We start from the raw sequence: 57,671 nt of genomic DNA, 5'->3' as shown, positions 1-57,671 counted from the left end.
CAACTGGCGAGAGGACCCGCCTGCCCATGCACGTGATCTCCCCGTCCCCCGAGCACGTCATCACCACGCCCAACGCCACCATGACCAAGCTGGCCGCACCCAGCCACGGCAGCGCCGAACTGAGCACCTGGAAGGTCGAGATGGCGGCCGGCGCCGCCGGGCCTGCGCACGCGGTCAGCCGCGAGCAGGTCTGGACCGTGCTGTCCGGCGCCCTGACCGTCACCGTCGAGGGCGCCGCGCGGACGGTGGCCGCCGGCGAGACGATCGTCCTGCCGCCCGGCCCGGTCCGCAGGATCCGCTCCGAGGCGGCGGCCGAGGCACTCGTCGCCATGCGGGCCGACGGGCTGGTCTCGGTCCCCGGCACCGAGGGCACCCGCCCGCTCCCCTGGGCCGAGTGACCGGCCGCGGCCCGGGAAGCGGGCGTCGGCTCAGCCGAGGAGCGCGTACACCGTCGAGGCGCGGGCCGCAGGCTCCTCGGCGCCGTCGGCGGTCAGCGTGATGTCGGCGAACGCCATGCGCTTGCCGAGCTTGGTGATGCGTACGTCGATCAGCAGGTCGGCGCCGACCACGGGACGCTGGAAGCTGGTGGACTGCTGGACGGTGGTCATCGGGCCGTAGCCCCCGCGGGCCGCGGAGACCGCGATCACCGTCGCGGTGTCGGCGGCGGCCATCATGGCCTGCCCGGAGAGCCCGCCGCCGTCCCGGGCCAGCCGGTCGGACCAGGGCAGGCGCAGGACGGCGTGGCGGTCGCCCGTCTCGGTCACGGTGAGACCGAGGTCGAGCACCCAGGGGGCGAAGTTGTCGGCGAGGATCTTCTCGGCGGCGGCTGTCGTCAGCGCGGATGTGTGCGTCACACGGCGATTGTGGCGGCCGCCCGGGGCCGCCACAATCGCCCTGCCGCTAGAGCTGCGCGGCCAGCTCCGTGCCCTGGCGCACCGCCCGCTTGGCGTCCAGCTCGGCGGCCACGTCGGCGCCGCCGATGAGGTGGGCGCTGATCCCGGCCGCGGTCAGCTCCTCGTACAGGCCGCGGCGCGGCTCCTGTCCGGTGCAGAGCACCACGGTGTCCGCGGGAACCAGGTGCTGCTCGCCGCCGACGGTGATGTGCAGGCCCTCGTCGTCGATGCGGTCGTACGCGGCACCGGCGACGGTGGTGACCCCGCGGTGCTTCAGTTCGGCGCGGTGGATCCAGCCGGTCGTGGTGCCCAGCCCGGCCCCGACCTTGGTGGTCTTGCGCTGGAGCAGGTGGACGGTGCGCGGGCTCGCGGGGCGCTCGGGGGCCCCGAGTCCGCCCCGGTTCTCGTACGCCGTGTCCACGCCCCAGTGGCGGAAGTAGACGTCCGGGTCCTGGGAGGCGCCCTCGCCGCTGTCGGTGAGGTACTCGGCGACGTCGAAGCCGATGCCGCCGGCGCCGACCACGGCCACCCGCTCGCCCACGGGGGCGCCGTCGCGCAGCACGTCGAGGTAGCTGACCACCTTGGGGTGGTCCACGCCCTCGATCTCGGGGATGCGCGGGGTGACTCCGGTGGCCACGACCACCTCGTCGTAGCCCTGTACGGCGGCCACGTCGGCCGGGGTGTTCAGGCGGACCTCGACGCCGTGCTCGGCGAGCTGGGTGCCGAAGTAGCGGATCGTCTCGTTGAACTCCTCCTTGCCCGGGATGCGCCGGGCGATGTCGAGCTGCCCGCCGATCCGGTCGGAGGCCTCGAACAGGGTGACCTCGTGGCCGCGTTCGGCCGCGGAGACGGCGCAGGCCAGGCCGGCCGGTCCGGCGCCGACCACGGCGACCCGCTTCTTAAGCCGGGTGGGGGCCAGGACGAGTTCGGTCTCGTGGCAGGCGCGCGGGTTGACCAGGCAGGAGGTGATCTTGCCGCTGAACGTGTGGTCCAGGCAGGCCTGGTTGCAGCCGATGCAGGTGTTGATGGTCTCGGCGCGGCCCTCGGCGGCCTTGGCGACGAACTCCGCGTCGGCGAGGAAGGGGCGCGCCAGCGAGACCAGGTCGGCCCGGCCCTCGGCGAGCAACTGCTCGGCGATCTCGGGGGTGTTGATGCGGTTGCTGGTGACGAGCGGCACGGAGACCGCGCCCATGAGCCGCTGGGTGACCCAGGTGTAGGCGCCGCGCGGCACGGAGGTGGCGATCGTCGGGATGCGGGCCTCGTGCCAGCCGATGCCGGTGTTGATGATCGTGGCGCCGGCCGCCTCGACCTCCTTGGCGAGCGAGACGACCTCGTCGAAGGAGGAGCCGCCGGGCACCAGGTCGAGCATCGACAGCCGGTAGATGATGATGAAGTCCGGGCCGACGGCCGCGCGCGTGCGGCGGACGATCTCCAGCGGGAAGCGGACGCGGTTCTCGTACGAGCCGCCCCAGCGGTCCTCGCGCCGGTTGGTGGCGGCGGCGATGAACTCGTTGATCAGGTAGCCCTCGGAGCCCATGATCTCGACCCCGTCGTAGCCCGCGGACTTGGCCAGGCGGGCGGCGCGCACGAAGTCCTCGACGGTCTCCTCGACCTCGGCGTCGGTCAGCTCGTGCGGCACGAACGGGCTGATCGGGGCCTGCAGGGCGGAGGGGGCGACCAGGTCCTTGTGGTAGGCGTACCGGCCGAAGTGGAGGATCTGCATGGCGATCCGGCCGCCCTCGGCGTGCACCGCCTCGGTGATCAGGCGGTGCTCCTCGGCCTCCTCCTCGGTGGTGAGGCGGGAGCCGCCCTCCATGGGGCGGCCGCGGTCGTTCGGGGCGATGCCGCCGGTGACGATCAGGCCCGCGCCGCCGCGGGCGCGCTCGGCGTAGAACGCGGCGAGCCGCTCGAAGCCGCGCGGGGCCTCCTCCAGGCCGGTGTGCATCGAGCCCATGATCACCCGGTTCGGCAGGGTGGTGAAGCCCAGGTCGAGCGGGCTCAGCAGGTGCGGGTACTGGCTCATCGGGGGGCGCCTCCTCGCGCGGTGTGGTCGCTCTGTTCTAGCGAGCACTCCCCCATTGTGCAACTAGGTGCAAAATCAGGCCAGGCCTCTGTGGCGCGCCTCACGCCGGGTGCGGCCCCGGGCCGCACCCGGCGCGCGGCCGTGCGCTACTTCGAGCGGTACTCGGCCTTGTCCGCGAGCTTCCCGTCCTTGAAGCAGAGGCGGAACACCGTCTCGGCCGCCGGGTCGGCCTCGTCCAGGAACCAGGAGCAGGCGGCACCCGCCGGCCGGGCCGGCCCGCCCTCCTTCAGCACGTCCTGCATGAAGCCCTTGCCCTCGGGGAGGCGGGCGCGGACCTCGCCCTCCGGGTCCCCGGTCTTCACCGCCTCGAAGACCTGCCGGTCGATCATGGTCTCGTCGGCGGCGTCCACCACCGCGAAGATCCCGAAACCCAGGGCCACCAGGGCGGCGATTCCCAGGACCCCCGCCACCAGGCACCCGATCAGGCACCCGTTCCGCCGCTCCGCCACACCCGTTCCCTTCTTCGCGTTCCTCCGGACGCTTCCGACTCTGGCAGGCGGCCCGGCCGTGGCGTGTTCTCGAAAGTCGCCGTTCTCCGCGACGTTCGTCGCTCCTTTCGTCCCGCTCCGCCCGGCCGCAGGGTTCAGACCAGGTCGGAGGGGTCGGTGTTCGCCCCGCACAGCACGACCGCCGTGCACGAGCCGGGGGGCGCGGGCGCGTAGGCCACCGCCGCGTACGCGGTGGCGGCCGCGTGCTCGACCGCGATGCGGTGCTCGTCCCAGAGGCGGCGGCGGGCCCGGACGATGTCCGCGTCCGCGACGAGGACCGACTCGACCCCCGGCTGCGCGGCCCTGGCGAGCGCGGCCGCCGAGACCCGGGTGGCACCGAGGGAGTCGGCGGCCACCGAGTCCACCGGCACGTCCACGGGCCGCCCCGCCGCCAGCGCGGCGTGCAGGGCGCGGCAGCCCTCGGGCTCCACGGCCGTGACGCGGATGCCGTGCTCGAGGGCGGCCGCGGCCACCCCCGCGAACAGGCCGCCGCCGCCCACGGAGACCACCAGGGAGTCCAGCTCCGGCAGCTGCTCGCGGATCTCCCCGACGAGGGTGCCGGCTCCGGCCGCGATCAGCGGGTGGTCGTAGGCGTGGCTCAGCAGGGCGCCCGAGGACGCGGCGTACGCCTCGGAGGCGGCGAGGGCCTCCCCGTACACGCGGCCGTGCAGCCGGACCTCGGCCCCGTACGAGCGCAGCCGGGCCACCTTCACCGGCGGGGCGGTCTCGGGCAGGAACACGATGGCGGGCACGCCCTCCTCGCGGGCGGCCCAGGCGCAGGCGAGTCCGGCGTTGCCGCCGGAGGCGATGACCACGCCGGCGGCGGGCAGGGTGCCGGCCGCCCGGTGCGCGGCGAGGAAGTTGCGCGCGCCGCGGGCCTTGAAGCTGCCGGTGTGCTGGAGGTGCTCCAGGGCGAACCAGACTCCGGGCCCGGCGGGTGCGAGGGCCACGGGGCGGACCCACCCCTTGATGCGGGCGGCGGCGGCCCGGACCTCCGGGGCCCCGAGCGGCGCGGACGGCCGCCCCTGCGTCCCGGCCGGGTCCCGGGTCTGGCGCGCGTCCATCTGCGTCTCCTCCGGTACGGGGTGCTGGTTCACGGCGTTCCTCCTGGTCGGGGCGGTGGCGGGCGGGGCCGGCCGAGGGCGGGTCAGGCGGTGGCGGGTCCGGGCGCCGCGTCCGGCCCGGCGGCCCGGATGAGGGCGCGGAGTGCGTCCCGGTGGACCGCGTGGTCGGTGAGCGGGGGCAGCAGTTCCGGCATGTGGCCGGTGAGTACGGGGAACTCGGCCGGGTCGAGTGCGGCGAGGGCGCGCCGCGAGGCGGCCGTGGCACCCTGCGGGTCGCGGTGGTCGACGAAGGCGGCGCAGCCGAGGGTGAGCAGGTACATCTGCCGGTAGACGGCCATCGCCCGGCCGGGGGCCATGCCGGCCGCGATGTTGGCGGCGAGGGCGGGCTCGACGAGCCGGGCCAGCAGGTTGCGGCCCATCCAGGGGCGGCTGCCGCGCAGGGCGAGCAGGCCGGGGTGGTCGGTGAGCAGCCGGTAGAGGGCGGTGAAGCGCTCCTCCGTCCCGGCGGCCCAGCCGGTCCCGGGCGCCGGCTCGGGGAGCCGGGCGGCCAGGTGGTCCGTGCAGAGGTCGAGCAGTCCGGCGAGGTCGGTGCAGCGCCGCTGGACGGTGGCGTGGGAGACCTCCAGGCGCTCGGCGAGGGCGCGGAAGCTGAGCGCCCCGGGGCCCTCCTCGTCGATGAGGCGCAGCGCGGCCTCGGCGATGGCCCCGGGGGTGGCGCGGTCCAGTGCGGGTGAGCTCCTCGGCATGCGATACACCGTATCATACGTCGTATCCGCGGTGCGGTTCGCATGGTGTGCCGGGTCACTCCAAGATCACCCCGTTTGCCGAGGATTCCCCTGCCATCCACCCGATTGCAGCCATATGGAGGTGCATTGGGGTTTTTCGATGGGCATACGTTGAACACTGACGCCGCGTCACCCCTGCGCCGATCCCCGAGCGCTGACGCCTCGAAGCACTGACGCCACGACAGATCGTCAGCACGCCCCCCAAGTCGAGGAGCCTCCGTGCCGCCACGCCTGCGTGTGCTCAGCAGCTGTCTCACGGCTGCCGCACTTCTCGCCCTGTCCTCCCCCGTCCCCCTCGCCGTGGCCGAACCCCGCACCGCACCGGCCCCCTCCCCCTTCCTCCGCACCCCGGCCGGGCCCGCGCCGGGGCCGGGGGCACCGCGTACGGCCGCCGCTCCGCCCGCGGCCGCGGACCCGTACGCCACCTCGGACACCCCGCTCGCCCTGACCCCGCCGATGGGCTGGAACAACTGGGCGCACTACATGTGCGACATCGACGAGGAGACGGTCGTGGCCAATGCCGATGCGCTCGTGCGCACGGGACTGGCCGCCAAGGGCTACGACACCGTGACCGTCGACGACTGCTGGCTGAAGCGCTCCCGGGACCCGGCGGGGAACCTGGTCGCCGACCCCGACCGGTTCCCCCGGGGCATGGCCTGGCTCGGCCGGTACCTGCACGGCAAGGGGCTCAAGTTCGGCCTCTACCAGGACGCCGGGGCCCTGACCTGCGAGAAGTTCCCGGGCAGCGGGACCCCGCAGGGCGGCGGGGCCGACCACTTCGCGCAGGACGCCCGGCTGTTCGCCTCCTGGGGCGTGGACTACCTGAAGATGGACGGCTGCAACATGTGGCTGGCCCCGGGCCAGACCAAGGAGGAGGCCTACCGGAAGGCGTACACGGCCGCGGCCCGCGCCCTGCGCGACAGCGGGCGTCCGATCGTCCTGTCCGCGTCCGCCCCCGCCTACTTCCAGAAGGGCGAGTGGGGCAGCCCGGCCTGGTACTCGGTGATCGGATGGGTGGGCGACACCGCCCAGCTGTGGCGCGAGGGCAAGGACGTACAGGTCCGCGACCCGGCCGCGCCGACCGCCTCGCGATGGTCCTCCGTACTCGGGAACTACGGGTACAACCGGTGGCTCGGGCGCTACGCCGGACCGGGGAACTGGAACGACCCCGACTTCCTCATCGCGGGCGCCCCGGGCCTGACCGCGGAGGAGAGCCGTACGCAGGTCGCCCTGTGGGCCATGATGGCCGCCCCCTTCATCCTCTCCTCCGAGGTCGGCGCCCTCGGCTCCGCCGGGCTGGCCGCGCTCGGCAACACCCACCTGATCGCGGTGGACCAGGACGAGCTGGGCCGGCAGGCCGCCGTGGTCTCCACCGACGGCAGCACGGACGTGCTCGCCCGGCCGCTGGCCGGCGGGGACCGCGCGGTGGCGGTGCTCAACCGGACCTCCGCGGCCCGGCGGGCCGTCGTCCCGCTGGCGGACATCGGCCTGCCCGGCTGCCGGGTGAGCGCCCGGAACCTGTGGACCGGCGCCGCCTCCGAGACCTCCGGCCCGCTCACGGCCACCGTCCCGGCCCACGGCACGGCGATCTGGCGGCTCACCCCGCGCGGGTGCGCCGCACCGGTCCCCACCGGGCAGCTCACCGGCAACGGCATGCGGTGCGCGGACGGGGACAACGCGGCACGGGCCGGCGGCGTGCTGCTGGAGGCGTGCACCGGGGAGGCGGGCCAGCGGTGGACCACCCCCGCCGACGGGACCCTGCGGCAGGCCGGGCGCTGCCTGACCGCGGCCGGCTCGGGTTCCGCGGCGACCGTGTCGCTGGCGGCGTGCGATCCGGCGGACACCCCCGGGCAGCGCTGGCGCTGGCGGGCCGACCGGACCGTGGCCGAACAGGGCTCCGGGCTCTGCCTGGACGCCCCGGAGGCTTCCACGGAACGCCTGCGGGCCCGGCCGTGCGGCAGCAATCTGGTCAACCAGGCCTGGGCGCTGCCGGTCTGACCGACCATTGACGTACCGGCGTACCGGCGTACCGGCGTACCGGCGTACCGGCACATCGGTACGCCGGTACGTCGGTACGCCGGTACGGCCACGCGACCCGGCACACTGGCACGGCGGTACGTCGGCATACGGAGCATCGAGGCATGGTGCACCGGCACATGACGCCGGGCCCGACGGCGGGCGCGGGCCCCCGGCGAACACCACCGCGGGCCGCCGGCCCCCAGCAGCACGAGGGAGACCACGTGACCCTTCCGGACCCCGGTGACACCCCCGCCCGGCGTGCGGCCCGGCGCCGCCGGGGAGTCGTCTGCGGGCTGGTCGCGGGCTTCGCCGGGCTGGGCCTGGCGGAGTTCGCGGCAGCGGTCGTACGCCCCCAGTCGGGGCCGGTGACGGCCGTCGGCGGCGCGGTGATCGATGCGGTGCCCGCGGTGGTGAAGGAGTGGGCGATCCGCGCCTTCGGCACCTCGGACAAGCTGGTCCTCCAGCTCGGCATCCTCGCGGTGCTGGCCGGCTTCGCGGCGGCGGCCGGGGTGCTGGCCGTGCACCGGCCGCCGGCCGGCGCCCTGGCAGCCGCGGGCTTCGGCCTGCTCGGCGCCCTCGCGGCGGTGGGCCGCCCGGAGGGGCGGCCGGCGGATGCGCTGCCCTCGGCGGTGGCGGGCCTGGTCGCCGCCGCGGTGCTGTACCTGCTGGCCGTACGGGTGCGGGCCGGGTACACGGGTGCCGGGTCGGCCCCGGACCGGCGCCGCTTCGTGCAGCTGGCGGCCGGGACGGTGGTGCTGTCCGGCTTCGCCGGGCTGGTGGGGCGGCAGGTGAACTCCTCGGGCGCGGCGGAGGCGGAGGCCTCCCGGGCCGCGCTTCGGCTGCCGCCCCCCGCCTCCCCGGCCCGTCCCGTGCCGCCGGGTGCGGACCTGCGGGTCCCGGGCGTGGGCCCGTTCCTGACCCCGGCCCGGGACTTCTACCGCGTGGACACGGCGCTGGTGGTGCCGCGGACCGAGGCCGCCGACTGGTCGCTGCGCATCCACGGCGAGGGCGTGACCCGGCCGCTGACCCTGCGGTACGCGGACCTGCTGCGGCGCGAGCTGGTGGAGCGGGACATCACCCTGGCCTGCGTGTCGAACGAGGTGGGCGGGCCGTACGTGGGCAACGCCCGCTGGCTCGGCGTGCGGCTGGCGGACCTGCTGCGGGAGGCGGGGGTGCGGGCGCCTTCGCAGGGCGGTCCGGCGGACCAGCTGGTGGCCCGGTCGGCGGACGGGATGACGATCGGCACCCCGGTCGAGACGGTGCTCGACGGGCGCGACGCGCTGCTCGCGATCGGGATGAACGGCGAGCCGCTGCCCTTCGAGCACGGCTTCCCGGTCCGGATGGTCGTACCGGGCCTGTACGGGTACGTGTCGGCGTGCAAGTGGCTGCGGGAGCTGCGGCTGACCACCTTCGCGGCGTACGACGCGTACTGGGTGCGGCGGTCCTGGGCCGCGCGGGCCCCGGTCAAGACGCAGTCGCGGATCGACACCCCGCGCTCGTACTCCTCCCCGGCGGCGGGCCGGATCGCGGTGGCGGGGGTGGCCTGGGCGCAGCACCGCGGGATCTCGAAGGTCGAGGTGCGGGTGGACGGGGGCGCCTGGCAGGAGGCCCGGCTGGCCGCGGCGGACACGGTGGACACCTGGCGGCAGTGGGTGTGGGAGTGGCAGGCGGAGAAGGGGCGGCACGAGCTGGCGGTCCGGGCGACGGACGGCGAGGGGCGGACCCAGACCGGGCGGCGCAGCGGCACTCTGCCCGACGGGGCCACGGGCTGGCACACGGTGGTGGTGAACGTGTCCTGATCCGGGGGTGCGGCAGGCCTATCCATCACCTGTGACATGTGAAATATTACCTGCGCTCCGTCCACCGTTCGGAAAGGACACGTACGTTGCGCAGACTCATCGCGGCGGGAGCGGCGATATCCATCGCCCTGCTGACCGCTCCCGCGCTCGCGGCACCCGGGGCCGCGGCCGGGCCGCAGACCCCGGCGCCGGCCAAGCCCGCCTCCGCCGAGGCTCCGCCGCCCGCACCCCAGGAGCTCCAGCGCCAGGCACTGCGCCGCCAGGCACTGGAACAGGTGGCCGCCGGCCGCATCAAGGCCGGCGCCGACGGCACCCTCCCCCAGCGGGTCAAGGTGGGCAAGCGGTACGTCGAACTCGCCCAGGAGCGCAAGGACAAGGTGTTCGTCATCCTGGCCGAGTTCGGCGACCAGGTGGACAACACGACCATGCACGAGGGCAAGCCCAAGTTCGGCGGCACGCCCGGCCCGCGGCACAACACCATCGGCAAGCCCCCGAAGGCCGACAACCACACGGTGTGGCGCAAGGACTTCGACCGCGCCTACTACCAGCGGCAGTTCTTCTCCGCCGACCCCGGCGCGGTGAGCCTGCGCAACTACTACCGCCTCCAGTCCTCCGGCCGCTACGACATGGAGGGCACGGTCACGGACTGGGTCCGGCTGCCGTGGAACGAGGCCCGGTACGGCACGGACAACTGCTCCGAGTCCGGCCAGTGCCGCACCAACTGGGACCTGGTGCGCGACGCGAGCAACGCCTGGTACCACGGCGAGCGGGCCAAGGGCCGCAGCGCCGCGGAGATCAAGGCGGAGCTCGCCGAGTACGACGTGTGGGACCGCTACGACGCCGACCACGACGGCAACTTCAACGAGCCGGACGGCTACCTGGACCACCTGATGGTCGTCCACGCCGGCAAGGACCAGACCTGGGGCGGCGGGGCGCAGGGCAAGGACGCCGTGTGGGCGCACCGCTGGTTCGCGTACTGGAACCAGTCGGGCACCGCGGGACCGGAGGGCAACAAGGCGGGCGGCACCCAGGTCGGCGAGTCTGGCATCTGGGCCGGCGACTACCTGACCGGCGGTGAGAACAGCGGAGTCGGCCTGTTCGCCCACGAGTTCGGCCACGACCTGGGCCTGCCGGACATGTACAGCTCGGACGGCGACAACAGCGTGAACTTCTGGTCGCTGATGTCCTCCGCCTCCTATCTCGGACGGGGCCGGAACACCACCGGCGACTACCCGGGCGACCTGGACGCGTGGAGCAAGCTGCAGCTGGGCTGGCTGGACTACACCGAGGCGGACGCGGGCCGCAAGACCCGCGCCGTGCTGGGGGTTTCGGGCTACAACACCGAGAACCCGCAGGCCCTGCTGGTGCACCTGCCCCCGTCGGTGACCACCACCGACCTGACCGACCCCGTCGAGGGCGGCAGCCAGTGGTGGAGCGGCACCGGGGACTTCATGGACAACACCATCGGCCGCACCGTGGACCTGGCGGGCACGAGCGCGGCCGACGCCCCGAAGCTGGACGCGAAGGTCTGGTACGACATCGAGCAGGACTTCGACTTCCTCACGGTCGAGGCCTCCACGGACGGCGGCCGCACCTGGTCGGCGCTGCCGGGCACGGTCGGCGGTACGGAGATCCCGGCGCGCGGCGTCTCCGGCACCTCGGCCGGGTGGACCGACCTCTCGGTGCCGCTGGACCGGTTCGCCGGTGCGCAGGTGGAACTGCGCCTGCGCGTCACCTCGGACAGCAACACCCACGGCAAGGGCGTCACCTTCGACGCGCTGCGCATCACGGCGGGCGGACGCGAGCTGGTCAAGGACGGGGCCGAGCAGGGCGCCAACGGCTGGACCGCCGTCAAGTGGTCGCGCACCCAGGGCCGTACCGGCCTGGCCGAGCACCCGCGCGCCTACCTCGTCGAGAACCGCCGCTACGTGGGCTACGGGGCGTACCTGAAGACCGGCCCGTACAACTTCGGCTGGGGTTCGGACCCGGTCCGCAAGGACAGCGTGGAGTTCTACCCGTACCAGGAGGGCGTCCTCGTCTGGCTGTGGGACACCGCGTACAGCGACAACACCACGAAGCAGCACCCCGGTTCGGGCATGCTGCTGCCGGTGGACGCGCGTCCGCAGGCCCTGCGGTACACGGACGGCACCCTGCTGAACGCGCGGGCGCAGACCTTCGACGCGACGTTCTCGCTGCGCCCGAGCAGCGAGCTGGTGCTGCACCGCAACGGGGTTCCGGTGCTGGTTCCGGAGCAGCCGGGGGTCCCCGCCTTCGACGACCACCGGGGGGTCTACTGGAACGCGGACCTGCCGCAGGTCGGGGTGAAGGTGCCGGACACCGGCACCCGGATCTCGGTGGTCAAGGAGGCCGCCGGCGGCAAGGTCACGACCGTGCAGGTCGGCCCCTCCCGCTGATCCCGCGGGAGCGGCGGGCCGCGGTGACGCGGTGACGCGGTGACGCGGCGGGGCGTCCTGCCGGACTCCGGTCCGGTGGGACGCCCCGTCTTCCGTCAGGGCCGCAGGCGGACCGGGAGGGTCTCCACGCTGTTGCCGATGTAGCTGGGCTGGTGCGGGAGGGCGTCCTCCGGGAGGGCGAGGTCCAGGTCCGGGAAGCGGGTGAACAGCCGCTCCAGGGCGATGGTGGCCTCCAACCGGGCCAGCGGCGCCCCCAGGCAGTAGTGGGCGCCGTGCCCGAAGGAGAGGTTGCGGGCGGCGGCGGTGGCGGGGCGGCTCAGGTCGAAGCGGTCGGCGTCCGCGCCGTACGCCGCGGGGTCGCGGCCGGCCGCGGTGTACCCGGCGAGCACGGGGGTGCCCCGGGGGATCACGGTCCCGCCGATCTCCAGGTCGCGGGTCGGGTAGCGGAAGGGGAACCAGCTGACCGGCCCGTCCCAGCGCAGGGTCTCGTCCACGACGTCCGACCAGCCCGCCTTGCCCGAGCGGACCAGCTCCAGCTGGTCCCGGTGGGTGCACAGCGCGCGGACCGCGTTGGTGATCAGGTTCAGCGTGGTCTCGTGCCCGGCGACCAGCATCAGCCGCATGGTGCCGCTGAGTTCGGCCTCGCTGAGCCGGTCCCCCTCGGCCTCGCGGGCGGCGATCAGCGCACTGGTCAGGTCCTCCCCTGGGGCGGCCCGGCGGGCGGCGGCGATGGCGCCCATCAGGGCGACGAGCTCCATCACGGCGGCCATGGCCTCGGCCGGGGTGGTGTCGGTGGCGATGATGACCTTGTTGGAGAGCTCGTGCAGGCGCCCGCGGTGCTCGGGGTCCACGCCCAGGAGCTCGCAGATCACGCTCATCGGCAGCGGCAGCGCGAAGTGGCGGCGCAGGTCGGCCGTGCCCTCGGGGGAGCCGGCCGCCGCCCGCTCGAGGTCGTCGAGCAGTCCGGCGGTGAGCTCCTCGATGCGGGGCCGCAGCCGCTCCACCCGGCGGGCCGTGAAGGCGGAGCTGACGAGCGAGCGCAGACGGCGGTGGTCGGCGTCGTCGGCGGTGTGCATGCCCTGGGCGTTGGCGAAGGCCCGCAGGGGCCAGTCGGCGGGTATCCGGCCTTCTCGGAGCGCCGTGAAGTGCCGGGCGTCCTTGGCCACGTCGGGGTGGGCGAGGAACTCCCTGAGGGCCTCGTGCCCGAGGACGACGGCGCCGGGCACCTCGCCGGGCAGGACCACCTCGGCCACGGGGCCGGCGGCGCGCAGCCGGGCGTTGAGGGCGTGCGGGCAGCCGCCGGCCGGGTCGATCCGGTGCGGCGGGGTCACGGTTTCATCCTTCACTCACACAACAGTGCGGCCTGGCAGGCGGCTTGTTCAAGACCGGCGTGCAACCCGGCGGGCAGGACGGGCAGGCACGACCGGCGGCCAACGAGGCTGCGCCGGGCCCCGCCCCGCCTCGCCCTCGCCGGGCCTGTTGCCCCGCCCCCGCGGGAACCGGCCGCCCGCGCCACGCGTATTCCTTCGTGCCCGGCGGCTCCCGCCGGGCGGTTCCAGGGCGAACTCGGGCCGGGTACGGGTCATTCGGCATCGGCGCGGCCTGCGGCGGACAGCATCGCCGGCAGGCGGCCGGGCAGGCGCCGGGAAACCGGGCGGCGCCGTCGGCGGCAGCGGGCGGAGGGGCACATGGACACGGCGGGAAGCGGGAGTCGCGGCGCACTGGCCGCGTGGCTGAAGGACGCGATGGGACGGCTGGCCGAACTGGCCCCGCCACCGGGTGAGATCGCCTCCGATCCCGGGCGGTTCGATGCGGTGGTCGCCGAACTGGAGGAACTGGCGCGGCTGCTGGCGGACGACGAGGAGCACGGCAACCGGGCCGCGGTCCGGCTCGGCATCGCGCTGTCGCTGCGCTACTCCGCCGGGGGACCGGCCGCCGACCGGGAGCGGGCCGCGCAGCTGCTGCGCCGCAGCCGGGCGGCCGCCACGGGCGCACCGCTGCGGCCCGAGGAGCAGCAGGCCGCGGCGGCCATGCTGATGACGGTCCTCCACCCGGTCAACCTCGTGGGACGGAACGCGGACGGCAGCCGCAACGACGTCTCCGACGTGCTCGCCTGGATCAGCCGCAACCCCCGTGAGGCGCAGGCCTGCGAGGCCGAGATGAAGGAACTCGCCGAGGAGGTGGCGGCAGGACCGGTGGCCGCGAGCCTGGGCGGCGCCGCGCCCCTCCTCCGCACGATGCTGGACGGCCCCGAGGGGACGGAGGTACTGACCGGCCTGCTCGACGTGCTGCCCGGCTCCTCCCCGCACGCGCAGCAGGTCCGTACCGTGGCCGACTTCGTCGGGGCACTGCGCGGCCCGAAGCGGGACACCACCGGTCTGGATCCCGAGACGGTGCGGCGCGACTCGGAGTTCGCGGACATCGGCCTGGCCGCCATGCTCCCGGGCATGCTCGACGGGCTCGAAGCCGCCCGCAGCACCGATCCGGACCGGCTCGGCAGGGCCCTCGGCGTGGTGCGCGACGCCCACGCCCGCATGCCCGCGGAGCACCCGATCGCGCGGATCCTCGCCACGGTGGCCGGCCCGTTGCTCCAGATGGGCGGCATGCTCGGCGGCAGCCGTCTGGACGCGGCGCACGGCGCCGAGCTGATGGGGCTGATGGAGGAGGCCCTCGGCGCCGACACGGAAGCCGGTTTCGGCCCGCTCACCGATTTCCTCAGGGCGGCCAGACTGCTGCTGCGCATCGAGGATGCCGAACACGAGGAGAGCGGCGCCCCGTTGGACGAGGTCATCGGGGAACTGCACCGGATGGAGGCCGGGTCCACTCCCGACGGCCATCTGGGCTACCTGGTCCGCACGGCCCTGGCGCTCGCCTACGGCCGCCGCGGTCTGCGCCGCGACGGCGGCGGCCGCGACCTGATGCGTTCCGCCGCGTACCTGGAGTCCGCCGAGGCCGCGCCGCCCGAGACCTTCGGGATGCTCGGCGAACTGCCGGCGCAGCTGGCCGAGGCCGGGCGGCTCTTCCGGGCGGCGGCCACCGGGACGGCGCCGGAACCCGGCCCCGGCCTCGCCCCGGGCCCCGGCGCCACCCTCCAGGACCGGTGCGCCGCCGCCCGGGTCCTGAGCCTGCGGTGGACCCTCACCCGGGACCCCGCCGTCCTCGACCGGGTCGTGGAGCTCCTCACACCCGTCCGCGAAAGCCTCCGCGACAGCCCGGGCGTGCCCTTCGCCCCGGCGGCCCTGGACAACCTCGCCGCGAGCCTGCGCAGCCGGTCCGACGCCACGGGCAGCGCCGAGGACGAGTCGGCGGCGGTCGAGGTGGCCGTGGAGTCCCTGCGCCAGCTGGCCGCCCAGGTGGTGCTCCAACTGGGCGCCGAGCACGGGCTGCTCGCAGCCCGGGCCGGGTCCGACCACGCCGTGCAGGCCGCCCGCTGGGCCGCCGCGCGCGGCCGGGTGGCGGACGCGGTCCACGCCCTGGAGCTGGGCCGCGCGCTCGTCCTGCAGGCCGCCTCGGCCGCGGCTGCGGTCCCCGACCGGCTCGAGGCCCTCGGGCACGCCCGACTGGCCGCCGACTGGCGGGCGGCCGGGGGCGGGGCGGTGGCCGATCCGCCCCGGCTCCTCGCCGGCCCGCCCCCGGAACTCCCCAGCCGGCTGCGCCGCGAGGCGCTCACGGCGCTCGGCTACGGAGCGGACGGCAGCCTGCTCCCCGCCCCCTCCCCCGACGCGCTCGCGGCCGGCGTGGCGGCCTGCGGCGCGGACGCCCTGGTCTACCTGCTGCCCGGGGACGGGGAGGAGCCCGGGCAGGCCCTGGTGATCGGGCCCGAGACGGGACTGCTCGCCGTCGGGCTGCCGCTGCTCACGGGCCCCGGGCAGCAGCCCCTGGACGCCTACCTGGACGCCGCCGAGGCCCGGCGCAAGGACCCCGCCGACCCGGCTGCGGAGGCCGCGTGGGAGGAGGCCCTGGCGGCGCTGTGCGCCTGGGCCCACCCGGCGGCCCTCTCCCCCGTGCTGGCCGCGGTCACCGGCCGGATCGCCGCCCACCCCGGGCGCCGGCCCCGGCCGGGCCCGACCCGGCTGGTGCTCGTGCCGTGCGGCCGGCTGGGGGTCGTGCCCTGGCACGCGGCGCGGCTGCCGCGGACCATGCCCTTCGACTACGCCTGCCAGTTCCTCACGATCGGCTACGCGGCCTCCGGCGGCCAGTTCCTGCGGTCCGCGGGCCTGGCCCGGCGGACGCCCGGCGCGGCTCCGGTGCTGGTCTGCGACCCCCTGATGAGCCTGCCGCACGCGGAGCTGGAGGTCACCGCCCTGCGCGAGGCCTTCTACCCGGCGGCCCGGCTGCTCGGCGAGTTCTACGGGCCTGCCGCCGAGCCCGAGGGGTCCGGCACCCCGGAGGAGCTGCTGGCGGTGCTGCGCGGGCCGCTGTCCCTGCTGCACGTGGCCTCGCACGGCGAGGCCGGGACCCGTCCGACGGTGTCCGCGCTGCACCTCGCCGAACCCGAGGCGGACGGCGGGCCGGACGGGGGCCGTGGTCCGGACGGATTCGGCGGGGAGCGCGGATCCGGCGAGGGGCACGCCGGCGGAGGGTCGGGGGCGGCCGGTTCCGGCAGGCTGACGGTGACCCGGCTGCTCGACGGAGCCGCCGGCGGATCCGGCGCTCCGGGCGGGGGTGCGCCGCCCCAGGACGGTCCGCTCGTGGTCCTCAGCGGCTGCGAGACGGACCTCAGCACCCGCGACCACGACGAGGCCCTCACCCTGGCCACCGCCTTCGTGGCCAACGGGGCCCGGGACGTGGTGGGTTCGCGGTGGACCACCCAGGACAGTGCCTCGGCGCTGATGATGGCCGTGTTCCACCACCACCTCGCCGTCGAGGGCCGCAGTCCCGCGGACGCCCTGCGGGAGGCCCAGTTGTGGATGCTCGACCCCGAACGCCGCAATCCCGGCTGCCTCGACGGCGAGCTGCTCCGGGAGATGCGGCGTCCCGGACTGGACCGGCCCGCCGCCTGGGCCGCGTTCACCCATCAGGGGAACCCCGGCCGGTGACACCTCTGGGAGGAGACGGCATGAGTGCGGAGCGCAGGCTCCAGCGGCTGATCGTGGAACACCGCGACAGCATCCGCGAAAGCCTCGACGCGGAGCAGTACGCCCTGCTGCTCGAACGGCTGCGGGCGCTGGCCGGCAGCCCGCCGGACCTGCGGAGCAGGCGGCGGGCCCTCCAGGGGCTGCGGCTGGCCCTGCTGCCGCTGCCGCTCGACCATCCGGTGCGGCTCGCGCTGGAATCCGTACGCGGTACGGCGGCGCTCGACGACCCGTCCGAACTGCTGGATGCCGAGCTGCTGTTGCTGTCCTTGGAGGCAGCCTGGTTCCCGTTCTCCGGAGGGCGGCCCGCAGCCCAGGCCGACACCCCGGGCGTCGGGTCGGACGCCGGTCCCCCCGGGTCCGCACCGCCGCCCGCTCCGCCCGCGCCGCCGGACACGGCGGCCCTGCTGGCGGAGGCGCGCCGCCGACTGCTGGCGGCGCCCTCGCTCTCCGGCGCCCAGGCCCGCGCGCGGTGCGGCGGGCGGCTGCCAATGCACGAGTTGATCGCCTTGACGGACCCCGAACTCGGGCCGCGCTACCCGGCGTTCCAGTTCGGCGCGGACGCCCCGGGGCCGCTCCCGGTGGTCCGGGAGGTGAACCGGCTGCTGATGGCCGACGTGGATCCGTGGGGCGCCGCGCACTGGTGGCTGAGTCCCAACACGTGGCTGGGCGGGGCCCCCGCCGCGCTGCTGGGCACCCTGCCCGACGCACAACTGGCCGGGGCCGCCCGGGCGCTGGTGGAGGGGGACCGGTGATCGGGGACATCGCGCCCGGCGCCTACCGGATGCAGCCCAACTCCCTCGTGGTGCCCGCCGGTACGGAGATGTGGCGGGTGCACGGCAGCGACCGGCCCGCCGACGCCTTCCGTACGGCGGTCGCGGACGAGAACTTCGGCGGCAGCCGGTTCGACAGCACGGAGCGGGACCCGTACCCCTTCCTGTACACGGCGATGGACCCGGCCACGGCCCTCGCCGAGACCCTGCTGCGTTCGATGTCCTTCGACCCGGCCACGGCGATGCGGCTGGTCCCGTACGCGTCGGTGCGCGGCAGGTCGCTGAGCATGCTGCGGACCCGGTGCGACCTGCGGCTGATCTCGCTGGTCACGGAGGAGGACCTCGCGGCGGTGTGCCAGGCCTCCTGGCTGCTGGAGGAGGAGGGGGACGGCCGGTACGCGAAGACCCGGCGCTGGGCGAGCGAGATGCGGGCCCAGGATCCCGGGGCGACGGGTCTGGTGTGGCAGTCCCGTCGGCACCGGCCCAGGCTCGCGGTCGTGCTGTTCGGAGACCGGTTCGGCGAGCCCGCGGGGGGCGGTGGGGACGGCAGTGGAGACGGCGGTCGCGACGGCGCGGAGGCGGGCGGCGGAGCCGGGCAGTTCCGGGGCGGGGAGCCGCCGGCCCTGGTGCCCGGGGCCGGGATCCCCGAGCTGGGGTCCCCCACGGGGGTCGCGGCGGCGAACCGGCTGCTGGCCCCGCTGCGGGCGGCGATCATGCCCCCGTGGCCGGACGGGGGGTTCTGAAGGGGCGGGGGCGTGGCCTGAGTGTGACGGCCGGATGCCGCTCTCCTTGTCGGTGCGCGGAGCCGGTGCGACAGTGGCCGCCATGTCACCGCATATTGAACACGGTTCAATAATGGGCGAGTTGAAGGAGCTGCGAAGGTCCGGTCTGGTCCGGCTGCGCACGCTCGGACTGCCCGCGCTGCGGGAGGCCGCAGCCGGGCTTCCGGACGGCTCGGTCGAGTCCTTGATCCGGCTCGCCGTGGCGCGGCTGGACCCGGGGAACCTCCGCACGGCGGCCGAGTACACGCTCGGGCTGGCACCCGGCACCCGGGACTGGCCCGCAGCGGACCGGCGCAAGCGCTCGGCCGAGGTGTACGGGGTGAGCGTGGAGCGGTTCCGCAAGGAACACGAGCTGATGGTGCTCGGCCAGGTCGCCGAGCAGGTCGCCCGGGCCGCGGCCGCACCGTCGCGGGGTGCGGAGCCGGGCGGCACCGCCGTCCGGCCCGGGCCGCGGCGGGTGGCGGCCGGGCACCAGGTCGTGTCGGTCCGGGCGGGCGGCCGGGAGGTGCCGCTGACCGTGCACGCCCATCCGGTGGACCTGCTGCGCGACGTGGACGTGGTGGTCTCGCCCGTGAACACGTACCTGGCGCTGCCCGAGCCGTACAAGGCCTCCGTGTCGGCCTCCCTGCGCCGGGCGGCCGCCGTCCGCGGGGTGACGGGGGACGTACGCGACGATCCGCTCCACGAGGAGCTGCGCAAATGGGCCGCCCACTACGAGACTTCGGGCCGTCCGGTACTGCCCGGCACGGTCGCGACGACGGGTTCGGGGGCCCTGGCCCGGCAGGGTGTCCGGCGGATCTACCACGCCGCCATCGCGGTGCCGCGGGCCGGTACCAACGACTACGACGTCCTGCCCGACGACATCACGCGGGCCGCGGGCCGGGTCTTCGGACTGCTGGCCGACGAGCACGACCGCTTCGATCCGCCGCTGCGCTCGGTGTGCTTCCCCCTGCTGGGGTCGGGGCGCGGCGGGCTGCCGTACGCCACCAGCGCGGCCGCCCTCTGGGCGGCGATCGGGGCGGAACTGGCGCGCGGGGCGCCGTGGGAGGTGCATCTGCTGGTCCGCGGAGCGGCGGCGGTGGGCGCGCTGCTCGACCGGCTGCCCGTGACCGGGATCCGACCGGACGGCGACCGGGCGGCAACCGGCCTTGGCTGGAAGATGGTTGATGGGGGGTCAGATGACTGACGGGGGAGCGTCCGGCGTGACGAGCAGCGGGTGGGATCCGGTCCGGTGGGCCGACGGGGCGGAGGGGCGGGTCGTGACGTGGCCCGACCCGGATGCGTACGTCCTGGTGGACGGAGTGCTGCTGCGGATGCCGGTACGCGCCCCGGCCCCGGTCCCGCCCGGGACGAGGGTGCGCGTGCACCGGGACCCGCGGCTGGGGGCGCTCGCGGCCGACGGCGCCGGGCGGGCCGGGTCGTGAACGGCGGACGGCCGGGCCCGGCGGTGTCGGAGGGGTGGCAGGAGCGACAGCCGGTGGTCCTGCTGCTCGACACCTCTGCCTCGATGGGGCGCCCGGCCGGCCGGCCGCGGATCGACGAGCTCAACGCGGCGCTGGCGGGCTGGTTCGACCGGGCGCGGGCCGTACCGCGGCTGCAGTCCCGCGTGGAGGTGTGCCTGATCACCTTCGACTCGGAGGTACGGGTGTACGACCCGCCCGCCGGGGAGCTGGTGCCGGCCGCAGCCGCCCAGCCGGACCGGGTGTTCGCCGCGGTGGAGGCGGTACGGCCCCCGCGGTTGGCGGCGGCCGGGCTGACCCGGCTGACGGACGCGGTGGAGACCGCCCTCGACCTGGCCGCGGCCCGCTACCGCAGCCTCCAGGAGCAGCGCGTGCAGGTCCGGCGCCCCTTCCTGTGGGTGCTCACGGACGGGGCGCCGAGCGATGCCGACGGCCGCCCGCTGGACGCACGGGCGCTGGCCCCGCTCGCGAAGCGGCTGCGGTGGGCCGAGCAGCGCGGGGAGTGCGTGTTCCAGGCCATCGGCGTGCACGGGGCGGACCTGCCCCTGCTGGAGGTCCTCGCCCCGCAGGCGGCGCTGTTCCTCGACGCCTTCGACTTCGGCGCGATCCTCGATCTGCTCTTCCAGAGCTCGGACCGGCTGGGGGCGGTGCCGGGCGCCGCGGACATCCACCAGCTGACTTCCGGACATGCGGAACGGCTGCGCCGCCTCAAGGAGTTGGAAGGAAGGCACCTGTGATCCTCTCCGGGGCGTCGGTGCAGGGAGCGGGCCACCTGGCCCGGGGGCTGGACTGCCAGGACGCGTTCAAGACGGCGGACCTCGGCGGCTCCGCGGTCCTCGCGGTGGCCGACGGCGTGGGCAGCCGGGACCGCAGTGCGCTCGGGGCGCACCTCGCCGTGGACACGGCCTGCCGGCTGCTCGCGGCGGAGCCGCCCGGCCGGGGCGCGGAACCGGGCGCATGGAGTGCGTGGATCGCCGCGCGGGGCACGGCCGTGGTCGACGGCTGGGTACGGGCGGCGCGCGCCCTGCTCGACGCAGCCGGCGGGACGGACCGGCCGCCGCCGTCCGAGGGCGGGGTGCGCGCGGCGGCGGATCCCGGGCAGGTGGCCGCCGGGCTGGCCGCCGCGGTGGTGTGCCCGCCGTGGGCGGCGTTCCTGTCCGCCGGCGACTGCTTCGGGGTGGTGCTGACCCGCGGTTCCGGCTCGGCGGAGGCAGCGACGGCGGGCGTTGCGGCGGGGGCGGGGGTGAAGGAGGGGATGAAAGGGGACGCGTCCGGGGCTCGGGAGCGTTGCCACCTGGTGCTGCCGCCGCCGCTGCCCGGCGGCCCGCCGCCCGCGTACCTCTCCTCCCCCGGGGCACGGCTGCGGGTGCGCACGTTCACCGTGTGGGACCCGGGGCTGACCGGGGTCGTGCTGGCCACGGACGGCTGCGCCGCCGTCGCGCTGGACCATCCTGCGGCCCGCGGACTGCCGCTCGACGCAGGCCCGTTGCCCTCGGGCCGGTTCTTCGGCGGCCTGTCCGCCGCCCTCCGGGCCAACGGCGGGGACGCGGCGCCGGTGCGGGACCTCCTGGCCGGTCCCGCGGCGGCGCGGACGGGGGACGACCTGACGGTGGTGTGCGCCCTGTGGGCGGCGGAAGGGGGGCGGTGATGGCCCTGACCGTGGTGTCCGGGAACGGGCACGCGTACCGGCTGACCGGGCAGGTCGGCACGGGCGCGGAAGGCGCGGTGTACGCGGTGGAGGACGGGCGGGGGCTCGTGGCCAAGCTCGTGCCCGGCCCGCCGGACCCGGCCGCGTACCGGCGCCGGCTGGAACGGCTCGTCCGGCAGCGCCGCGAGCCCCGTACCGTCCGGCTGCTCGCCGGAAGGCCGTGCCGGGTGGCGTGGCCGCTGGTGGCCGTCCACGCGCGGCACCCGGACGGCGGCCGGACCGACGGGTACGTGATGCCCGACATGCGGTGCGGCTTCCGACCGTTCGACCGGCTGCTGTCCTCCGCGGCGGGCGGGGGCAGCGGCGGAGCCGGGCCGACCTGGGGCGGAGCACTCGCCGTTGCCGCCTCCCTCGCCGGGCTGCTGGCCGAACTGCACGCCGAGGGCTACGTGGTGGGGGACCTCAAGCCCGACAACCTGTGGGTGGACCGGAAGGGCCGGGCCGGTATCGCGGACGTGGACTCCTGGCAGTTCACGGACGGGGCGGAGCTGTTCCCGAGCCGGATGCGCACGCCCGGCTACACCGCGCCCGAGCGGCTCGGCCCGACCGCGGCGCCGCCCGACCGGCACTCGGACTCCTTCGTCCTCGCGGTGCTCGTCCACCAGTTGCTGATGACGGGACTGCACCCGTTTGCCGGACATCCCGGGGACGGCCGCGACTTCCTGTCCCTGGACGACAACCTTCAGCACGGCCGGTGCCGGATCACGGCGCGGACCTCCGTGGTCCTGCCGCGGTCCGCGCCGCCCGCCGATCTGCTGCCGCACCGCCTGGCCGGGCTCTTCCGGGCGGCGTTCGGCGGCGGGGAGCGCCCCCCGGCCGCGGTCTGGGCGGCGGAACTGGCTGCGGCGGCCGCCCCGGACCGGCTCGCCGTGTGCGCGGTGAACCCGCGGCACGTGCACAGCGCGGAGCGTCCGTGGTGCCCCTGGTGCGACCAGGCCGCGCGCGGCGCGGACTGCTACCCGGCGCAGCCGGGGCCCGGTCCCGGCGGACCGGCCGGGGAGGTGGCGGAGGCATGACCGCCGACCTCCTGTCCGTGGCCCGGACCCTGGACCGGTGCACCGTGCTCGGGCCGGGCACCCGGGCCGTGGTGTGGGTGCAGGGCTGCCCGCTGCGCTGCCAGGGCTGTGTGGCCGCCGAAACCCTGCCGTTCGAGGGCGGGACACCCCGGTCCGTCGCCGAACTCACCGCCTGGCTGGCCGGGTTGGCCGACTCCGGGAGCGTGGCGGGGGTGACCCTGTCGGGCGGCGAGCCCTTCAGCCAGCCCGAGGCCCTCGCCGCCCTGCTGGACGCCGTACGCGCCCGGCACCCGCGGTTCTCGGCCATGGCCTACTCCGGTTTCCGGTACGAGGTGCTGCGCCGCGGAACCCTCGGGCAGCAGGCCCTCCTGGACCGGCTGGACCTCCTGGTGGACGGCCCGTACCTGGCCGGTCGGCACGCCCCGCTGCGCTGGCGCGGGTCCGCCAACCAGCGGCTGATCGCCCTCTCGGACCGGTACGCCGGACTCACCGGGCCCGACACGAGCGCCGGACTGGAGGTCTCGCTGGCCCCCGACGGCACCCTGTCCTGGGCCGGCGTACCGCCCGTGCCCGGCTTCCGGGACCGCCTGGACGCCCGCCTCGCCGCCCGCGGGTACGCCCTGCACCGCGCGGACCGGCCGCCGGAACCCGGGCCGGACCGGGCAGGCGGGCGGGACCGCGGAGCCGAGGCGGACGCGGCGGACGCGGCGGACGCGGCAGGTGAGGCGGACGCGGCACGGCGGACCGGCTAGCCGCACGCGCAGCACGAGACAGGCGCGACAGGGGAGACACCCGAAGCACGCGAGGCATGCAAGGCACGTGAGGCACGTGAGCCACGTGAGGCACCACGGGACGCACCGTCACCGACTACGGGGGATGCCATGAGCGGATCGGTCATGTACAGCGCCGTCGCCTTCGACCCGACACTGATCCTGCTCGGCGCGGCGGTGATCGCCGGGCTCGCCGCCGCACGCCGCAACCGGGAGCAGGGCCGCTGCGACCAGCGGGCCGCGCTCGCCGCCGAGCGCGACCGGCAGGCGGCCCTGCGCCGGCAGCAGCTCCGGTCCGAGCAGGAGGAGCGCCGGCGCGCCGAGTCGGCGGCCCGGACGGCGCGCACCCGCGCGGAGCACGGCCGGGCCGAGCTGCGCCGCATCGAGGAGGCCGAATCCCTCCTGGCGGAGCTGCGCACGCAGGTCCGGGCCGGACCGGGCGAGCCGCCCGGAGCCACCCGGATCATGAGGGAACTCAACGCTGTGGAAGCTGAGTTGACTGCTCTACGCACCCGCGTCGGCGGCCCGGAGCCGCTCGGCCCGACCGTCGAGGCGCTCCGGGCCCGCCTCGTCCTGCTGCGCCCGCCGGACACCGGGCACCCCGGGCATGCCGCGCGGCGCGAACTGCTGCACGCACTCGAACTCCGCTTCATGGAGGCCGGCTTGGCAGGCCCGCAGGCCGATCCGGCGGGGCGGGCGGATGCAGGGGACCTGCTGGACCGGCTCCGGGCCGCCGCGGTCCCGGGCCGGGAGGTCCGCTTCGAGGCCCTGCTCGGCACCGTGGAGCACGTACTCGCCCGGCACGAGTCGGCGGTGGCCGCCGCGGTGGCGGAGGAGCAGCGGCGCGCGGCGGAGCGGCTGGCCCGGGAGGAGGCGGAGCGGGCCCGGGAAGAGGCCCTGTGGGAGGCCCTCGCCGAGGCCGGCGACCGGTTCGGGGTCGTCTCGGGGCCGGCCCGGGACGCCGTCACGGATGCCGCCGAGCTCGGCGATCCCGAGCTGGCGAGGCGGCTGGAGGAGGCGCTCGGCGCGGTCACGGACGCGCTCGCCGTGCGCCTGCCCGACGCCGCACTGAGCGCGGTCGCCGCGCTGGAGACCCTCCTTCCGGAGGCCGAAGAGCGACTGGACGAGCTCCAGTTGGCGTTCGACCGGCGGGGGGAGCTGGCCCAGGCGCTGAAGGAGGCCATGACCGACGCCGGGCTTGCCTTCACGGGCGGCGGCGAGGAAGGCGGCCGCCTGGTGCTGTCCTTCGAGCGGCCGAGCGGAGCCGTGTACGAGGCGTCCGTCGGACCGGGCGAGGACGGGCAGCCGCTGCTGACCTACCGGGTGTCCGGGGAGGCCGACATGTCGGTGCGGGCCGCTGCCGAGGGCGCCGCCGTCTGCACCCCCGAGGAGCTGCTCGACCGGGTGCACGCGGCCATGAGCGGGGAGGGCTTCGTACCCGGAGAGCTGACCTGGGACGGGCGCCCGCCGCGCGGCGCCGCGGCCGTCCCGCCGCCGGAGTGGAAGGAGCGTCACCGGTGAGCACGGTCCGGTGGGAGAAGCAGGACGGGCAGGACACGCAGGACGGACGGGAGGGACGGGAGGGGCGGACCGTCCCGGGGGCCTCGGCCGAGGCCCCGGCGGAGGCCGCAGCCGGGACGCCTGCACCCGCAGCCGCCGATCCCGGGATGCCGCTGTGGGCGGTGTCCCTGGGCTGGGAGCTGCGCCGCGGCCGCCAGGTGGTCCTGGACGGCCAGATCCGCGACCGCTGGTGGCTGGACGGGCGGCCCGCCTCGTTCCGCACCGTCGTCAGCGGGGTGCTGGAGCTGCGCGGTGCCGAGGTCGTGGGCTGGTGGGACCCGGTGGACGGCCTGGTGTTCCCGCTGCCGGGGCATGCCAGGCGCTTCGACGAGCTGGTGGCCCGGCTGCCGGCCCACCCCGGCCGGGCGGACGGCTCCGACCGGCCCTGGCACCGGAACGGGGGCGCGAACGGACACGGGAACGGGGAGGGAAGCCCCGGCGACGCACCCGGCTCCCCCACCCCCGGCACCCCGGCCGGCGCCCCCGTCCGGCAGGCCGGCGCCCCCGACGCGCCCCCGACCCGGCGCCAGGCGGAGCGCCACGAGACCCGGAACCGCCTGTTCGAGGCCTCCCCGGCCCGCCGTGCCACCTCGTTCGACGACGTGGTGGCCACGGTGCGCCGGCTGGTGGCGAGCCCGGACGCGGCGACCGCCTTCGTCTTCCAGGACGTGGACCACCGGCTGCCGCCGGGCCAGCCCGAGTCCCACCTCGGCTACCTGCGGCTGCGCGCCGCCATGGCCGATGCCGTGACCCCGCACCCCGGGCCGTACGCCGATGCCGATCCCCGGGCCCGCAATGCGGTGCTGTGCGCGGTAGGCGACGTGGGGCGGCTGCCGGGGTGGTTCCACCTGGAGGACCCGCGGATCGCCGCCCTGCACGTCGGCCCGCCCGATCCGAGCGAGCGGCGGCTGTGGCTGTCCTGGCAGCGCCGCGAGTTCACGGGTCAGGAGCAGGCCACACGGGCCGAGATGGAGGCCCTGGTGGGGGCCACCGACGGGATGGCGGGCTGGGAGATCGACGCCCTGGCCCGCACCTCCCGGCTGCGCAACGTGCCGGTGGCCAAGCCGGACAAGCTGCTGGAGCTGCACCGCCTCAACGTGAGCGTGGACCCGTGGACCCAGCTCGACCAGGAGACCGTGGGGCAGGCGGCCCGACTGCTGGGCGCGCGGGTGATCGGGCAGCAGACGGCCGTGGACGCGGTGGCCGCCTCGCTCCAGGCGGCCTTCGTGGGGGTGGACTTCGGCGGCTCCGGTACGGCGCGGCCGCGCGGGGCGTTCTTCTTCGTGGGCCCGACCGGCGTGGGCAAGACCGAACTTGCCAAGGCGGTGGCCGAGTTGGTGTTCGGGGATCAGGGCGCGTACGCCCGCTTCGACATGAGCGAGTACCAGCAGGAACACGCAGCGGAGCGGCTCGCGGGCGCGCCCCCCGGCTACGTGGGCTACGAGCAGGGCGGTGAACTGACCCGGCGCGTCCAGGAACGGCCTTTCAGCGTGCTGCTCTTCGACGAGATCGAGAAGGCGCACCCGAAGGTCCTGGACAAGTTCCTCCAGATCCTGGAGGACGGCCGGCTGACCGACGGCCGCGGCCAGACCGCGCACTTCTCCCAGTGCCTGATCATCTTCACCAGCAACACGGGGGCCGATGCCGTGCAGCGGCTGCTGGCCGAGCGCGGCGGGGAACTGCCTTACTCCGTCTTGGAATTGCACTTCCGGCAGGCGGTGGAGGAGAAGTTCCGGGAGATCGGGCGCCCGGAGATCTACGGACGGCTCGGCCCGGGCGTGGTCGTCTTCGACATGCTCCGCCGGGAGCACATCGTCAGGATCGCGGACCGGCTGCTGGCCCAGCTCGCCGATTCGGTGCGCGAACGCCACCAGGTCGAGCTCCGGTACGAGCCCGCCGGGGTGCACGCCTGGCTCACCCGCCGGATGGCCGACCCCGGGCGGCTGGCGTACGGGGGACGGCAGATCCGCAACGAACTGGAGGCGCTGCGCGCCGCCGTGGTGCGGCACTTCGTGACGCACCGTCCCGCTCCCGGCAGCGAACTGACGGTCGGCGTGGACCCGGACGACGGTCCCCGGGTCACCGCGGCCCCGGCCGGGGGTGTCCCGCGATGAGCGTGCTCGCCCTCGACATCGGCCACCGGTACGGGCGGATCGCCCGGCCGGGTCCCGACGGCCGGCCGGTGACGGTCACGGTCCGGCTCGGCGCCCCGGCGGACCTGCCCGCCTGCGTCACCGAACTGCTGGGCAGCGCGCCCCCGGAGGGGGACCGGGCGACCGCGGGCCCGGCCGGGGGCGTGGCGATCGCCCTGGGCCTGCCGCCCGCCGGCGACCAGGACCTCGCCCGGCCGCGCGCCGTACTGGGCACGGGGCTGGCCGTGGCGCACCTGGCCCCCGAACCGGTGGCCGCGGCCCTCGCCTACGGAGCGGTGGCCGAAGGCACCGACCGGTCCGTCCTGGTGGTCGACCAGGGGGCGACCACCCTCGATCTCACCCTCCTTGAGGTCACTCCGGACCGCACGGTGCGCATCCTCGACACGGCCACGCACCGGCTGGGCGGTGCGGACTGGGACGCCGCGGTGGCGGCCGGGCTCCGCGGCCGGCTGGCCGATCCGGCCGCGCAGGAGGCCGTAACCGCTGCCGTGGCCGAGGAGTTGCGGATCCTGCTGTCCGGGCGGGAGACGGCGTCCGCGACCGTCACCACCGACCGCGGGGAGTACGTCCTCAGCCTGGACCGGGCCGGGCTCCGGCTGCTGACGGCCGGGCTGCGGGACCGGGCGGGGGCCGCGGTGACGGCCTTCCTCGCGGGCGCCGGACAGGAACCCGACACCGTGCTGCTGGCCGGGGGCCTGTCCGCCACGCCGGGTACGGCGGAGGACCTGGAGCGGCTCCTCGGCACGAGCGTCCGCTGCCACGAGCCGGAACTCGCCGTGGTCCACGGCCTGATCGCACTGGCCTCCTTCGGCCCCCTCCGCATCCGCACGGACCCGGACCCCACCGGCGCGCGCGGCAACCCCACTCCCGCCGGCACGCGTTCCGACCCGGATCCCTCCGGCACCCGCACCCGTCCGGATCCGGCCGGCACCCGCACCGCCCCCGCTCCGGCCGGCACCCACGCCGCCCCTCCCCCGGTCGGCAGCCGCACCGACCCGGCTCCCGCCGGGACCCACACCGCCCCGGCCCCCGTCGGCACGCAGACCGACCCGGCTCCCGGCGGCACCCGCACCACCCCCGAGCCCCGGACCACGACGACCGATCGCGACGACCCCGAGCCCCCGGCCACGACACCCGGCCGGCACGGACTCCAACCCCCCGGCGCGACGGAATTCCGAGCCGGTCCGCGACCGCTCGGCACGGCGGACACCCCGGGCGGTTCGAACTCCTCGCACACGGCGGCGGCCGCCTGGGACCCCGAACCCCCCGGCCCGCCGGACGCACAGCCTGCTGCACCGCCCCCCGGTGGGCCGCCCCCGGCCGGGGACGGCCGCCCCCTCCCGCCGCCCCCCGCGGACCCGTATGCCACCACCGGGGCCACGGTCCCGCCCGGCGCGACGAGCGCGGACCCGAGTGCAGCCGCGGACCCGACAGCCGCCCCCGCCACAGGACACTGGACCGTCCCGACGGGCGGCCACGCCCCCGACGCAGCGGGACCGACCGGAAGCGCCGGGGCCACGGGACCCGTCGCAACAGACGGGACCGGCGGCACGCGCAGCACCGACGGGACCGGCCGCACCGGCGGCACCAGCGCCGACGGCGCCCACGGCGCAGACGGCCCCGGCCGCACCCCGGCGCCCGGCGGCATCGCCACCGGCGCCTCCGACGGCCCCCGGGCCGCCGTCCCCGTGGCCCAGCTGGACGCGATCCGGCGCGGCGAGCACCTGCTCGTGGTGTGGGCCTGGCCGGCGGCCGCACCCACCGCCCGGGTGCGCTGGCGCGCCGATCCGCCGCCCACGCCCCGGCCGCCCCCGCCTCCGCCTCCGCCCCCGCCTCCGCCTCCGCCTCCGGCGACGTGCTGGTCCGGCGCCGGACCTACGAGCACGACGGCGGGCTCAGCCTGCACGTGGGCCGGGGTGCCGTGACGCTGACCGTCGAGGCCCACGTACCCGCCGCCGGCGCGGACATCGAGGGCGCCGCCACCCTCCCGGTGCCCGCCGAGCCGCCGCTCGTCCTGTACGAACCCGCGGCGCGGCGGCGGCTCACCGGCCGGACCGCCACGGTCTCCTTCCGCTGCGCGACCGGCTGCGCGCTGCCCGCGCTCCTGGTCGTGCACGGCACCGGCCGCTTCCGGCCGGCCGGCCCCGCCGAAGGGACGGTCGTGTGCGAGGTGCCGGCGCAGCCGCTGCCCGCGGGCCCGCCGCTGCTCGTCCGCTTCCCGCTCCCGGCGGCCGGGGAGTTCTCCTGGCTGGTCTGCTTCACCGCCGACCCCGAGGCCCACGACGAGGTGGAGCTGCGCCCCGTCTCCCTCCGCCGACTGCGGGTGAGCTGACATGGCCCGACGCCTGACCTGCCCGTACTGCTACGAGTACCTGGCCGCGGCGGGGATCCTGTTCCGGTGCAACAGCCGGATCGGCCCCGGCCGGCAGCGGTGCGAGCGCCGCCGCGACCCCGTTCTCGTCGAGCGGATGGGCCAACTCGGTGACCTGGGACCGGTGTTCGCCGCCGACGGCCGCAAGAGGTCGGCGGCCTGCCCGGATTGCGCGAGCGAGACCACGTACCGGATCTGCCCCGTGTGCCACATGACCCTGCCGGTGGAGTTCGGCATGGTCGACAGCCGGATGATCGCCATGGTGGGGGCCAAGGCCAGCGGAAAGACGGTCTACATGACCGTGCTCCTGCACGAGATGATGAACCGGGTCGGCAGTGCCTTCGGTGCGGCCATGCTGGCGGCCGACGACCTCACGATGATGCGCTTCGTGTCCGAGTACCAGGACCATCTGTACCGGGACGGCCGCATGTTCCTCGGCACCCGGACCGCCGTCGCCCACGACAACCGCATCGACCCGCTGGTCTTCCGCTTCGGGGTGCGCCGCCGCGGCCTGCTCGGGGAGCGGTCCCGGCACACCGTGCTGTCCTTCTTCGACACGGCCGGCGAGGACTTCAACTCCCGGGACAGCATGGAGGTCAACACCAGGTACCTGTCCCACGCGGACGGGATCATCCTGCTGCTGGACCCCCTCCAGATGCCCGGCGCGCGGCCGTGGGCGGCCCGGGGCACCGCCCTGCCCGGCAGCGAGGGGGTGGACAGCCCGGTGAACGTGCTGGGGCGGATCTTCGACATGTTGCGGGCCGCCCCGGGCGGGCGGTCCCGCTCGGGGAAGGTGGCGACCCCGCTGGCCGTGGTGTTCTCCAAGATGGACGCCTTCTGGCACCTGCTCGACCGCGGCAGCCCGCTGCGCCGGCAGCCGCCGGGCGGGGGCCGGTTCGACGTGGCGGACAGCCTCGACGTGCACGAGGAGGTGCGCCACCTGCTGAAGGACTGGGAGGGAACGGCCATCGACGCGAACCTGGACGTCAACTTCGCCCGCTACCGCTACTTCGGGGTGTCCGCCCTCGGCCACGGCCCCACCCCGGAGGCCCGGGTCGCCCCGACCGGCATCCAGCCGTACCGGGTGGCCGATCCGCTGCTGTGGCTGCTGTCCGAGACCGGCTCGGTGCCCCGGACGGGGCGGGAGCGGTGACCGGCGGCCCGAGGCCGGACGGGGCCCGCGCGCAGCTGCGGCAGCTGTACTACACCTCCTGCGAGCACGGCCTCAGCGGGTTCTCCGGCTTCCAGTTCAACGCGGTCACCCCCGGCCTGCCCACCGAGGTCCTGCACGCGGTCGAGTCCCTCGCCGGGTACGACCCGCCCCGGCCCTTCGTCGAGTCCGACACCCCGGAGCTGCTCGCCCGCTGCCCGGTCAACCTGTGCTTCCTGCCCGGCGGACCGGACGGCCGGGCCGCCACGGTGGTGTGCGTGCGGTACGTGGGCCGCGACTCGGCACGGCGGTTCGGCAACTACTTCGCGCACGCCCTGCACACCGAGGACTTCGCGGCCGCCTGCGGCGGGCTGCCGGCCATCGACCTGTGGGACTCCCCGCTGTGGGCGGCCGCGCCGGTCCCCGGTACGGAACTCCCGCCGCTGCCGGGCCCGCCCGCCCGCGGCCCGCTCACCACCGCCGCCGTCCGCGGCTTCCTGCACTCGCATCCGTACGGCGAACGGCTGCCGCTGCTGCTGGCGGCCGTCTGCGACGCGCTCGCCGACGGGCGGCCGGTGGTCCTCGTGGACCGCACGACCGACCGGATCGCCCACTGGTTCGCGGCAGTCAGCCGCCTGCTCCCGCCCCCGATGGTCCGTCAGCTTTCCTTCGCCACCTACCAGTTCCGGCCCGAACGGAGCCGCCTGCACCTGACCGGGGCGGTCCCGCAGGTGCCGCTCGCCTTCGGACCGGACGACCAGGACTCCCGCCACGTCTTCGACTTCGCCGCCGGGCGGTTCCCCGCGGACCTCCCCGTGCCGGGTCTCGTACGCCTGCTCTCCCGGATCGGAGTGGGCTCGGCCGCCTCGCTCTGGTCGTGGACGCGGGAGTACACCGACGGGTCCGAACGCCGGCTGGCCGACTGGTACGCGCCGGTGGCGGCCGCGGCGGCGGGCGGGGGCATCCCCCTGGACCGGGGGGACCTGGCCGCGGTGCTCGGCCTGCTGGGGGACCCGGCCCGGCCGGCACCCCGGCGCGCGGCCCTGGCCCGCGACCTCTACCTGCGCCACCCCGGCCTGGGCGAGGAGCAGCTCGCCGCGCTCAGCGGGGCCGCCCGTACCGGCGGCGACCGGGACCTCCACCACGAGCTGGAGGGCAGGCTCCACGCCGGCCGGATGCGGGCGTTCGTGGCGGACGTGCCGGGGGCGGCCGGCCCGGTGCCGATCACCGACGCCGAGCTGCGCGAGCAGGCCACCGCCCGGTGGCTGGACGCCCTCGCCGGGGCCGAAGACGTACGGCCCCGGCTGCGGCTGCTGCTGTGGGCGCGCGGCGCCGCGCTGGAGCCGCCCGAGCCGGTCGCGGAGCAGGCCTGCCGGTCCCTGGCGGCCGTCCTGCTCGGGGCGGCCCCCGCCCGGCCCTGGTCGGGGGAGGTGGAGCGGGCCGTCGCCCGGCTCGCCGAGGGGTGGCCCCTGTTCCGGCGCAGCCTGGTCGCCGAGGTGGCCGCCCGGCCGGAGCCCGACCCGCGCGCCTTCTCCCGCTTCCCCGCCGCCCTGCTGGCGGAGGCGGACCTCGCCGGCCACCCCCTGCTGCTGGAGGCGTACTGGACGGCCGCCGCGCACCGCAACCCACGGCGCGCGGCGACCCTGCTCCGGCGCGTCCTCGCCCTGCGGGAGCAGGACTTCCCCGATGCGGAGCTGCTGCACGCGCTGTGGCCGGACCGGCGGCCGTGGTCGTACGAGGAGGCCCGGGAGCTGCTCCGCCGGCTGCCGGCCGGGAAACCGCCGGACGGCTCCGCCGCCGCGGCCGCGCGCTGGCTGGACGGCGCGCTGAACCAGGAGATCCGGGGCGAGGAGGAGCTCGACGACTGCCTGCGGCTGTGCACGAGGCTGGCCGGGCCGCACCCCCCTGGCTGGGTGGCCGACCGGAGCCTGGACTGCGCGGTCACCTCCCTGCACCTGAGCCGGCGGCTCCGGCAGGCGCCCGAAGCCACCGCCCTGGCAGGGGAGTTCACGGCCCCCTCGCCGGCGCGGTGGGCGGCCCCGCGGGCGCTGAAGCGGCTGCGGCTGGTGCCGGCGGTGCTGCGGCTGCCCGCCGAGGTACCGGACGTGCCCCGGATGCTGTCCCGGCTGGACGACCGGACGCGTACGGGCTACCTGGACGCGACCCTGGCGGCGGCCCGGCAGCGCGGTCCGGCCGGTTTCGTCCTCCTCTCCCACGTGGCCGGGATCGCGATCGCCCCGGACGGCCTGCCGCAGGCGCAGCACGACCGGGTCCGGGAACTCCTGGTGCACGCGGCCGACCGCTGGCGGGTGGAGGACACGATGCGGCTGTCAGGGCTGGTCCGGCCGCACGACGCGCAGCTGGCCGACGAGCTGGCCGAACGGGCCGGCCGCCGGACCGGCGCACCGCGCAGGCTCCTGGGGCAGCTCCTGCGCAAGCGGCCGCCGGGGGCGCCGGACGAGCGCCGGGACGGGAGGTAGGCCGTGCTGGACGGGCTGTTCCTGGTCCTCGTGGGCGCGGTCGCGGCCATTGCCCTGCTGATCGTCGGCGTGACGGCCCTCGGCGAGGCGTTCCGGCAGCTCGCGGGGTTCGCCGCGGTCACGGTCGGGGTGCTGCACCGGCGCACCCCCGCGTACGAGGTCCTCGCCCCGTACCGGCCGCAGGACGAACCGGTGCCCGCCCACCGGAACTACTTCCTCGGGCAGGCCCTGCGCGATGTCCGCCAGGTGGCCCTGCTGGCTCCGCGGGCGGCCCGGGCCGCGGCGGGCGAGCGCGCCGCCACCGCCTACCACGAGAACTCCGGCCCCGGATCCGGCCTGCTCGACCTGCTCCGCGGCCTGTCGTCGGCGCTGGGCCACCTCCTCGGCGCCCTGTTCGCGGCCCCCCTGCTGGCCGCGGTCCTGCTGGTGCACACCCTGCTGGCGCTGCTGGCGGGCGGGGCGGCGCTGCTGGCCGCAGCGCTGCTGCGGGCGGCCGACCTGCCGCCGGTGTGGCTGCGCGGGCTCGGGCGGGGCCTGATGTGCCCGCACTGCTTCGCGCGGGTGCGCCATCCCGCGTACGCCTGCCCGCGCGGGAACTGCCGCCGGCGCCACGCCTCCGTACGGCCGGGCCGGTATGGGCTGCTGCGGCACCGCTGCCAGTGCGGGCAGGCCATGCCGACGCTGCGGCTGTGCATGCGGGGCCCGCGGCGGCTTCGCCCGTACTGCACGTCGGCGGCCTGCGGGAAGCCGCTGAGCCGGGACGCCGGGCACGCGCGGGAGCTGGCGCTGCCGCTGATCGGGGGCCGGGCCGCCGGGAAGACCCAGCTGGTGGCCGCGATGACGGCCGTGCTGGAAGGGGCCGCGGCCCGGGGCGGGCTGCCCTTCCGGCCGGCCGACGAGGAGTCGGCCGGCCGGTACGCGGTGGCCCGGGAGGTGCTCACGATCGGCGGGCACCCGTCGGCCACCCGGCCGGAGCTGCCGCGCGCCCTGTCGTTCGTCCTGGGCAGGGGGCCGCGGCGGCGGCTGCTCCACGTCTTCGACACGGCCGGGGAGCGGTTCACGAGCCGGGAGGAGGCCGATCCGCTGCGCTACGCGGCCCGGGCGCGGGCCTTCGTGTTCGTGCTGGACCCGCTGGCCGTGGACCACGGCTGGCCCGAGCCCCTGCGCGCCCTCGGCTCGCCCGTCCACCCCGAGCGGGTGTTCGCGCCCTCGGTGTCTGCCGTGCGGGGCATGGGTGCGCGGCTGGAGCGGAGCCGGCTGGCCGTGGCCATCAGCAAGGCGGACCTGCTGGAGGCGTACGGGCGGCTGCCCGGGCGGCCGGAGGCGCACGGTCGGCTGCCCGGGTGGCGGGAGGACAGCGGGCGGGCCCGCGCCTGGCTGTGCGAGGAACTGGGGCTGGGGAACCTGGTCGGGGCGATGGAGACGGAGTTCGGCGAGGTCCGCTTCTTCTTCACGTCCGCGGTCGGCGCAGGTGAAGGAGCAGGTGAAGGTACGGGACCGGGGGCGGGGGCCGGGCCCCCGGAGGGGGCCGCGGGCGGCCCGCCCCGGGTGCATCCGAGCATCGAGCCGCTGACCCGCTGGTGCCTCGGCGGGTGAGGACCGGCCCGCACCTGGCGCGCCTGCGTGCGTCAGATCGTGAACGGCTTCTGGTCGAGGAACTCGGGCCCCGGATTGCCGGTCAGGTACAGGTTGGGGCTCTGGGTGGCCGGCAGCTTCCGCTGGATCGCCCGGTGGAACGGCCGGTAGCCGCCCCGGAAGGCACCCTTGTCCCACACGTCGAGCAGGGCCTCCGTAAACGCCCCGTTGACGGCCCCGTCGGCCGAGGTCTGGTTGTCCTGGCAGCCCGAGATGAGCAGGGCCGAGGGCTTGCGGCCGTTGTTGCTGCTCTCGTCCTTCAGCTGCCGCTGGAGCGAGGTGTAGAAATCCTTGTCCCGCTCGTAGATCTGCGTCTGGCGCAGCAGGGGCATCACGCGCACCGCGGCCTCGAGCTGGTCCGGGTCGCTGGTCTGGAACTGGGCCTCCATGGCGACGGGGTTGAGGATCTCGCGGACGGACTCGATGCCGGTGCCGCTGTGGCAGCAGTCGAGGAGCGCCACGATGCGCACGCCCTCCTCGAAGCGCTGGAACTCGGCGTACAGCTCGTCGTCGAGCAGCTGGCGGTCGAAGAGGACGAGGGTCTCGTCGAGCTCGTCCTCCTCCACGTCGGGTCCGGCGGTGTCGGGCATCTGCCCGCCGTGGCCCGAGTAGGTGAACAGCAGGATGTCGCCCTTCCGGAGCCGGCCGGCCGCCTTGCGCAGCTCCGCGGTCACGTTCTCGACGGTGCCGTCGCGGGTCATGAGCGTGGTGTCGGAGAAGCCGACGGCGCGGGCGAGCTCGGCCATGTCGCGGGCGTCGTTCTCGCAGGCGACGAGCCGGCCGTCCCAGCCGTCGTACTTGTGCGGATCGACCTTGTTGAGACCGATGTGGAGGGAGAGTCCGGTGGGCACGATGTGCCTCCTCACGCGAGGGGAGGGGTCTGACGGGCACGGGATGGTTTCCGTGGCCGCCGGTTCCTGAACCGCCTCCCCGGAAGGGCCGCCCGATCGGGCCCCGCGGCCTTCCGCACGTGGAGGGCGGCTGATCGAGTGGCTTGCGGCCCGGCACAGTAAGTGATCAGAGATACGCGGTACTGCAATCCTATGAACACTTCAGATGCCGGTAGCTCCGCCTCCGGCTCCACCACCTCCCTGGCCGCCTCCGCCTCGACCGACGAGGGCCGCCAGAACCAGCTGGCGGGCCGCACCGGCTACGACCCGGCCTTCCTCGGCCCGCAGATCCCCCTGCCGCTGCCCGTGGACGCCTCCGTCCAGACCGTGGTCCTCCCGTACACGCACTTCACGGTGGTGCTGCGGCCGGACCGGCGGCTGGCGGCCTCCACCGCCGTCTGCATCGACGGGCAGCAGATCCTCGAAGACGTACCGCGCGACGACAAGTGGAACTTCGACCCCCGGATCCCCGAGTCCCAGCAGACCGGCAACGACATCTACCGCAACAACACGCTCGACCGCGGCCACCTGGTCCGCCGCCTGGACCCGGTCTGGGGCGCCGCGGCCGAGGCGCACGAGGCCAACTCGGACACCTTCCACTACACGAACGCGGCCCCGCAGGCGGACGTGTTCAACCAGGGCAAGGAGCTGTGGCAGGGCCTGGAGAACTACCTCCTCGACCACGCCGCGCAGTTCGACCGCAAGCTGACGGTGATGACCGGCCCGGTGCTGCAGGACGCGGACCCGCCATACCGCGGGATCCAGGTGCCGCTGCGCTTCTGGAAGGTGGCCGCCTTCATCCAGAACGGCAAGCTGGCCTCCACCGGCTACCTGCTGGACCAGAGCCCCGACCTCAGCCGCGACTTCGAGCGCGCCATGGCCGGCGCCAAGCCGGGCGACCCGCCCCCGCTGGGCGCTTTCCGCACGTACCAGGTACCGGTCGTGGACATCGTCGAACTCACCGGCCTGGACTTCGGCCCGCTGCCCGCCGCCGACCTGATGCCGGTGATGAAGGCACCCGAGCAGCGCTGGAAGCGCCTGGAGTCGCACGACGACATCGTCATGGGGCGGTAGCCGTGAGCGAGCCGCGCATCGTCTACGTCCACGGCAACGGCAACAAGGTCCGCAAGGAATTGTTGAAGTCGCAATGGGACCGGGCCCTGTTCGGCACGGACATGGGCCCGGCCTCCCGGATGGCGTACTGGGCCCCCGTCCGCTACGAGCACCCGCTGCCGGACCCCGCCGCGGACCCGCTCGACGGCGGGCCCCCGCCGGAGGAGGAGCTGCCGGGACCGTCCGCGCCGATGGGCGGCCCGCCCGAGGAGTTCGTCGCCCGCACGGTGGCCGAGGCCCGTGCCGAGAGCACGGCCGAGAGCACGCCCGCGACCCCGCCCGGGCCGCCCCCGGAGGGGGAGGAACAGCTGGTCGGCTGGCTGCGGGACATGACGTACCTGGGCGAGGCCATGGCGGGGGTGCCCGGCCCGGGCGGGCCGCCCGGGCCGGGTCCGGAGGCCCTCGCCGAGGCCCTTCCGCTGCCCGCGTTCGCCCGCCGGGAGGTGTTCCGGCTGCTGGTCCAGCACACCTTCAAGGACGTGCACGCGTACTTCTTCGGCGGTGCGGGCGACGCGATCCGCGAGGTCGTGCGGGCGGAGCTGGCGGGGGTGGACGGCGGCGGCCCGCTCGTCGTCGTCGGCCACAGCCTCGGCACGATCGTCGCGTACGAGGTGCTGCGCGAGCTGGAGCGGCCGGTCGAGCTCCTGATCACGGTGGGGTCCCCGCTGGGGATCACCGAGGTCCGGGACCTGCTGCTGGAGCCGCCCGCGGTCCCGGCCGGGGTGAAGGCCTGGCACAACGCCTCCGACCTGCGCGACCTCGTGGCACTCGACCACACCCTGCGCCCCGAGTACGCCCCGGCGGACCTCGTCACCGACCACCTGGTGACGAACAGCAGCGGCAACCACCACGGCATTCGCGAGTACCTCTCCACGGACCCGGTGCGCACACCGGTTCGTGCCGTTTTCGGCCATCTTGCACCGCATCCGACCGGGTGAAACCATGACGGGTATCAGTCACTCCCCCGCAACGTTCCGCTCTACGGCGTAGGTAGGTGGGGCATGGCTCTCGAAGAGCAGGAATGGGACGTCGTCGTCAATTGGCTGCGGGAGTACGTCTTCTTTGAGGCCAATCTTCCTGCGACGGCCCTCCGGCTGCTCGGATTTCCCCCCGACTTCATCGGGCGCCTGGACCTGACCGGGTCGGCGGACCACAACGCCAGGGAGGTCGTGAGCGCCTCCCGCGAAAGCATCGAGGGTGAGCGGACGCTGATCGCCAACCTCTTCCACGCGCCGATGCTGCGGGACATCTATGAGCACAAAAACCGCCTGGAAACGTTCCAACGCCGACTCGCCCAAGACGACGACGTGTACCGCTCCACCGAGGACCGGTTCCTCAGCACCGTCCTGACCAGCGGGGTCTTCCTCGACCGCACGGACCTCCGGCAGCGGCTGAAGGAGTTCGTGGCGGACCCCGAGAAGGCGGTGCTCGCCGTGGAGGGCGAGCCGGCCAGTGGGCGTTCGTACACCTACCACCTGATCCGCCACATCAGCGAGCAGAAGAGGTTCCTCACCCTCCGCGTGGTGCTGGAGAGAACCTCCACGGCAGCGTCCGTGATCCGCCGGCTGAACACCTTCATCCCGAACAAGACGTCGTTGAACCCGACACAGTTGAACGACGTACTGCCCACGCTCCGGCAGCAGGTGGACGACATCGTCAGCCGGGCCACCGAGGCGAAGGAGACGTTCTGGATCATCCTCGACGACTGCGACAAGCTCGACGCCTCCTCGGACGTCTGGGACTGCATCGGCATGCTCGCGGTGTCCATCTTCGAGCAGGCGGGTGCGACGCGGAACAAGAGCGCCGTGCCCCGGCTGGTCCTCCTCGGCCATTCGCCGACGATGCGTCAGCTGCCGGACGAGCTGAAGGGCCACGAATGCCGTGACATCGCCCGCCCGGCCGGCGAGGAGGACCTGCGGACGTTCTTCGGCCAGTTCTTCGCGAGGACTCCGGGCCCGCTCGGCGCCGACCCGCAGAATCCCTCCCCTCCGGACCCGGAACAGGGGGACAAGCTGGCGCAGCTGACCAGCGCCGTGGTCCTGCGCGCCGCCGGCGCCCCGGGGACGGACCGCTACATGCGCAGGCTCGGCGGAGCGACGGCGACCGCCATGGAGGTCTACCGGTCCCTCGCCCCCGGCGAGGACTTCGAGGAGCGCCTCTGCGAGGCTCTCGGCCACGACCCCGAGGGACCCTGCCCGGGACCAGCACCCGGATCGGGGCCGGGGCCCGGCCCGGCCCCGGTATCCGGCCCCGGTGGCGGCCCGGGCCTCGGACCCGGCCCCGGGGCGGTCCCCGCCCCGGCCGCGGCCTCCGGGTCCGGATCAGGCTCCGGAGCCGGCCCTGGTTCCCGCACGGCCGTCGCCTCCGGCGCCGGCGACGGCTCGGGCGACGAGGCCTCGGGGGACGAGCTGCGGCCCGGCACGGCAGCGGAATTCCGTCCCCGTCCCGCCACCACCCTCGCCCCCGTCTCCGAACTCCGCCGCAGCTACCGGGAGGCCGCCTGCCTGCTCGACCACTTCGACCCCACCTACCTCCGTGTGCCCGGCGAGCGCCGCTCCAGCGGGCAGGCCGCCGAGCTGCTCGTGGACGACTGCACCACCCCGTTCTCGGGGCGCCAGCAGACCTCGTGGACGCTCAAGCCCGAGGTGCGCGAGCAGACGCTGCGCGGGCTGGCGGGCCCGGAGGCCGCCCGGCTCGCCCTCGAAACCCAGCTGGCCTGGATGCCCGAGGAGCCAGGCCCGGAGCCCTTCGCCCTCGCCTTCCTCTCGGGGCAGCAGCCCAAGCTGGAGGAGCTGAGCCGGGCGGAACTCGCCGACGCCCAGCAGGCGGTGTTCTGGCTCGCCCTCGTCCCCGGCGCCGCAGGACTGCTCCCCAACCCCGACTACATCCAGCAACTCCGTGAACGCGCCCGTCTGTTGGAGCCGCTGGAGCGCCTGCTCCGCAGCCCCTTCCAGGGCCGTACCGCCGAACTCGACGAACTGCGGCGGTACGCCGGGCTGCCCGCGGAATCCGGACCGGAGGGCCCGGTGCACCGCAGGGACTTCGTGCGGGCCGCCGTCGCCACCCCCGCGCCCCCGCTGCTCGTCCACGGCATCGGCGGGATCGGCAAGAGCACCCTGCTCGCCGAGTTCCTCGTCCGGAGCCTGCGCGACTACCGGCCCGGATTCCCGTTCGCCTACGTCGACTTCGAGCGGCCCACCCTCTCGCTCCACGAACCGGCCACCATGATCGCCGAGATCTCCCGCCAGTTCGGGATGCAGTTCCCCTCGCTCCGCGCCGAGTTCGACGCACTGGCCCAGGAGTGCGAGGCGACGGCGGCCGCCCAGCGGGCGGAGCAGAGCGAGGTCGAGGACCTCTACCGGCTGGCCACCACGCGCGGCACCGCCGGCCGGCTGTCCTCCTCCGGCCTGCACACGCAGGCGATCGAGCGCGAGCAGGAGCTCGCCACCCGGGCCGGGCTGCTGCTCACCCGCGCGATCGGCATCCCGGCGGACCTCCCCGGCCCCCCGCTGGTCATCGCCCTGGACTCCTTCGAGGAGGCCCAGTACCGCGGCTCCCCGGTGATCGGCCGCATGTGGTCCTTCTGGGCCGCGCTGCAGAAGGCGCACCCGCGGCTGCGGGCGATCGTCTCGGGCCGCGCTCCGGTCGGCCACCCCGGACAGCGGGTCGAGCCGCTGACCCTCGCACTCGGCGACCTCGACCCGCAGTCCGCCGTCGCCCTGCTGATGTCCAACGGAGTGGACGACGCCAAGACGGCGCAGAAGCTGGCCGAACGGATCGGCGGGCACCCGCTGAGCCTGAAGCTGGCGGCGGAGGCGGTCCGCACGGTCGCCGGAAGCGGCACGGCCGTCGGCCGGCTGGTCGGCGGGCTGCCCCCGAGGGAACGGGACGTCAACCGCAAGGTGGACCAGCTCCTCGTCCAGGGCTTCCTGTACGACCGGATCCTGCACCACATCCCCGACGGGCGGGCGCGCGCGCTCGCCCGTACCGGACTGGCCCTGCGGACCATCACCCCCGCCCTGATCAAGGACGTGCTCGCCGAACCGGCCGGTCTGAGCGTGGACACCGACGGCGAGGCACGCGAGCTGTTCGGCCTGCTGGCCCGGCAGCAGCTGATGGAGCCCGCCGGAGCGGAGGCGATCCGGCACCGGTCCGACCTGCGGTCCATCATGCTGGGCCTCGCGGACAAGGGGCGCACAGCCGAGATGCGCGAGGTCGGGGAGCGTGCCGTGCAGTACTTCGCGGCCCGCGAGGGCCTGGAGGCGCGGGCCGAGGAGATCTACCACCGGCTGCGCCTGAAGCAGAGCCCCCGGGCCGTGGAGCAGCGCTGGCTGCCGGGAGTCGAGCGGTTCCTCTCGGGCGCCGACCAGGACCTCTCCGCCCGGGCCGCCGCCTTCCTCACCGGGCGGCTCGGCGGGCACGTCTCCGTCCCCGTCATGGAGGAGGCCGACCAGGAGGACTGGGAGCGGCTCGCCGCACAGGAGGTGGAAGGCCTGCTGGCGCAGGGTTTCACGACCGAGGCGGCGGCCCGGCTGGCCGAGCGGCGGCCGTGGACCCCGGGCAGCGAGCTGCACCCGCTGCTGGTGGACACCCTGGCCCGGCTGGGCCGCCGCCGGGAGGCCCGGGCCGAGGCGGACGCCGCGATCGACCGGGCCGCGGAGGCCGGGTTCCCCGACGTGCAGCTGGAGCTGCTGCTCCAGTCGGCGCGGCTGGCCGAGGAGGACGGGGACCTGGTGGACGCGGACCGCGACCTCGCCGCGGCCGAGGACATCGCGGGCAGCCTGGGCCGGGACTTCGACGCGCTGGCCGCGAACCTGGAGCGGTCCCGGCTGGCCGCGGCCTCCCGCGAGGCCGACTCCGAGGTGGACAGCAGGCTGGCCGAGCGGCTGCGGAGCCTGCCCGCCGATGCGATGGGCCGGCAGCCCGCACTCGTACGGGCGGCCGCCGCGGAGGTCTCGCGCCAGGACCCCCAGGCCCTGGCCCGCACGATCGACGCGGTGGGCCTGCCCGCCGGGGACGACCAGGCGCTGGCCGCCCTGGCCGGGGCGATCGAACAGGCCGTCCGGCAGCAGCCCTCGCTCGTGCAGTCCCTCCTGGCCATCATCCAGTCGGCCGTGCCGAGTCCGCTGCCTCCGGCCGCCCCGGCGGCCCCGGCCGCCCCTGCGGCCCCGGCGGCCGGGACCGGCCTGCGGCTCGAAGCACCCGCCGGCGGCACCGCCGTCTCGGCGCCCCGGCCCGCGGACCCGCCGGCCGGCTCCCCCGCCCCGCGCCGGCCCGCCTCGGCCGCCGGCGCCGGCACCGCCATCGCCTCGTACCTGCGGGAAGCCCGGCGGCTCGGCACCCTCGACGGGCTGGCCCGCCAGCTGCTGGTCGTCAACGACGCCAGCGGCACGCTGGTCTCCGGAGTGGCGGCCGCGATGGGCTCCGGCATCCCACCCCACCCGGCGGCCGCCGCTGCGGCGGCGGCTCCGCCCCCCGCACCAGCCGAAGGGACCGGCCCGTAGCGGCCTGAGCGCGCATGTTCGACGGCTATCTGGCACCAGAGGAACTCGACGAGGTCAGGCAGGCGGCCCTGCAAGCCGGGTACACGGATCCGGAGTACCGCAAGCTGCTGCTGCGCGGCATCCTGATCGAGTTCGCCGCGGGCCTGGAGCGCCTGAGCCAGCCCATCCTCCAGCTCCAGTCGGACCTCGACCGGCTGAACAGGGTCGAGCGCCTGGTGGACGGCAAGGTGCCCCTCCAGATCTGGCTGGACAACGCGTCCAAGCTGACCCAGGAGCAGGGTCCCCGGACGGTCTTCCAGAGGTACCTGGACAAGGTGGTCCGCACGGCCAGCGGCGAGCCCGACATGCCGCCGCCCGCGGCGCCCGCCGGCGAGGCCAAGGAGAAGATCGTCCACACCGACGACAGCGTGCCGTTCTGGTTCCTCAACGGCGGGGTGGCGGCCGGGCAGGGGGTCGCCCTGCTCAAGGTCTTCCCGTACGAGTCCGGGACCGCCAACGGCAGCCCGCACTCCGGGACCGGATGGCTCATCGCCCCGGGGCTGCTCGTCACCAACCACCACGTGGTCAACGCCCGTTCGCGCACCGGCTCCACGGTGCCCGATGCCGCCCCGGCCGACCTGGCCCTCCAGGCGGCCAACTCCCGCGCCCGGTTCGACTATCTGGACGAGGACGTCCAGACCGAAGGGGTGGCCGGCACCGCCCTCGAAGCCGCGGACAAGGACCTCGACTACGCGGTCCTGCGCCTGGCCGAGCCGGACGGCCGGCCGGTCCTCCGCGTGGCGACCGAGCCGCTGAAGCTGACGGACCGGGCCACGACCGCGGTCAACATCATCGGGCATCCGCTCGGCCGCCCGAAGCGGGTGGCCCTGCGCAACAACCTCGTGCACGAGGCGACCGACCGCGACGTCCGCTACTTCACCGACACCCAGCCGGGCTCCTCGGGGTCACCGGTCATGACCGACGACTGGACCGTGGTCGCGCTGCACCGCAGCAGTGAGCTGATCACCAGCGTCCAGTTCCAGGGGAAGGACACCGCCTTCGTCAACGTCGGCACTCAGCTGAGCATGATCCTGCGCCATCTCTCCGAGCACAGCCCGGAGTTGTACAAGGAGATCACCACCGCGCAGGCGGCGCTCGGGAACGGAAACCAGCCGGAGGTGTGACATGTGGAGCGGATCGCCCGTGGCGACCGACCCGGAGAAGGTCTTCAAGGACCTGCGCGAAGTCGCCGAACGCGTCAGGAACAACCTCAAGGCGGAAGTCCCGGAAGGCGTCGAGGACCTGCCGCCGGCCGAGGCCTCCGCCCGGGAGATCGAACGCTTCGCCCAGGAGGAGCGGGCCCGGGTGCTGGAAGCCGGAATCGTCGGACTGGAGAAGCTGGCCGCCGACCGCAAGGACGAGATCGACGAGGACGAGTTCTTCGGGATGGAGGCCATCGTCCTCCTCGAAGGCCGCCCCGCCATCCTCGTCCAGGGCAGCGACTTCGCCTCCCAGCAGGGCAGCGACTGGGCGGTGCTGGACACGCACCGCGCCGCCATCCGCGAGTCCATAGCCCGGGTCGGCCGCGTGGAGGTCACCGGCCACCTCGACCTGGACTGGCTGGGCACCGCCTTCCTGGTGGGCCCGGACGTGGTGATGACCAACCGGCACGTGGCCGCCGAGTTCGCCCGCGGCGACGCCGGCGGAGCCGTGTTCCGCGACGGCATGTCGGCCCGCATCGACACCGCCGAGGAACTCGGCCTGGTCCCCGGCACCGGGCCCGCGCCCGAGTACGAGGTCACCGAGATCCTCGGCATCCACGCGGACGTGGACATGGCCCTGCTCCGGGTGGAGCCGAAGGCCGCCGACGGGGCCCCGCTGCCCCCGCCCCTGCAGATCGCCGCCGAACCCCCCGCCGAGCTCGCCGGGCGGCCCGTGTACGTGATCGGCTACCCCGCCGCGGACGGCCGCCGCAACGAACCCGAGGCCATGCGCCGGATCTTCATGGACGTCTTCAACGTGAAGCGCCTCCAGCCCGGCACGGCCACCGAACTCTTCGACGGCGTCCCCAAGATGAAGCACGACTGCTCCACTCTCGGCGGCAACAGCGGCTCCCCCGTCTTCGACCTGGAGACCCACCGCGTCCTGGGCCTGCACTTCGGCGGGCGGTTCCGCTTCGGCAACTTCGCCGTGCCGCTGTGGCAGCTCCAGGACGACCCGCTGGTACGCCGCGGCAAGGTCAACTTCGTCTGACCCGGGTGCCCCGCCGGGACCTCCGGCCGGGGCGTTTCCGGACCCACGGCTCGGGGCTGCGCACACCGGGAGGCACCATGAACCAAAGCCCGGACGCGGCACTGCGCCGCGCCCTCGAAGGGGAGTTCCGGGGCCGCCTGTCCGGCCCCGGCGACCCGGGCCACGACGAGGACCGGCGGATCTGGAACGCCTCGGTGGACCGGTCCCCCGCCCTCATCGCCTACTGCACGGGGGTCGCGGACGTGACGGCCGCGGTGCTCCGGGGCCGGGAGAGCGGCCTGCCGCTGGCCGTCCGCAGCGGCGGCCACAGCTTCCCCGGGCACTCGGTGTGCGACGGCGGCCTGGTCATCGACCTGTCGGCGATGAAGGGCATCCGGGTGGACCCGCAGGCCCGCACGGTCCGGGTGCAGGCCGGTGCGCTGCTCGGCGAACTCGACCGGGAGACGCAGCAGTTCGGGCTGGCCGTGCCGTCCGGGATCGTGACCCACACCGGGGTGGCCGGGCTCACCCTCGGCGGGGGCATCGGCTGGCTGATGCGCCGGTACGGGCTCACCGTGGACCAGCTCGTGTCGGCGGACCTGGTCACGGCGGACGGCCGGTTCACGACGGCGGACGCGGAGCGGGAGCCGGAGCTGTTCTGGGGGCTGCGCGGGGCCGGCGGGAACTTCGGCGTGGTGACCGAGTTCGAGTTCCGGCTCAACCCGCTGGGGCCGCAGGTGCTCGCGGGGCCGGTGCTGTGGCCGATGGAGGACGCGGCGGACGTGCTGCGGTTCTACCGCGACTGGATCGAGTCGGTGCCCGACGAGCTCACCACCATCCTCACCCTGCGCAAGGCCCCGCCGCTCCCGGCCATTCCCGCCGCACTGCACGGCCGCCCGGTGATCTCGGTCGGCACCTGCTGGGCCGGGGACCCCGGGCAGGGCGAACGCGTGCTGCAGCCGCTGCGCGGGCACGGCACCCCGCTGCTGGACCTGTGCACGATGCGGCCGTTCACCGGGCTCCAGGCCATGTTCGACCCGGCCTTCCCGCACGGCTGGTGGTACCACTTCCGCGCCTGCGACATCGACCGGCTGACCGACGAGGTCGTGGACATCACGGTGGAGCACGCGGCGCACATCGGCTCGCCGCTGTCGCTGCTGGCCGTGTTCCAGCGCGGCGGGGCGGTGGCCCGTACCGGCGAGGACGAGACGGCGTTCAGCGGCCGCGCCACGGGACACACCTTCAACATCAACGGCACGTGCAGGGACGAGGCGGGCTTCGAGGAGGAGCGGGCCTGGGTGCGCGGCCTGTGGTCCGCACTGGCGCCGTACCACGCGGGCACGTACGTCAACTTCCTCATGGACGAGGGCAGGGACCGCATCACCCAGGCCTACGGTCCGGAGAAGCTGGCCCGGCTGCGCGCCCTCAAGCGCGCGTACGACCCGGACAACGTCTTCCGGCTGAACCAGAACATCCTTCCCGCCGAAGCCGCCTGACGGAGCGTCAGCATCTGGGCGGCGCGTTCAGCGGGAACGGCCCCGCCACCACCGCGAGACCCGGCCCTCCCGCCCGCCGCCGGGCCCGGCACCCCCGGGCCCGGCGGCCGTGGCGGGCCCGGCGGCCGTGGCCGCGGCCCACGCCCGCCGGGTGGCCTCGGGCAGGTGCGGGAAGTCCGGGTCGTGGCGGGCGATGTGCCCGGCGAGCGTCCTCCAGCCTGCCCCCGCCACGGCGATCAGCCGCTCGGCGAGCCCGAGGGCCCCGCCCCGGCAGCCGGCCCGGCGGAGCGCCTCCTGCCCGCCCGGGGAACGGAAGTGGCGCAGCGCCTCGCGGGCGGCTGCCGGGTCGCGGGCGAGCATCCGGTGCAGGGCCTCCACGGTCCGCGGGTGGTCGGCGCGCCGGAGGTGGTGCAGGGCCCGCCCGGCCTCCTGCTCCTGGGTCAGGGCGAACACCCGGAGCCGTGAGGCGTGCAGGAAGCTCTCGGCCGGTCCGGTGAGGCCGTCGGCCAGCCGCCCGGCGGCCTCGTGCGCCTCCTTGCCGGCCGCCCGGATCTCCTCCAGGAGCGCCGCCAGCCGACGCGCGTCCTGCGGCTGCCCGGCCGTGCGGTCCCCGTCCGTGGCCGCCGCCGCTGCCCCGTGCGCATCCCGGGTGTCCGGGTCCTGCGGACGACCGGGCCCCGGCTCGGTGTCCGACGCCCGCCCGCCGTGCGCTTGCCAGGCCGGTACGGCCCACAGGGCGGAGGTGAGCGGCGGGGCGGCGGACGCGGCGCGCGTGTCGGCGAGGGTGGGGAAGACGGCGGTGCCGCCCGGGCCGTGGCGGGCCGCCGCCCGGGCGGCGAGCGCCGCCGCGGTGGGCCGGGCCTGCGGGTCCTTGGCCAGCGCCGCCCGGACCAGCCCGGCCAGCTCGGCCGGTACGCCGTCCAGCGCGGGCACGCCGGTGACGATGCGGTACTCGATCCCGGCCGGGGCCCCGAAGGGGTGGCGCCCGGTCGCCGCGTAGGCGGTGAGCAGCCCCCAGGCGAACAGGTCGGAGGCGGTTCCGGTGGCCCCGCTCTCCATCTGTTCGGGGGCCATCCAGCCGGGGGTCCCGGTGACCGCGCGGGTCACGGTCACCGCCGCCGCCCCGAGGTGGTGGGCGATGCCGAAGTCCAGCACCCGCGGGCCGTCGGCGGCCAGGATGACGTTCGCGGGCTTGAGGTCCCGGTGGGCCACCCCCGCGCGGTGGATGCACGCGAGGGCGTGGGCGGTGGCCGCGGCGAAGGTCAGCAGGTTGGGGCCGGTGAGCGGCCCGTGCGCCTGGACGTGCTCGGCCAGGGTGTCCCCGGGGACGTACGGCATGGCCAGCCAGGGCCGGTCGGCGCTCGCATCGGCGCCCACCAGGCCGAGCACGTACGGTCCGGTGACCTTGGTGAGCAGGGCGACCTCGCGGGCGAAGCGCCGCCGGTGGACCGGGTCCCCGGCGTACTCCGGGTGCAGCACCTTGACCGCGACGGGCTCCCCGTCCTCGGGCTGGGCGTAGTAGACGGCGCCCATTCCGCCGGTCCCGATCCGGCGCAGCGGCCGGTAGGGCCCGATCCGCCCCGGCAGTTCGGCCACACGCACGTACGACCCCTCCACCCCACCAGACACATCGCCGTCGAGCGATGGTAGCGGCGTGCGGACGCGCCCCTTCCGGTGCCCCGGCCCCCCTCGGTACCGCCGTCCCGTGGCGGTCTCGGCAGGACGGGGGTGCGGGGGCTAGCCTGGCCGCGGGACCGACCAGCCAGGGCGCCCAGCCAGGGCGCACGGACCAGCAACGGGGAGACCATGACGCTCATCGCCGACCCGCTCGACTCCCTCCTGCGGGCCGCCGTCCGCGACCGGATCCACCCGGGCGCCGTCTGGGCCGCCGGCGATGCCGCGGCCACGCTCGCCGAGGGCGCCGCGGGCTCCGGAACGGGGCCCGACACCGAGTTCGAACTCGCCGGCCTCGGCCAGGTGCTCGACGTGTGGCCGGCCGTCGGCGCACTCGTCCGCGACGGGGAACTGCAGCTGCACACCCCCCTGGGCGCCTACCTCGCCGAGCTCCGCGGGCGACCGCTGGCCGGGGTGACGTCCCATCACCTCCTGACGCACACCGCGGGCTTGCGCGATCCCGCGGCCGATGACGCGGCGCCGCTGCTGCACACCGCCCTGCACCGGCCGCCGAGCGAGGCCGTCGAGTACAGCGACCGGGCCGGGCGGGTCCTCGGCCGGCTGGTGGAGCACCTGTCCGGGCGGCCGCCCGCCCAGCTCGCGGCCGAACGCCTCTGGCAGCCCCTCGGCATGACCCGCACCCGCGCCCACCGGCCGGACCCGGCGGGGACTGCGGGCGCTGCGGGGCCTGCCGGGACGGAGTCCGCGGGGCCTGCGGACACCGGTCCGGCCCCCGGCATCCGCTCGGTGGCGGGAGACCTCGCCCGCTTCCTGCGCCACCTGCTCACCCCGGACCCCGGCCCGTTCGGCGCCGCCTGGGTGCGCGACTCGCTCCGTATCCGCACCGGTGAACTCGCCCCGCCGCGCGGCCTGTTCTGGCACCCGGCCACCGGCACCCACCGCCGGCAGGACATCTGGGTGCACCACGGCCCGGCCGGATCCGGCCTGTGGATCTCCCCCGCCCAGTCCCGCTGGGCGGTCCTGCTCACCGGCCGGGACGGCGGGCCGCGCGACCGCGCGGCCTCCGCCCGACTCCGCGAGGCCTTCCGCACGGCCGCCTTCGGCTGAACCCGGGGTACGGCCTGCGGGCAGGCGACAGCGCGCCGCCGGGACCCCGGTGGAGGGGCCCCGGCGGCGCGCGTGCGCCCTGCGTGCCGCAGCTGCGGACTTCGGGTCAGACGCGGTCGGCCGCGATCAGCACGTACTGGAAGGAGCCGTCCTTGTACGAGTTGATGAACGCCTCCTCGATGCCGGTGACCAGCGAGGAGGTGGCGCGCAGCTCCCAGTAGGGCAGGGTGTCGGGCGTCAGGTCGATGACGGCCTGCGGGACGAGCCGGTTGTCGGCCATGGCGCGCAGGTACTCGCGGCGGGAGTGGATGTTGCACTCGAAGTGGGCGTTGATCTGGGAGACCCACTTCGAGGGCTGGCCGTAGCGCGGGTTCCAGCAGCCGGTGATGGTCACGTAACGGCCGCCGACCGCGAGGACGCGCGCGTGCTCGGCGAACAGGTCGTGCAGGTCGACGTACATGCTCGACTCGTTGTTCCACGAGCCCGCGGCCTGCCCGGTCTCGAAGGGCATGTCCAGCATGTTGCACACGCGGGCGTGGACGGAGTCCTCAAGGCCGAGTTCGCGGGCGCGCTGGTTGCCGAAGTCGGCCTGCTTCGCCGAGAGGGTCAGGCCCTCGACCTTGCAGCCGAACCGCTGGTGGGCCATGACCATGGAGCCGCCGCGGCCGCAGCCGGCGTCCACGAGCATGTCGTCGCGGCCGATGCTGCCGAGGTGGTCGAGGAGCACCTCGGTCTGTGCCGACTCCAGCCGGTGCAGCTCGGCGATCAGCTTCTTCTCGTACTCGCTGTCCGCGGGGTCGCCGAGGGCGGCGTGGTCCACGGCACCGATGCCGTAGTGGTGGTGGTACAGCCCGTCCACGTCGCCGAGGCGCAGGTTCACCGGCCGGGCCTCGCCGTCCCAGTAGCGGGCGATGTCACCCTGGTAGGGGGTGGCCGGGGAGGGGACGAAGGGGGTGGTGCCGAGAGTGCTGGTCACAGATGAATCCGTCCTTACCAAAAGTCGGGCAGGCTGTAGCGGTACGTGTTGGTCATGTGCCAGTGGTGGTTGCCGTCCACCCACACGGCCACGCCCTTGAGGAAGCGCAGCACGCGCGGATCGGGGCAGGCGGCGGCCAGTCGGGCGGATTCGGCCTCGAACTCGTGCATGAGCTCGTTGTGGACCTCGACGGCCTTCAGGTAGGCCTCGCGGTGCGAGACCCCCTCGCGCTCCGAGATCACCACCGGCAGGTTCAAGTGGAGCCCTGGGCTGGCGAGTTCCTTGGTGTACGAGTACAGGTCGTTGGAGATGGTGGTGGCGTTGCCCGCGAGGGCGATCACCCGCTGCATGGCGGGCTGGGCGTGCAGGTCGGCGGGGAGTTCGTAGCCGCCGACGGTGTCGGTGATGGTGGGGCAGGGGCGGAAGTTGTTGAACTGGCGCATCGCCAGGTACTCCCACACCTCGGGCACGTACTTCGTCTCGGCCCAGGCGGCTTCGGCGAGGTAGCCCAGGTGCAGCCGGGCCATGTCGTGCCGGAACCGGTCCGCCTGGGCGGGGGTGGCTCCCTGGAGGAAGTACTCCATGGCGGAGCGGTAGGCCCGGCGGGGGGCGTCGGAGTGGAGCGAGGCGGCCCAGCCCGGCTGGTACTCCCCCGTGGTGTGGACGGGGTCGAGGGCGGTGTGCGCCATCAGCAGCCGGCCGCCGAGGCCGACGGGCGAGCCTCCGTGGTCCTCGCAGTAGCAGTCGTCGACCACGTTCTCCGCGACCATCAGCCGGGTGGCGATCATGAGGTGCTCGATGGTGGGGGCGTCCGGGTGGCAGCCGACCATGTAGCGCGCCACGGAGAACCCGTCGAACTGGTCCTCCCACTCGGGCGGGTAGAGCTCGCACTCCTCCACCGCCCACGTCTTGATCCGGCGGCTGACCTCGGCCACGCGTACCGGATCGGGCTCCGGCAGCGGGTGGTAGTAGAGGCCGGGGATGGGCCGCCCCTGGGCCGGCGGCTCCGCGTCCGGGGCCTCGGGCAGGGCTGCGGAAGGCGGCCCGGCCGGCATCTCGCGCGGGGCGAAGTGCAGGCTGGCCGTGCCCAGGCCGCTCGGGCCGCGGATGATCCGCTCCAGGGCGGCGTTCGGGTCGGCGGGCTCCGGCGGCGCGGTCTCCGCGGCCGGCGCCGGCGGCGCCGTGCGGAGGGACGCGACGGTCGGGGCGGTGGGGATCCTCCGAGCCGCCGGAACGGACGGCTCCGCCGGGGCGGCCACCTCAGCGGCGGCCGGGAGGACGGGGGGTGCGGGCGCAGCGGGCACCGCGGGGCGGCCGCCGGCGGCCGCCCCGGCGCCGGAACCGAGGGCGGCGGCTCCGGCCAGGACGTGGGCCCCGAAGTGCGCCGCGGCGGCGGGCAGGCTCGACTGCAGGGGGGAAGGCCCGGGCTCGGGCATCCGTGACTCCTAGAGGGGTGGGTGGGCTGTCCCGGATCCCTGGTCCCGGGCATGCCCGGCCGGCCCGGGAGGGTCCGGGCTCTCGGCCTTCGGGCGGGGCGGGGCGGGTCCCCTCAGTCGCGCCTGCGGGCGATCTGTACGTTCTCCAGTACGCCGAGCGCGTCGGGGACCAGGATCGCGGCGGAGTAGTAGGTCGTGACCAGGTAGGACATGATCGCCTGGTCGCTGATGCCCATGAACCGCACGGACAGGCCGGGCTCGTACTCCTCCGGGAGACCGGTCTGCCGGAGTCCGATGACGCCCTGGTTGTCCTCGCCGGTGCGCATCGCGAGGATCGAGCTGGTGTTGTCCTTGGAGATCGGGATCTTGTTGCACGGGAGGATCGGCACCCCGCGCCAGGCCGGGACCTGCTGGCCGCCCATGTCCACGTGGGTCGGGTAGAGCCCGCGGGCGTTGAACTCGCGGCCGATCGCCGCGATGGTCTTCGGGTGGGCGAAGAAGTACTTGGTCCCGCGGCGCCGGCAGAGCAGCTCGTCCAGGTCGTCCGGGGTGGGCGGGCCGGAGTGGGTCTGGATGCGCTGCTTGAAGTCCGCGTTGTGGAGCAGGCCGAACTCGCGGTTGTTGATGAGCTCGTGCTCCTGGCGCTCGCGCAGCGCCTCGATGGTGAGCCTGAGCTGTTCCTCGGTCTGGTTGTGCGGACCGTTGTAGAGGTCGGCGACCCTGGTGTGGATCCTCAGCACCGTCTGGGCGATGGAGAGTTCGTACTCGCGGGGGTTGAGCTCGTAGTCGACGAAGGTGCCGGGGAGCTCGGGCTCGCCGGTGTGGCCCGCCGACATGGCGATCTCGGCCTCGCCGTGGCGGTTCTGCCGCTGGAGGGGCAGGGAGCTGAAGTGCTCGATGTGGGACCGGAGTCCGGGCGCCGTGGCCAGGACCGCCTGGAAGTCCGCGCGGGACAGGGTGAGGAGGGTGCCGGGGGTCTCCGCGGTGGCGGTGTAGTCCCAGGTGGCGTCGGCGTCCAGCAGGGAGTTCTCGCCGTAGCGGTCGCCGTCGGCGAGGACGGCCACGGCCACCTGGCCGCCGTACTTGCCGGGGGCGGACTGATTGATGCGGCCGTGGGCGATGAGGTGGATCTGCTCGGCCGGGGTGCCCCGTTCGGCCAGGACCTCGCCGGCCCGGAAGTCGCGCTGGACGCAGCGGTTCGCGAGGGCGATCAGCACTTCCTCGTCCTCGAACCCGCTGAGCAGGGCGAGTTCGCCGAGCTCGCGCGGGATCACCCGGACGTCGGCGCCGTCCTGGACGAACTCGATGCGCCCGTCTCCGACGGTGTAGCTCAGCCGGCGGTTCACCCGGTACGTGCCGCCCTTGGTCTCCACCCAGGGGAGCGTCCGCAGCAGCCAGCGGGAGGTGATCTCCTGCATCTGCGGGGCGGACTTGGTCGTGGAGGCAAGGTTGCGTGCGGCTGCCGTCGCCAGGCTGGCCTGCCGAGGCGCGTCGGGAAGCGCCTCGGGGCTGGTCTCTACGGTCATGCGGCGGGCTCTCCTTGGTCACTGCAGAGACGCGCATTTCTGCACATCACCGGAAAAGAGGAAGAAGGAGGGTGAACGTTCCGTAATCCCTCCAGATCACGAGGAACAGTAACGGCCGGTTCGCCCAGTTGACCTTGGGAAGCCTGTTCTTTACCTCGATACAGTGATCTTGTCGGGCTCGGGGTTTAGTTCGACCTTCGATGGGATTCGGACGCGTTCGAAAAGAACCGGCCGGGCAGTGCGCTCGCGCTGCCCGGCCGGAGCCCTTTCTGCACCGGGCCCGGGGCCCGGGTCCCCGTCAGGCGACGGGCTGCTGCTGGGTGACGCAGTGGATGCCGCCGCCGCCCGTGCCCAGGCGGTCGATGTCGAGCTGTTCGATCACGCGGTCGGGGTAGAGGCCGGCCAGGGTGGCCCGGGCCGCCCGGTCGGCGGCCGTGTCCCCGAACTGCGCAGAGATCACTGCGCCGTTGCAGAGGTAGTAGTTGGCGTAGGAGGCGAGGAAGTTCCGGTTGGTGGACCGGATCTTGTAGTAGTCGGGGCCCTGGAGCCGGGTCACGGACATGGCCGCGCCGGTGGCGGTCGTGGCCGCGGACAGGACCTGGTACTGCTTGCGGGCGTCCTTCGCGAAGGCGTCGGTGTCGGTGGACAGCGGCATCTGGACCACCGCCCGGCCGGGGGTGAGGAACCGCGAGGTGGCGTCGACGTGGTCGTCGGTGATGTCCTGCCCGTACACGCCGTCGAACCAGATCACCTTGGACGCCCCGTAGGCGTCGAGCAGCGCGGCCGTGATCTGCGCCTCCGACATCCCGGGGTTCCGGTTGCGGTTGACGAGACTGCTGCGGGTGGCCATGAGCGTGCCCGCGCCGTCCTGTTCGACCGCACCGCCCTCGCCGACCAGGTCGGCGTACGTGAACGGCACGCCGGCATACGCGGCGATCCGCTCCGCGGCCAGGGCGTCCCGGGTGCAGGTCTGCTTGCCGCCCCAGCCGTTGAAGTTCAGCCCCACCGCGTCCAGTCCGCCCGAGCCGTCGGTGCGGAAGACGGGTCCGGTGTCGCGCATCCAGCAGTCGTCCACCGGGACCGAGGTGATGACGGTGACCGACGGTCCGCACATCGACCGGGCCTTCGAGGCGCTCGCGGGGTTGGCGCACATCACGACGGGCTCGTACTTCGCGACCGTACGGGCGATCAGCGCGATGTCGGCCTGGACCCCGCCCAGTTTGCCGGACCAGATCGCGGTGCTGTCGGGCCAGGCCATCCACGTGCGGGTGTGGCGCGCCTCCTCGTTCGGCACCTGGAAGGCGCCCGCGGCCGCGGAGCGGCGTATCCGGGAGGCGGCGCGGGCCCGGCCCTCGGCCGCGGCCAGGGCGGCGCCGGCGGCGGTGAGCCCGGCCGCCGCGAGGAAGCCGCGCCGGCCGAGACCGCCGCCCGAGGGGCGGTCCGCAGAACGAGCATCCATTCTCTTCTCCTATTCGATTCGCTGGTGCCGTGCGCTTTTTCGTGCGTTCCGTGTGTTCCGCTACGCCGTCCGCCGGGCGGCGGCGATCGCCTCCGGGTCCCAGCCGGGGCGGGGCACGGACTCCAGGAGGAGCCGTGTGTAGGGGTGCCGTGGTGCGTCGAGCACCTCGGCGGTGGCGCCGGCCTCGACGATGCGGCCCTGGCGCATGACGACGACCTCGTCGGTGACGCACCGCACCACGCCGAGGTCGTGGGTGATGAACAGGTAGGCGATGCGGGTCTGTTCGCGGATGTCGGCGAGCAGGTTGAGGATCTGCGCCTGTACGGAGACGTCGAGGGCGGCGACCGCCTCGTCGAGCACGAGGACGGCGGGCTCGACGGCGAGGGCGCGGGCGATGGCGACCCGCTGCCGCTGCCCGCCGGACAGCTCCCGCGGCCTGGCCTCGGCGGCGCGGGTGCCCAGACCCACCTGGTCGAGGAGTTCGCGCGTCCGGCGGCCGTGGTCGGTGCCAGGGAAGTGCAGGCGCAGCGTCTCCCGGAGCGCCGCTTCGACGCTGGTCCTCGGGTCGAGGGAGAGGTAGGGGTCCTGGAAGACCATCTGGACCTCGCGGGCCCGGGCCAGCCGCCCGGCCCGGCCGCGGCGCCCGGCTCCGGCCCCGCCCTTGGCGCCGGATCCGCCGCGGGGCCGTCCCCGTACCAACACGGCTCCCGCGTCCGCCCGTTCGAGACCGACCACGATGCGGGCGGTGGTGGTCTTCCCGGAGCCGGAGCCGCCGACGATGCCGAGGGAGCCGCCCTCGGGAAGGGCGAAGGACACGTCGTCCACGGCCCGCAGGCCGCCGAACGACCGGTGCAGTCCGACTGCTTCGAGTACGGGCTCAGGCACGGCCGCGGCTCCCTTCGAGGCGGTCGCCGTGGTGGCAGGCGGCCTGGTGGTCCGGTGCTCCGGGGACGGGCTCCGGCTGCGGGACCTCCCGGTCGCAGATCTCGGTGGCGAAGGCGCACCGGGCCGCGAAGGCGCAGCCGTGGAGCTCCCGGCGCAGGTCGGGGGGCCGGCCGTCGATGGCGGTGAGTCTGCCCCCGGGTGCGTCCAGGCGCGGGGTGGAGGCGAGCAGGGCCGCCGTGTAGGGGTGCCGGGGCCGCCCGAACAGCCGCCGCGCCGGGCCGGATTCGGCGATCCGGCCGGCGTACATCACGTACACGCGGTCGCTGATGGCGGCGGCGAGGTCCAGGTCGTGGGTGACGAAGAGCAGCCCGGTGCCGAAACGGCGGCGCAGGGCGGCGAGCAGGGCGATGACCTCGGCCTGGGAGGTGACGTCGAGGGCGGTGGTGGGCTCGTCGGCGAGCAGCAGGGCCGGATCGCCCATCAACGCGGCCGCGATCACCACGCGTTGGAGCATGCCGCCGGAGACCTGGCCGGGGTACTTGGGTAGGACGGTCTCGTCGAGGCCCACGGCCCGGAGGAGTTCGGCGGCCCGCGCCGCTGCCTCGGCCCGGGTCATGGTCCCGGTGAGCCGTACGCTCTCGGTGAGGAAGTCCCCCATGCGCCGCAGGGGGTTGACGGCGGCGCGGGGGTCCTGGAAGACCATGGCGACGGTGCGGGTGCGCACGGCCCGCAGCTCTGCGGGGGCCATGGTGAGCAGGTCCCGGCCCTGGACCCGGACGGCGCCCTCGACCTCGGCGCCGAGTGGCAGCAGGCGCAGGGCGCTGCGGGAGGTGAGGGTCTTGCCGGAGCCGGATTCGCCGACGAGGGCGACGGTCTCGCCGGCGGCGACGTGCAGGTCGATGCCGTCGAGGACCGGGCGGGCGGTGCCGGGCAGGGTGATCCTGAGGCCTTGGATGTCCAGGGCGGGCAGCGGTGTCATGGGGTCCTCCGGGCGACGCGGTCGGCCCAGCGTTCTCCGGCCACGTTGAAGGCGACCACGGTCAGCACGACGGCGAGGCAGGGCAGGACCGCGGAGAGCGGGTAGCCGGACTGGACGGCGGTCTGTCCGTCGAAGACCATCCGGCCCCAGTCGGGGGTGAGCGCGGGTACGCCGAGCCCCAGGAAGGAGAGGCCGGCCAGGTCCATCAGCGCGTAGCCGAAGTTGACGGCTGACTGGGCGAGGACCACGGGGGCCACGTGGGGGAGGACGTGGCGCAGGCAGATGTACGCGGCCGAGTGGCCTTGGACCTGGTAGGCGGTGACGTACGGGCGGGCCCGCTCGGCCAGGACCAGGGAGCGGGTCAGGCGGCTGACGTAGGGGAGGTAGGCCAGGGCGAGGGCGAGGACGGGGGCGAGCAGTCCTTCGCCGTACACGGAGATGACGAGGATGGCCAGCAGCATGCCGGGGAAGGCGAACACGAGTTCCGTGCTGCGGGACAGGACGGAGTCGAGCCGGCCGCCCCGCCAGGCGGCGGCGGTGCCGACGGCCACCCCGGCGAGGGTGGAGAAGACCACGACGCCGAGCGGGCCGAGCAGGGAGGTGCGGGCGCCGGTCAGGAGCCGGGAGAGGGTGTCGCGGCCTGCGGTGTCGGCCCCGAGGAGGTGGTCCGCGGAGGGGCCGGCGAGGGCGTTGCCGAGGTCCACCGCGTTGGGGTCGTACGGGGCGGCCCAGGGGGCGAGGACGGCGGCGGCCGTGACGAGGGCGACGAAGGCCAGGCAGGCGAGGTGGAGCGGGGAGCCGGCGGCGCGGATCCGGGCCAGGCCGGGCCGGCGGGTGAGGGTGGCTGTCATGCGGCGGCCCTCCGCTCGCCGAGGGTGGTCCGCGGATCGACCAGGGGCAGCAGGAGGTCGACGACCAGGTTCACGGCCATGAACAGGGCGACGATGACGAGGGAGACGGCCTGCACGGTCGGGAAGTCCTTCGTGGTGGTGGACAGTTCGAGGAGCTGGCCCACTCCCCCGATGCCGAAGGCGGTCTCCACGAGGACGGTGCAGACGAGGAGGGTGGAGACGACCAGGCCGCTGGTGGTCAGGACGGTGCCGAGCGAGTTGCGGAACACGTGGCGGCGGATGACGTGGTGTTCGGGGACTCCGCGGCTGCGGGCGACGGTGACGTGCTCGCTGTCGAGGGCTTCGAGCATGGCGGAGCGGGTGACCCGGGCCAGCATGCCGATGAGGTAGAGGGCGAGGGCGACGGCCGGCAGGGTCAGGTGCAGCAGCAGGTCGCCGAGGCTGCCGTCGCCGGTGCCGCTGCTGGGGAACCAGCCGAGTTTCACCGCGAACAGCCCCTGGAGCAGCACGGCGGCCACGAAGGAGGGGGTGCCGACGGCGGTGGTGGTCAGGACGAGCACCGCCGAGTCGGTGGCCCCGCCGCGGACCGCGGAGAGCAGGCCGAGCACCAGGCCGACGGCCAGGACCGCCGCGAGGGCCAGCCCGATGAGCACGAGGGTGGTGGGGAGCCGGTCGGCGAGCAGGCGGGACACGTCGGTGCGGTAGGTGATCGACTCTCCGAAGTCTCCGTGGAGCATGTCGCCGAGCCAGCGCAGGTAGCGGACGAGGAAGGGGTCGTCCAGGTGGTGGCGGGCGTTGACGGCGGCGAGGGCCTCGGGAGAGGCGGATCGGCCGGAGAGCAGGAAGCTCGCGGGGCTGCCCGGCGCGAGGTACAGGGCGCCGAAGACGAGGAACGAGGCGCCGAGGAGGGTGGCGGCCATCTCCGCCGTCCGCCTCAGGGCGAATCCGAGGAAGCTCACCGCGGCGCCCCCACGGCCGCGGCCCACGGCTGGTACATGTACGAGATCGTGGTGGGGGCGCCGGTGATCCTCTTGTTGAGGAACACGGCGGTGGGCCACTCGGCCACCGGGATCCACAGCAGCTGTCCGGCGGCGTGCTGCTGGAGCCGGGCGGCCACGGCCATCC

The 57,671-nt window shown here is 75.1% G+C and carries 44 protein-coding genes (1 of these 44 cut by a window edge); 27 read left to right on the top strand and 17 right to left on the bottom strand.

Features of this window, described 5'->3' with window-relative positions; translation table 11 throughout:
- Positions 1-26: 26 nt before the first annotated feature.
- Positions 27-398 carry a cupin domain-containing protein gene (locus tag ACZ407_RS17205; RefSeq protein WP_468128907.1) on the top strand — a complete coding sequence of 124 codons (372 nt, stop codon included), beginning with the start codon at positions 27-29 and terminating at the stop codon, positions 396-398.
- A 30-nt stretch (positions 399-428) separates the two neighbouring features.
- Here the strand turns inward: ACZ407_RS17205 and ACZ407_RS17200 are convergent, their stop codons facing one another.
- From ACZ407_RS17200 to ACZ407_RS17180, 5 genes are all read right to left on the bottom strand, one after another.
- Positions 429-854: a PaaI family thioesterase gene (locus tag ACZ407_RS17200; RefSeq protein WP_468128906.1), complete on the bottom strand. Its 426-nt coding sequence runs from the start codon at positions 852-854 to the stop codon at positions 429-431.
- Positions 855-900: 46 nt separating this feature from the next.
- Positions 901-2,916: an FAD-dependent oxidoreductase gene (locus ACZ407_RS17195; RefSeq protein ID WP_468128905.1), complete on the bottom strand. Its 2,016-nt coding sequence runs from the start codon at positions 2,914-2,916 to the stop codon at positions 901-903.
- A 146-nt stretch (positions 2,917-3,062) separates the two neighbouring features.
- Complete coding sequence (locus ACZ407_RS17190) at positions 3,063-3,425, bottom strand: hypothetical protein (RefSeq protein WP_468128904.1); 363 nt, start codon at positions 3,423-3,425, stop codon at positions 3,063-3,065.
- Positions 3,426-3,559: 134 nt separating this feature from the next.
- Positions 3,560-4,528 carry a serine/threonine dehydratase gene (locus ACZ407_RS17185; protein WP_468128944.1) on the bottom strand — a complete coding sequence of 323 codons (969 nt, stop codon included), beginning with the start codon at positions 4,526-4,528 and terminating at the stop codon, positions 3,560-3,562.
- An 83-nt stretch (positions 4,529-4,611) separates the two neighbouring features.
- Positions 4,612-5,274: a TetR/AcrR family transcriptional regulator gene (locus tag ACZ407_RS17180; protein WP_468128903.1), complete on the bottom strand. Its 663-nt coding sequence runs from the start codon at positions 5,272-5,274 to the stop codon at positions 4,612-4,614.
- Between the two features lie 258 nt (positions 5,275-5,532).
- Between ACZ407_RS17180 and ACZ407_RS17175 the strand changes: the two genes are divergently transcribed.
- From ACZ407_RS17175 to ACZ407_RS17165, 3 genes are all read left to right on the top strand, one after another.
- The gene (locus ACZ407_RS17175; protein WP_468128902.1) at positions 5,533-7,311 is read left to right on the top strand and encodes a ricin-type beta-trefoil lectin domain protein; all 1,779 of its coding nucleotides are present in this window, start codon (positions 5,533-5,535) and stop codon (positions 7,309-7,311) included.
- Between the two features lie 242 nt (positions 7,312-7,553).
- Positions 7,554-9,131 (top strand): molybdopterin-dependent oxidoreductase, encoded by a 1,578-nt coding sequence (locus ACZ407_RS17170; RefSeq protein ID WP_468128901.1) that lies wholly within the window; start codon positions 7,554-7,556, stop codon positions 9,129-9,131.
- Positions 9,132-9,217: 86 nt separating this feature from the next.
- Positions 9,218-11,545 (top strand): immune inhibitor A domain-containing protein, encoded by a 2,328-nt coding sequence (locus ACZ407_RS17165; protein ID WP_468128900.1) that lies wholly within the window; start codon positions 9,218-9,220, stop codon positions 11,543-11,545.
- A gap of 95 nt (positions 11,546-11,640) precedes the next feature.
- On the opposite strand, the gene ACZ407_RS17160 is transcribed toward ACZ407_RS17165, so the two are convergent.
- A complete protein-coding gene (locus tag ACZ407_RS17160) occupies positions 11,641-12,876 on the bottom strand; it encodes a cytochrome P450 family protein (RefSeq protein ID WP_468128899.1) in 1,236 nt (411 codons plus the stop codon).
- A 357-nt stretch (positions 12,877-13,233) separates the two neighbouring features.
- Between ACZ407_RS17160 and ACZ407_RS17155 the strand changes: the two genes are divergently transcribed.
- The 16 genes from ACZ407_RS17155 (at position 13,234) to ACZ407_RS17080 (ending at position 34,439) form a co-directional block, all read left to right on the top strand.
- Positions 13,234-16,584: a CHAT domain-containing protein gene (locus tag ACZ407_RS17155; protein ID WP_468128898.1), complete on the top strand. Its 3,351-nt coding sequence runs from the start codon at positions 13,234-13,236 to the stop codon at positions 16,582-16,584.
- A gap of 20 nt (positions 16,585-16,604) precedes the next feature.
- Positions 16,605-17,375, top strand: a complete 771-nt coding sequence (locus ACZ407_RS17150) for a hypothetical protein (RefSeq protein WP_468128897.1) — start codon at positions 16,605-16,607, stop codon at positions 17,373-17,375.
- Complete coding sequence (locus ACZ407_RS17145; RefSeq protein WP_468128896.1) at positions 17,372-18,136, top strand: RES family NAD+ phosphorylase; 765 nt, start codon at positions 17,372-17,374, stop codon at positions 18,134-18,136. Before ACZ407_RS17150 ends, ACZ407_RS17145 begins: the two co-directional genes overlap by 4 nt.
- A 112-nt stretch (positions 18,137-18,248) precedes the next feature.
- Positions 18,249-19,361: a macro domain-containing protein gene (locus ACZ407_RS17140; RefSeq protein WP_468128895.1), complete on the top strand. Its 1,113-nt coding sequence runs from the start codon at positions 18,249-18,251 to the stop codon at positions 19,359-19,361.
- A gap of 16 nt (positions 19,362-19,377) precedes the next feature.
- On the top strand, positions 19,378-19,599 hold the full coding sequence (locus tag ACZ407_RS17135; RefSeq protein WP_468128894.1) for a hypothetical protein: 222 nt from the start codon (positions 19,378-19,380) through the stop codon (positions 19,597-19,599).
- 53 nt (positions 19,600-19,652) lie between these two features.
- A complete protein-coding gene (locus ACZ407_RS17130) occupies positions 19,653-20,372 on the top strand; it encodes a vWA domain-containing protein (protein WP_468128893.1) in 720 nt (239 codons plus the stop codon).
- Entirely contained in the window at positions 20,369-21,283 is a 915-nt protein-coding gene (locus ACZ407_RS17125) for a protein phosphatase 2C domain-containing protein (protein WP_468128892.1), read from the top strand. The genes ACZ407_RS17130 and ACZ407_RS17125 overlap by 4 nt, the downstream gene beginning before the upstream one ends.
- Complete coding sequence (locus ACZ407_RS17120) at positions 21,283-22,359, top strand: protein kinase domain-containing protein (protein ID WP_468128891.1); 1,077 nt, start codon at positions 21,283-21,285, stop codon at positions 22,357-22,359. Before ACZ407_RS17125 ends, ACZ407_RS17120 begins: the two co-directional genes overlap by 1 nt.
- Positions 22,356-23,111, top strand: a complete 756-nt coding sequence (locus ACZ407_RS17115; protein WP_468128890.1) for a 4Fe-4S single cluster domain-containing protein — start codon at positions 22,356-22,358, stop codon at positions 23,109-23,111. Before ACZ407_RS17120 ends, ACZ407_RS17115 begins: the two co-directional genes overlap by 4 nt.
- A gap of 129 nt (positions 23,112-23,240) precedes the next feature.
- Positions 23,241-24,650: a hypothetical protein gene (locus ACZ407_RS17110; RefSeq protein WP_468128889.1), complete on the top strand. Its 1,410-nt coding sequence runs from the start codon at positions 23,241-23,243 to the stop codon at positions 24,648-24,650.
- The gene (locus tag ACZ407_RS17105) at positions 24,647-26,803 is read left to right on the top strand and encodes an AAA family ATPase (protein ID WP_468128888.1); all 2,157 of its coding nucleotides are present in this window, start codon (positions 24,647-24,649) and stop codon (positions 26,801-26,803) included. Before ACZ407_RS17110 ends, ACZ407_RS17105 begins: the two co-directional genes overlap by 4 nt.
- Positions 26,800-28,767, top strand: a complete 1,968-nt coding sequence (locus tag ACZ407_RS17100; protein WP_468128887.1) for an Hsp70 family protein — start codon at positions 26,800-26,802, stop codon at positions 28,765-28,767. Before ACZ407_RS17105 ends, ACZ407_RS17100 begins: the two co-directional genes overlap by 4 nt.
- On the top strand, positions 28,764-29,174 hold the full coding sequence (locus ACZ407_RS17095; protein ID WP_468128886.1) for a hypothetical protein: 411 nt from the start codon (positions 28,764-28,766) through the stop codon (positions 29,172-29,174). Before ACZ407_RS17100 ends, ACZ407_RS17095 begins: the two co-directional genes overlap by 4 nt.
- A 1-nt stretch (position 29,175) precedes the next feature.
- Positions 29,176-30,366 carry a TRAFAC clade GTPase domain-containing protein gene (locus ACZ407_RS17090; RefSeq protein WP_468128885.1) on the top strand — a complete coding sequence of 397 codons (1,191 nt, stop codon included), beginning with the start codon at positions 29,176-29,178 and terminating at the stop codon, positions 30,364-30,366.
- Positions 30,315-32,843: a GTPase-associated protein 1-related protein gene (locus tag ACZ407_RS17085; protein ID WP_468128884.1), complete on the top strand. Its 2,529-nt coding sequence runs from the start codon at positions 30,315-30,317 to the stop codon at positions 32,841-32,843. The genes ACZ407_RS17090 and ACZ407_RS17085 overlap by 52 nt, the downstream gene beginning before the upstream one ends.
- 3 nt (positions 32,844-32,846) lie before the next feature.
- Entirely contained in the window at positions 32,847-34,439 is a 1,593-nt protein-coding gene (locus ACZ407_RS17080; RefSeq protein WP_468128883.1) for a TRAFAC clade GTPase domain-containing protein, read from the top strand.
- 32 nt (positions 34,440-34,471) lie between these two features.
- Here the strand turns inward: ACZ407_RS17080 and ACZ407_RS17075 are convergent, their stop codons facing one another.
- Entirely contained in the window at positions 34,472-35,329 is an 858-nt protein-coding gene (locus ACZ407_RS17075) for a caspase family protein (protein WP_468128882.1), read from the bottom strand.
- Positions 35,330-35,521: 192 nt separating this feature from the next.
- On the opposite strand from ACZ407_RS17075, the gene ACZ407_RS17070 reads away from it, so the two are divergent.
- The 6 genes from ACZ407_RS17070 (at position 35,522) to ACZ407_RS17045 (ending at position 45,692) form a co-directional block, all read left to right on the top strand.
- Positions 35,522-36,442 (top strand): DNA/RNA non-specific endonuclease, encoded by a 921-nt coding sequence (locus tag ACZ407_RS17070; RefSeq protein ID WP_468128881.1) that lies wholly within the window; start codon positions 35,522-35,524, stop codon positions 36,440-36,442.
- Between the two features lie 2 nt (positions 36,443-36,444).
- A complete protein-coding gene (locus ACZ407_RS17065; protein WP_468128880.1) occupies positions 36,445-37,419 on the top strand; it encodes a hypothetical protein in 975 nt (324 codons plus the stop codon).
- A 63-nt stretch (positions 37,420-37,482) separates the two neighbouring features.
- On the top strand, positions 37,483-41,985 hold the full coding sequence (locus ACZ407_RS17060; protein WP_468128879.1) for a hypothetical protein: 4,503 nt from the start codon (positions 37,483-37,485) through the stop codon (positions 41,983-41,985).
- Positions 41,986-41,999: 14 nt separating this feature from the next.
- A complete protein-coding gene (locus ACZ407_RS17055) occupies positions 42,000-43,148 on the top strand; it encodes a trypsin-like peptidase domain-containing protein (protein ID WP_468128878.1) in 1,149 nt (382 codons plus the stop codon).
- A gap of 1 nt (position 43,149) precedes the next feature.
- Positions 43,150-44,217 carry a trypsin-like serine peptidase gene (locus ACZ407_RS17050; protein WP_468128877.1) on the top strand — a complete coding sequence of 356 codons (1,068 nt, stop codon included), beginning with the start codon at positions 43,150-43,152 and terminating at the stop codon, positions 44,215-44,217.
- 77 nt (positions 44,218-44,294) lie between these two features.
- Positions 44,295-45,692, top strand: coding sequence for an FAD-binding oxidoreductase (locus tag ACZ407_RS17045; protein ID WP_468128876.1), 1,398 nt, complete (start codon positions 44,295-44,297; stop codon positions 45,690-45,692).
- Between the two features lie 27 nt (positions 45,693-45,719).
- On the opposite strand, the gene ACZ407_RS17040 is transcribed toward ACZ407_RS17045, so the two are convergent.
- The gene (locus ACZ407_RS17040; RefSeq protein WP_468128875.1) at positions 45,720-47,294 is read right to left on the bottom strand and encodes a serine/threonine-protein kinase; all 1,575 of its coding nucleotides are present in this window, start codon (positions 47,292-47,294) and stop codon (positions 45,720-45,722) included.
- Between the two features lie 204 nt (positions 47,295-47,498).
- Between ACZ407_RS17040 and ACZ407_RS17035 the strand changes: the two genes are divergently transcribed.
- The gene (locus ACZ407_RS17035; RefSeq protein ID WP_468128874.1) at positions 47,499-48,434 is read left to right on the top strand and encodes a serine hydrolase domain-containing protein; all 936 of its coding nucleotides are present in this window, start codon (positions 47,499-47,501) and stop codon (positions 48,432-48,434) included.
- Between the two features lie 106 nt (positions 48,435-48,540).
- Here the strand turns inward: ACZ407_RS17035 and ACZ407_RS17030 are convergent, their stop codons facing one another.
- From ACZ407_RS17030 to ACZ407_RS16990, 9 genes are all read right to left on the bottom strand, one after another.
- Positions 48,541-49,410 (bottom strand): geranyl diphosphate 2-C-methyltransferase, encoded by an 870-nt coding sequence (locus ACZ407_RS17030; RefSeq protein ID WP_468128873.1) that lies wholly within the window; start codon positions 49,408-49,410, stop codon positions 48,541-48,543.
- A 14-nt stretch (positions 49,411-49,424) separates the two neighbouring features.
- Positions 49,425-50,846, bottom strand: a complete 1,422-nt coding sequence (locus tag ACZ407_RS17025) for a family 2 encapsulin nanocompartment cargo protein terpene cyclase (protein WP_468128872.1) — start codon at positions 50,844-50,846, stop codon at positions 49,425-49,427.
- Between the two features lie 113 nt (positions 50,847-50,959).
- Entirely contained in the window at positions 50,960-52,372 is a 1,413-nt protein-coding gene (locus ACZ407_RS17020; protein ID WP_468128871.1) for a family 2B encapsulin nanocompartment shell protein, read from the bottom strand.
- Positions 52,373-52,670: 298 nt separating this feature from the next.
- Entirely contained in the window at positions 52,671-53,831 is a 1,161-nt protein-coding gene (locus ACZ407_RS17015; protein WP_468128870.1) for an agmatine deiminase family protein, read from the bottom strand.
- 60 nt (positions 53,832-53,891) lie between these two features.
- Positions 53,892-54,716, bottom strand: coding sequence for an ABC transporter ATP-binding protein (locus ACZ407_RS17010; RefSeq protein ID WP_468128869.1), 825 nt, complete (start codon positions 54,714-54,716; stop codon positions 53,892-53,894).
- Positions 54,709-55,695, bottom strand: a complete 987-nt coding sequence (locus tag ACZ407_RS17005; RefSeq protein ID WP_468128868.1) for an ABC transporter ATP-binding protein — start codon at positions 55,693-55,695, stop codon at positions 54,709-54,711. The genes ACZ407_RS17010 and ACZ407_RS17005 overlap by 8 nt, the downstream gene beginning before the upstream one ends.
- Positions 55,692-56,546, bottom strand: a complete 855-nt coding sequence (locus ACZ407_RS17000; protein ID WP_468128867.1) for an ABC transporter permease — start codon at positions 56,544-56,546, stop codon at positions 55,692-55,694. Before ACZ407_RS17000 ends, ACZ407_RS17005 begins: the two co-directional genes overlap by 4 nt.
- Positions 56,543-57,505, bottom strand: coding sequence for an ABC transporter permease (locus tag ACZ407_RS16995; RefSeq protein ID WP_468128866.1), 963 nt, complete (start codon positions 57,503-57,505; stop codon positions 56,543-56,545). The genes ACZ407_RS17000 and ACZ407_RS16995 overlap by 4 nt, the downstream gene beginning before the upstream one ends.
- A protein-coding gene (locus ACZ407_RS16990) for an ABC transporter substrate-binding protein (RefSeq protein WP_468128865.1) crosses the window boundary here: on the bottom strand, positions 57,502-57,671 show its end. 1,528 nt of this gene lie beyond the right edge of the window; 170 of the gene's 1,698 nt are visible here — the last part of the coding sequence; its start codon lies beyond the right edge, outside the window — the gene reads right to left on this strand; the stop codon is at positions 57,502-57,504. The genes ACZ407_RS16995 and ACZ407_RS16990 overlap by 4 nt, the downstream gene beginning before the upstream one ends.

The organism is Streptomyces sp. NPDC030809, assembly GCF_055572195.1.
This window is presented reverse-complemented; position numbering and strand designations above follow the sequence as displayed.

What these genes read in the sequence shown, in the direction of transcription:
- ACZ407_RS17005 (WP_468128868.1), bottom strand. Translation starts at nt 55,695, where the DNA reads ATGACACCGCTGCCCGCCCTGGACATCCAAGGCCTCAGGATCACCCTG.
- ACZ407_RS17140 (WP_468128895.1), top strand. Translation starts at nt 18,249, where the DNA reads ATGGGCGAGTTGAAGGAGCTGCGAAGGTCCGGTCTGGTCCGGCTGCGC.
- ACZ407_RS17150 (WP_468128897.1), top strand. Translation starts at nt 16,605, where the DNA reads ATGAGTGCGGAGCGCAGGCTCCAGCGGCTGATCGTGGAACACCGCGAC.
- ACZ407_RS17000 (WP_468128867.1), bottom strand. Translation starts at nt 56,546, where the DNA reads ATGACAGCCACCCTCACCCGCCGGCCCGGCCTGGCCCGGATCCGCGCC.
- ACZ407_RS17180 (WP_468128903.1), bottom strand. Translation starts at nt 5,274, where the DNA reads ATGCCGAGGAGCTCACCCGCACTGGACCGCGCCACCCCCGGGGCCATC.
- ACZ407_RS17100 (WP_468128887.1), top strand. Translation starts at nt 26,800, where the DNA reads ATGAGCGTGCTCGCCCTCGACATCGGCCACCGGTACGGGCGGATCGCC.
- ACZ407_RS17045 (WP_468128876.1), top strand. Translation starts at nt 44,295, where the DNA reads ATGAACCAAAGCCCGGACGCGGCACTGCGCCGCGCCCTCGAAGGGGAG.
- ACZ407_RS17110 (WP_468128889.1), top strand. Translation starts at nt 23,241, where the DNA reads ATGAGCGGATCGGTCATGTACAGCGCCGTCGCCTTCGACCCGACACTG.
- ACZ407_RS17050 (WP_468128877.1), top strand. Translation starts at nt 43,150, where the DNA reads ATGTGGAGCGGATCGCCCGTGGCGACCGACCCGGAGAAGGTCTTCAAG.
- ACZ407_RS17185 (WP_468128944.1), bottom strand. Translation starts at nt 4,528, where the DNA reads ATGGACGCGCGCCAGACCCGGGACCCGGCCGGGACGCAGGGGCGGCCG.
- ACZ407_RS17055 (WP_468128878.1), top strand. Translation starts at nt 42,000, where the DNA reads ATGTTCGACGGCTATCTGGCACCAGAGGAACTCGACGAGGTCAGGCAG.
- ACZ407_RS17035 (WP_468128874.1), top strand. Translation starts at nt 47,499, where the DNA reads ATGACGCTCATCGCCGACCCGCTCGACTCCCTCCTGCGGGCCGCCGTC.
- ACZ407_RS17155 (WP_468128898.1), top strand. Translation starts at nt 13,234, where the DNA reads ATGGACACGGCGGGAAGCGGGAGTCGCGGCGCACTGGCCGCGTGGCTG.
- ACZ407_RS17015 (WP_468128870.1), bottom strand. Translation starts at nt 53,831, where the DNA reads ATGGATGCTCGTTCTGCGGACCGCCCCTCGGGCGGCGGTCTCGGCCGG.
- ACZ407_RS17115 (WP_468128890.1), top strand. Translation starts at nt 22,356, where the DNA reads ATGACCGCCGACCTCCTGTCCGTGGCCCGGACCCTGGACCGGTGCACC.
- ACZ407_RS17205 (WP_468128907.1), top strand. Translation starts at nt 27, where the DNA reads ATGCACGTGATCTCCCCGTCCCCCGAGCACGTCATCACCACGCCCAAC.
- ACZ407_RS17120 (WP_468128891.1), top strand. Translation starts at nt 21,283, where the DNA reads ATGGCCCTGACCGTGGTGTCCGGGAACGGGCACGCGTACCGGCTGACC.
- ACZ407_RS17195 (WP_468128905.1), bottom strand. Translation starts at nt 2,916, where the DNA reads ATGAGCCAGTACCCGCACCTGCTGAGCCCGCTCGACCTGGGCTTCACC.
- ACZ407_RS17020 (WP_468128871.1), bottom strand. Translation starts at nt 52,372, where the DNA reads ATGACCGTAGAGACCAGCCCCGAGGCGCTTCCCGACGCGCCTCGGCAG.
- ACZ407_RS17025 (WP_468128872.1), bottom strand. Translation starts at nt 50,846, where the DNA reads ATGCCCGAGCCCGGGCCTTCCCCCCTGCAGTCGAGCCTGCCCGCCGCC.
- ACZ407_RS17090 (WP_468128885.1), top strand. Translation starts at nt 29,176, where the DNA reads ATGGCCCGACGCCTGACCTGCCCGTACTGCTACGAGTACCTGGCCGCG.
- ACZ407_RS17060 (WP_468128879.1), top strand. Translation starts at nt 37,483, where the DNA reads ATGGCTCTCGAAGAGCAGGAATGGGACGTCGTCGTCAATTGGCTGCGG.
- ACZ407_RS17070 (WP_468128881.1), top strand. Translation starts at nt 35,522, where the DNA reads ATGAACACTTCAGATGCCGGTAGCTCCGCCTCCGGCTCCACCACCTCC.